The sequence below is a fragment of the Streptomyces sp. NPDC021093 genome (assembly GCF_044333135.1).
In the GTDB taxonomy this organism is placed as follows: Bacteria; Actinomycetota; Actinomycetes; order Streptomycetales; family Streptomycetaceae; genus Streptomyces.
On the sequence record NZ_JBIRQJ010000015.1, the window covers coordinates 194,688 to 252,358 of the forward strand.

Below are 57,671 nucleotides of genomic sequence, written 5' to 3' on the forward strand. Positions count from 1 at the left end.
ACGTCGACCGCCCGGCCCAGTACGTCAACGTCGCCGAGTGGGAGAGCCGCGAGCACTTCGAACAGGCCCTCAAGCACCCGGACTTCGTCCCGCACGCGAAGGCACTGCGCGCACTGAGCACCAGCTCCCCGAACCTCTACGACACCGTGCTTGAACGCCGTGCCGCAGCGGAAGGCTCCCCCAGGCCATGAACACCCAACCCCCCACCCGGACACGGAAGCGGACGACCCTGCGTCTCGCGGCCTGCGCCGCCCTGGGCCTGACACTCACCGCAGGCGTCACGACCCCGGCCGGAGCCGCGACCCGGGCCACAACCGTGCGGTCCGTGCAGTCCGTACAGTCCGTGCCCATCGGCACTTGGCAGGGCACCGTCACGCACGGCACCGGATCGGACGAGCTGACCCTCTCCTTCCACGCGGACGGGCTGGTCTGCCTGAAACTGATCGGCGGCCTGGGCAGCGGCACCGGCAAGTGGCGCCCCACGGGCCTGTCCACGTTCTCGTACGAGATCAGGGAGCTGATCTTCGCAGCGGACGGCACCCTCACCGGCCAGGTCGACATCAACCAGCAGGCGGTGCAGCAGGCCACCACCTTCCAAAGCTCCGGGATCTCCAAGATCTACGACGCACAGGGCAACTACCTCGGCTCCGGCGAAGCGAAGGTCTCGATGCGCCGCGCGTCCCGGGACGACCAGGACGTACGGGAAACCCGCCCGTGCCCGTGAGGAGCAGGCCACTCTCATGACACAGCCCGTCAGCACACAGCCCGTCAGTACGCTGCCCGTCAGCACACAGCCCGTCAGTACGCTGCCCGTCACCGAACTGTCCTTCCCGTCGACCGCCGCCCCGTTCGCCGACGTGCTGAGCGGGCTCGTGCGGCTGCTCGCCGGTCTGCTGCGGCTGGAGCCCCAGCAGATCGACCCGGACCAGACCTTCCGGACGTTCGGGTTCGACTCGCTGCTCTCCGTGGAGTACGTGGCCGTCGTCAATGCCCACCACGGCACCTCGATCGAGGCCTCCGCACTCGTCGACCACCCCACGCCGACGGCCTTCGCACGCTACGTGGCGGGGGAGCGGCCCCGGGAGACGGGCCCGGTGACGGCGTCGTCCGTGACCGCGCGGGACCCGATGCACGCACCCGTGCCCACCCCTCCGCCCGGCCCGCAGGGCCTTCCCGTACTCGATGTCCTGCGGGAGGAGCTCGCCCACATCCTGTACTGCGATCCCTGGGACATCGACACCAAGGCGCCCTTCTACGCCCTCGGCGTGGACTCCACGCGGGGCACGGAGTTCGTCGCGGTCCTCAACCGCGTGTACGGACTGCGCGAGTACGCAGTCACGCTGTACGGCCACCCGAACCTCACGGCGCTGGCCGACCACGTCACCTCGCTCCTGCCCGTGGACGCGGACGTGCGCGCAGCCGGGACCGCGCCGGCCGGATGACTACTGTCGCGGCGGACCCACGCCCCGGTCGGATGCCACCGGGCACCGTCACGCCCGTCAAGCTGTGGTTCTGTCCCAACGACGAACTCGCTCCGGAACTCGCCGTCGCCCTCGCGGCGCACTGGCTGGACGCGGACGAGCAGGAGACCGCCGGGCGCTTCCTGTTCGAGCACGACCGGCGCCAGTACCTGGTCGCACACGCGCTGGTGCGCCGCGTTCTCGCCCTGGAGAGCGGAATCCCCGAGGCGGAGTCGGTGATCTGGCGTTCCTCACGGGGCCGCCCGTTCCTGCAGAAGCCCGCGGAAGGGCTGCCGCGCGGCGGCCGCCAGCTGGACTTCAACCTGTCGCACGCCGACGGGCACAACGTGCTCGGGGTGGTGCGCAGGCATCGCATCGGCGTCGACGTCGAGCGGCTCGACCGCGGGCACCGGAGTCTCGACGTCATCAGTGGGACCTTCGCCCGCGAGGAACGGGAGTGGGTGGCGCGGGCCGTGGGACGCGAGCGTGACCGGCGGGTGCTGCGGCTGTGGACGCTGAAGGAGGCCTATTCCAAGGGGCGCGGCCTCGGCCTCGGACTGTCCTTCGACTCCTTCGCGTTCACCCTCGCCGAGGACCGGGGCGTCGTCTCCTTCCGGCCGCCCGACGACGACTGCCCCGAGCGCTGGCGCTTCGTCGAGCTGGAGCCGGCCCCCGGTGTGCTCGTGGCCGTCGCCGTGCTGGTGGGACCCGACGAGGAGCCGGTCCTGCAGCTGCATCACGGCTTTCCCTGGCGGCGGGCGGCGCCCGAGGAGTTCGTACTGCCGCGGCCCCTGCGGGCCGGGCCGTGCCCGTGCCCGTGCTGATGGCGGAGGCCGGGGCACGGCCCTGACCGGCGTCGGCACCCGACCGTTCCCGCAGCACGGTTCGAGCAACCTTCGAAGATTCCTCAAGCAGTGGGGCGGACGGTGAGAGCCACCTCAGCGGTGCACGTGGCCGCCGGCCGGAGCCGGGGCCGGAGGTGCGCGAACGGACCGGAAAAGGGCCCGGTGCCCGGTGGGCGTGGCCCACGTCCTCGCCCTTCCTGACGGACCCCGGTGCCCCCCGCGTCCCCGCGGTGCTCGACCCGATCGCCGCGCGGGCCGACGAACGCCTCGCCCCCTTCGAACAGATCCGCGTCCTCGAAGCCCGTGTCCTCGAAGCCCGCGTCCTCGAAGCCCGCGCACTCCGGCCGGCAAGCCCGGACGGCGCACCCTCCGGGCCCGCCCGAAACGCCGGGCCACCGTGCGACCGCCGCGGCCCGCAGTCCTCCGCACAGCGCCGAGCCCACCCGCAACCGACCCCGGAGCAGACCATGGTGACCTTCGACAGCAGACCGCCGGCGCGCACCGACCGGCTCCAAGTGGTGATCGCGGGCGCCGGTCCCGTCGGCCTGACCGCCGCCCACGAACTGGCCCGCCGCGGACTGCGGGTGCGGCTGGTCGACGGCGCACGCGGCCCCGCCCGCACCAGCCGCGCCGTCGCCATGCACCCGCGCACCCTGGAGACGTACCACCAGATGGGCATCGTCTACGGCCTGCTCTCCCGGGGCCGCAGGAACCGTGCGTTCACCATGTACGCGCAGGGGCGCCGCCTGGTCCGGCTGGAGGCCGACTACGCGCGGATGCCGACCTCGTACCCGTACACCCTCGTCATCGGGCAGAGCGAGACCGAGTCCGTGCTGCGGACGGCCCTGTCCCGGCTCGGCGTCGAGGTCGAGTGGGGGGTGCGCCTCACGGGCTTCACCCAGGACGAGCACGGCGTGCGGGCCGACCTCGCACACGCCGACGGCACCGAGGAGAGCGTCACGGCCTCGTGGCTGGTCGGCTGCGACGGCGGGCACAGCACCGTACGCAAACAGCTCGGACTCGAACTCGTCGGGGAGAGCAGCGAGACCTGGATGCTCGCCGACGCACCCGTCGCCACCAGCCTCCCGCCCGACACCATCTACTGGACGCACACCGGCGGACAGGCGCTGATGATGGTGCCGTACGCCCGCGACGGCCAGTGGCGGTTGCTCGACATGGCGCCCGTGGGGCGCCGGGCCGACCCGCGCAGTGTCGAGGAACGCCTCACCGAGAAGCTCACCAAGGGCTTCGGCCGTACCGTGCGGGTCGGCGAGAGCTCGTGGACCTCCGTGTTCACCTTCCAGCAGCGGATGGTGGAGCGCATGCAGGACGGCCGCGTCTTCGTGGCCGGCGACGCCGCCCACGTGCACAGCCCCGCCTCGGGGCAGGGCATGAACACCGGCGTCCAGGACGCGTACAACCTCGCCTGGAAGCTCGCCATGGTCGAACAGGGCCATGCGCGCCGGGAACTGCTCCACACCTACAGCGAGGAGCGCGTCCCCGTAGGAGCGCGGCTGCTCGGTTCCACCCGCACCGCCACCTCCCTCCTCCAGCTGAAGAACCTGCTCGCCGGTGTGGCGCTGCCCGTCGTCCTGTCCGTCGTGCGCACCGTGACACCCCTGCGCCGCGCCCTGCAGCGCAAGGTGCTCGGCGGGATGTCGGGGCTGCGGATCGGCTACGGGGAGTCGTCGCTGAGCGTCTCCGACTCCCGCGTCGAGGGGACCGGAACGGCCCCTGCGGGCCGCTCCGCCACCGCCCCGCCACCGGGCCCCGGCAGGCGGATCACCGCCGCCCCGGTGCACGACATGAGCGATGAGGGCTGCCGGGAGTTCGCCGCCGAACTCCGCGACCCCCGCTGGGCCCTGCTGCTCGCGGCGGGCGGCCGGGGGCCGGGCGACGTTCCCGCCGGAGTGGCCTTCACCGCGGCCGCCCAGTACGGCGAGTGGCTGTCGGTCAGGACCGTCGGCGGCGACGAGTCCGAGGGACCGGCCCCGCTCCCCGACCCGGCGGGCAAGCTGCGCACCGCGCTGGGCCTCGCACCCGGCGGCTGGACCCTGGTCCGCCCGGACGGCTACGTCGCCGCCCGCGGCACCGTACTGAACCGGCCCGCCCTGCACAGGGCGCTCGCCCCGGCGGGCCCGGCCCCGCTCGCCGACGTCGCACGGCGCGAGCCCGCCCCGGCCCCCGACCCCGAGCCCGCCCCCGCCCCCGACCCCGAGCCCGCCCCCGACCCCGGTCCCGTCCGGCCCGCGGTCGTCCACCGGGCCGAGCGGCACTGAGACCCGGACCGGTCCCGGTCGCGGCGCGGCTTCGACCACAGCTCAGGCGCCGCTCCAGCCCGCACGGCCAGGCTCTCCGACGACGGGCGTCCCACAGGAGCACGGGGAGGGCATCGGGCGCACGGTGTCCTCCGGCCGGCTGCCGCCCGTCCCGTTCGCCGGGGAGCGGGACCGCCCGCCGCCCGGCGCGCACGTGCCGCTCTCCTCCTCCCCGTCGTCGATGTCCCCGGACGTCACGCGCGTCCCGAACCCGGCCGTGGGCCGACCGCCCGCCCCGTACACCCGACACCCCGCCACCGCACTGCTGGAGAGACGGAAGGCAGAGATGAACGCCCAGGCCAACGAGGATCGACTCCGGCGGGCCATGGCCGCCGTCCTCCAACTCAAGGAAATCAACGCCGAGTTGGAGAACCAGCGGTACGAGCCCGTGGCCGTCGTCGCGATGGCCTGCCGGCTGCCGGGCGGCGTCACCACGCCCGAGGAGTTCTGGGACCTGCTCGCCGGGGAGCGCGACGCGATCGGCCCCCTGCCGTCGCGGTGGGACGCCTTCGACCTGTACGACCCCGACCCGGCGGCCCGGGGCAAGAGCTACGCCCGCGAGGGCGGCTTCCTGGACGGCATCGAGCAGTTCGACGCGGACTTCTTCGGCATCTCGCCGCGCGAGGCACAGTCGATGGACCCCCAGCAGCGCCTGGTCCTCGAAGCGTCCTGGGAAGCGCTGGAACGGGCCGGACTGCGGGCCGACCAGGTCAAGGGGAGCCGTACCGGCGTCTACATCGGGGCGATGCGACCCGACTACGAGACGATCAGCGCCGACCTGGAAGTCCTCGACGGATACCAGGGCACCGGAGTGTCGGGCAGCGTCATCTCCGGCCGGGTCTCCTACGCACTCGGCCTGCAGGGGCCCGCCGTCACCGTGGACACGGCCTGCTCCTCGTCCCTGGTCGCCCTCCACCTGGCCGCCACCGCGCTGCGCAACGGCGAGTGCGACACCGCGCTGGCCGGCGGTGTGACGGTGATGAGTTCGCCCGGCATGTTCGTGGAGTCCAGCCGGCTCGGCGCGATGTCGCCCGACGGACGGTGCAAGAGCTTCTCGGACGGGGCGGACGGCGGCGGCTGGGCGGAGGGCGTCGGCGTCCTCGTACTGAAGAAGCTCTCCGCGGCCCGGCGCGACGGAGACCGCGTCCTCGCGCTGGTCCGCAGCTCGGCGGTCAACCAGGACGGCCGCAGCCAGGGGCTCACCGCCCCCAACGGCCCGGCGCAGCAGCGGGTCATCCAGGACGCGCTCGCGGCCGGCCGCCTCGTGCCGTCGGACATCGACGCCATCGAGGCCCACGGCACGGGAACGCCGCTGGGCGACCCCATCGAGGCCGGGGCGCTCGCCGAGGTCTTCGGCCCGGGCCGGGCGGCCGGAGCACCGGTCCGCCTCGGTTCGTCGAAGTCGAACATCGGGCACGCGCAGGCCGCCGCCGGGGTCGTCGGCATCATGAAGATGGTCCTCGCACTCCAGCACGAGACCCTGCCCAGGACCCTGCACGTCGACCGGCCGAGTCCGCACATCGCCTGGGAGGGCAGCGGCCTCGCGCTGCTGCGGGAGGCGTGCGCCTGGCCCTCCGGCGAGCGCACCCGCCGCGCGGGAGTCTCGGCCTTCGGCATCAGCGGCACCAACGCCCATGTCGTCCTGGAGGAGGCCCCGGCCGCCCCGGCCGCCCCGGCCGCCCCGGCCGCCCCGGCCGCCCCGGCCGACGCTGCTCCGGCCGACGCTGCTCCGGCCGGTGAGAGTCCCGGCGCCGGCGCCCCCGAGGACGTCGCCGGTGCCGCCTCCGAGGCCGACCTCCCGGAACGGCTTCCGCTGGTCCTCTCGGCCCACGACGAGCAGGCCCTCGGCGCCCAGGCGGCACGCTGGGCGGACTGGCTGGACGCCCACCCGGACGTGCCTTTCCCCGACGTGGTGCGCACGGCGGCCCAGCGGCGCTCGCGTCTGGAGACACGCGCCTCGGTGCCCGCGTCCGGCGCCGCGGACGCCGCCCGGAAGCTGCGGGACCTCGCCGACGGGCTGCCGCACCCCGACACCGTGGTGGGCACGGCGCGCGAGCGTGGCAGGACCGTCTTCGTCTTCCCCGGCCAGGGCAGTCAGTGGGCCGGCATGGGCCGCCGACTGCTGGCCGGGTCCGACGTGTTCCGCCGGGCGGTGGAGGAGTGCGACGCCGCGCTGAAACCGTGGACCGGCTGGTCGGTCCTCGACCTGCTGCGCGAGGAGCCCGGCACCGGGTCCGGCGGGGAACTCCCGCCCTTCGACCGGATCGACGTGCTGCAGCCCGCGCTGTTCGCCATGATGATCGGCCTTGCCGAGCTGTGGCGGTCCCTGGGCGTGGAGCCCGCCGCCGTGGTCGGCTCCAGCCAGGGCGAGGTGCCGGCCGCTGTCGTCGCCGGCGCGCTCTCCCTGGAGGACGGCGCCCGCCTGACGGCCCTGCGTTCGCAGGGCCAGCTGCGCGAGTGCAGCGGCCGGGGCGCCATGGCGCTCGTGGAGATGCCGGTCGCCGAGGTCGAGGCGCTGATCGCCCCCTGGGGCGCCGCTCTCTCCGTGGCCGTCGTCAACACCCCCGCCTCGGCCGTCGTCTCCGGCGACGTGGAAGCGGTCGAGGAACTCCTGGCCGGGCTGGCGGGCCGCGACGTGTTCAGCCGCCGCATCCAGTCCGACACCGCGGGCCACAGCGCCCACGTCGACCCGGTCCTGCCATGGCTGGCCGAGCAGCTCGACGGACTGGCCCCGCGCCCCTCCGCCGTGCCGTTCCACTCCACCGTCACCGGCGGTGTGCTCGAAGGGGAGGCGCTCGACGCCGCGTACTGGTGCCGCAACGTCCGCGAAACCGTCCGCATGGACCGGGCGCTGCACGGCCTGGTCTCCGAGGGACACGACGTCTTCATCGAGATCAGCCCGCACCCCGTCCTCGGCATGGCACTGACCAGCGCGTCCGCCGACGTACGGGGCGCGGTCGTGGGCAGCCTCACCCGGGACCGCGGCGACCTGGGCGAACTGCTGCGCTCCCTGGGTGTGTTGCACACCCAGGGGTACCCGGCCGACTGGACCCGGGCCCTGGGCGCCGTGTCCGCCGCGGACGCCGCCGACCTGCCCACCTACGCCTTCCAGCGCCGCCGCCACTGGGCCGACCTGCCGGTGGCGGGCCGGGGACCCGCCACCGCGGCCCGGCCCGGGGCCACCCCGGCGGCGGACGCCGCCGGCCCCCGCAAAGCCGCAGGACTGCGCGGCCGGCTGGCCGCCCTGCCGGAGCACGAGCGGCTCGACGCGCTCACCGACACCGTCCGGCGCGAGGCCGCGGCAGCGCTGGGCGCCGACGAACCCGTACCCGCGGACAAGCGGCTGCAGGAACTCGGCCTCGACTCGATCATGGGCCTGCAACTGCGCAACCGCCTGTGCGACCTCGTCGGCGCCGTCCTCCCGCCGAACCTCGCCTTCACCCACCCCACCGCCCGGGACCTGGCCGCGCACCTGCTCGACGACGTCCTCGCGACGGCGGCCGACGGCCCGGCGGCGCTGCCTCTGGAGCGTGCCGGGGCCCGCGACGTCCACCCGGCCACCGAGGGCCAGCGCCGACTGTGGTTCCTGGAGCGGATGAACCCGGGCTCGCCCCAGTACAAGGTGGCGCTGCGGATCCGCACGGCCAGGCCCCTGGACCACACCACCCTGACCCGGGCCCTCGACTGGATCACCGCCAGGCACGAGGCGCTGCGCACCGGACTTCAGTCGCGCGACGGCGAACTCGTCCAGGTCGTGCACCCGCCCGCACCGGCCCGGGTCGTCTTCGAGGACCTGTGCGGGCAGGGCCCCGACGCACTCGACGCACACATCCGGCACGAGGAACAGGAACCGTTCGACCTCGGCGGCGACTCGCTGCTGCGCTGCCGGGTCCTGGACCTCGCGGCGGACGACCAGCTGGTCTGCTTCAGCCTGCACCACGCCGTCACCGACGGCTGGTCGCTCTCGCTGTTCCTGATGGAGCTGTTCCACGCCTACCAGGAGTACGACGCGGGCCGCGAACCGGACGGCGCCCAGGCCGAGTTCCACCTCGGGGACTACGCGGCCTGGGAGCGGCGCAGCATCGAGGAGGGGCTCTTCGACGAGGACCTGAGCTTCTTCGCCGCCCAGCTGGAGGGTGTGGAGCGACTGGAGTTCCCGCCCGGCCCCGACAGCGTCCCCGAAGGCGCCGAGGGCGGCGACACCGTGTACTTCACGGTGCCCGCCGAGCTGCGCGCACGCCTTGAGGAGCTCGCCGCCCGTACCTCGGTCACCCCGTACACGGTGCTGGTCAGCGCCTTCGCCACCCTCCTCGCGCGCTGCACGGGACAGGACGACTTCGCCGTCGGCACCGTCTGGTCGAGCCGTGAACTCCCCGGCACCACGGGCACCTTCGGCTTCCTCGCGAACACCCTCCCGCTCCGCTGCGACCTCGGCGGGAACCCGCGGTTCGACGAGCTGCTCACCACCATGTCGCCCCGGGTGCGCGGCGTGTTCGAGCACCAGACCGTCCCCCTCACCGAGGTCGTCCGCGCGGTGGGCAGCCGCCGCACGGGGGAGGAGAACCCGCTGTTCCGCGCCGTGTTCAACTACGGCGGCGCCGCCATGCCGACCGTGGGCGAGGGCGCGGGAGCGTGGAACCTGCCGTCGGATGGCAGCCTCGCGGGCAACGTCGCGGGAGCCTCCAAGTTCGAGCTCGGCATCACGCTCATCCCCTGTGGCGACGAGCTGCGCGGCGAGCTGGAGTACCAGGCGCACGTCGTCGACCGCGCCGGAGCACAGCGCATGGCCGACAACTTCCGGGTGCTGCTCGACGCGATCGCACAGGACCCGGAGCTCCCCCTCAGCCGGCTGCGGCTGCTCGCCGACGCCGAACTGGACTGGCTCGTCGAGCGCGGCGGTACGAGCGCCCCGCACGCTCCCGGCACGGCGTCCGCCCTCGAACTGATCTGGGACCAGGCCCGCCGCACACCCGACGCCACGGCCCTCGTGTCCGACGGCCACGAGCTGACCTACCGCGAGACGGTGTGGCGCGCGGCCGCGCTCGCGGAGAGGCTGCGCGCCGCCGGAGTGGGCGCGCAGACCCCCGTCGGCGTCCATCTGCCCAGGTCCGCCGAGCTCGTCGTCTCCGCGCTCGCCGTCTGGCTCGCCGGCGGGGCGTACCTGCCGGTGGACCCGGGATACCCGCGGGCCAGGGTCCAGTACGTCGTCGAGGACAGCGGCGTCGAAGTGGTCGTCACCCGCGGTGCGACCGCCGCCGACCTCGCCGGGACGGGCGTGCGCGTGGTGCTCGCCGACGACCCGGGCACCGCCTCCGTCCCCGAGGGCGACGCGCTGCCACCGCTCACCCCGCCCGCCCTCACCGATCTGGCGTACGTCATCTACACGTCGGGTTCGACGGGCCGGCCCAAGGGCGTACTCATCGAGCACAGCCAGTTCGTCAACTTCTGCCACGCGGTCGACGAACGGATCGGCGGCGGCACCGGCGACACCTGGCTCGCCGTCACCAGCCCGTCCTTCGACATCTCGACGGTCGAGCTGCTGTGGACGCTGACCCGCGGCTACCGCGTGGTGATCGCCCAGGGCAGCGTCGGCGAATGGCCGTCCTACCGCTCGTACGGGCCGACCCATCTGCAGTGCACCCCGTCGCTGGCCAGGCTGCTCCTCGCGGACTCCGCCGGACGCGCCCTGCTGCGCGGCCTCGACCGGATGATCGTCGGCGGAGAGGCCCTCGACCGCGGTCTCGCGGCGCGGCTCACCGGCATGTGCCGGGGCGTCACGAACATCTACGGTCCGTCCGAGACGACGGTGTGGTCCACCACCTGGCACGTGGAGCCCGGCGAGGTCTCCCTGGGCGACGCCGTGCGCAACACCCGCCTCTACCTTCTCGACCAGTACGGGGCCAGGGTGCCCCGCGGGAGCCGGGGCGAGCTCTACATCGGCGGTCTCGGCGTGACCCGCGGCTATCTGGGCCGCCCCGAACTCACCGCCGAGCGGTTCGTCGATGACCCGTTCGCCGGGACGGACGGCGCCCGCATGTACGGGACCGGGGACGTGGTCCGCTACCGGGCAGACGGCAGCCTGGAGTACTGCGGCCGCAGCGACGCGCAGATCAAGCTGTACGGCCACCGCATCGAACTCGGTGAGGTCGAGGCGGTCGGCGGCGAGCACGCCGCGGTCGCCGAGTGCGCGGCCGTGGTCCGCCGGGACGAGGACGACGACCCGAGGCTCTGCCTGTACTGGGTCGCCGCCGGCGAGGACGGCGGCGAGGACGGTGACGACGAGTTGCTGCGCCACTTCCTCGCCCGGGTGCCGTCCTTCATGGTGCCCGCCCGGTTCGTGCGCATGGACGAGCTGCCGCACACGCCGAACAAGAAGGTGGACCGCCACGCCATCCTGGCGCTGCCCGCCCCCGGCCCCGCGGGCGCGGTGCCCGCGGCCGCCGTGGCCCCTGCCGGTGACGGGCCCGGCGGTTCGCTGGAGGACCTCGTCGCCCGCGCGTGGGCGAGCGTGCTCGACGTCGCCCACGTGGACCGCGACCGCGGGTTCTTCGACCTGGGCGCCAGCTCGATGACCGCGCTCCGCGCCCACCAGACGATCTGCGAGGGGCTGGGACGGGAGTTCCCGCTCTCCGCGCTCTTCCGCCACCCGACCGTCCGGCAGCTGGCGGCCTTCCTGGGCGGCGGGTCACAGGCTCCCGCCACCGGCAGGCCCACCGGCCGCCGCGGGCGGACCGACGACGACGCGGTCGCGATCGTCGGCTTCGCGGCCAGGCTGCCGGGCGCCCCCGACGTCGAGACGTTCTGGCACAACCTCAAGAACGGGACCGAGTCGATCCGGCGGTTCACCCCCGAGGAGCTCCGGGCCGCCGGCCTCCCGGACGACGTGCTGGCCGACCCCGACTACGTACCCGCCAAGGGCTTCGTGGCGGACGCCGACCGCTTCGACGCGGAGTTCTTCGGCGTCATGCCCGCCGAGGCGGAGACGATGGACCCGCAGCACCGGCTGTTCCTGGAGTGCTCCTGGCAGGCCCTGGAACACGCGGGCCAGGTGCCGGACCGCTTCGACGGCGCCATCGGCGTCTTCGCGGGCGCCGGGCAGGGCGGCTACCTCAACAGCGACGACGCCGTCGAGATGTCCGACTTCTACCGCACGATGCTCGGTACGAAGAACGACTTCCTGGCCACCCGGGTCGCGCACAAACTGAACCTGCGCGGCCCCGCCCTGACCGTCCAGACGGCCTGCTCCACCAGCCTGGTCGCCACCCATCTGGCCCGCGAGAGCCTGCTGCGCGGCGAGTCCGACCTCGCCCTGGCGGGCGGTGCGTCGCTCAGCTACCCGCTGGAACAGGGGTACTTCCACCAGGAGGGCCTGGTGTTCTCGCCCGACGGCGCGTGCCGGGCGTTCGACGAGGACGGCGCGGGCACGGTCCTCGGCAACGGCGTCGGCGTGGTGGTGCTGCGCCGCCTCTCCGACGCGCTGGCCGCCGGCGACCGCGTCTACGCCGTCATCCGGGGCAGCGCCATCAACAACGACGGTTCCCACAAGGTCGGTTTCACCGCGCCCAGCGTCGACGGCCAGGCCCGCGTCATCGCGGCGGCCCACGCGGACGCGGGCGTGAGCGCGGACAGCATCGGATACATCGAGGCGCACGGCACCGGCACCACCCTGGGCGACCCGATCGAGGTCCAGGCACTGCAACAGGTCCTCGGCGGCGCCGACCGCACCGAGCCGTGCGCCATCGGCTCGGTGAAGACGAACATCGGTCACACCGACGTGACGGCGGGAGTCGCCGGCCTCATCAAGGCCGCCCTCTCCCTCCACCACCGGCAGCTCGTGCCGAGCCTGCACTTCGACAAGCCCAACCCCGAGATGGACCTCGACCCCGAACTCCTTTATGTGAACACGGAGTTGAAGCACTGGGAGCAGGGTCATGGCCCGCGCAGGGCCGGCGTCAGCGCCTTCGGCCTCGGCGGTACGAACGCGCACCTCGTCCTGGAGGAGGCGCCGGTCGGCGAGCCTGCCGACGCCGCGGACGCGGCGTGCCGGGGACCGGTTCCGCTGGTCGTCTCGGGCCGTGACGAGGCGGCGCTGCGCGAGCAGGCCGGCCGGTGGGCGCAGTGGCTGGAGAGCCGTACGGACGTCTCCCTCGCCGATGTGGCGCGCACCGCGGGCGTACACCGCAAGCACTTCGACGCACGGGGTGCGGTGACGGCGAGCACCGTCGGCGAGGCGGCCGAGGCTCTGCGCGCCCTCGCGGCGGGCGGTACGCACGAGGCAGTGGTCTCCGGCGTGGCGGGGCGGCCGGGGAAGGCCGTGTTCGTGTTCCCGGGCCAGGGTGGGCAGTGGGCGGGGATGGGACGTGAACTGCTGGCGTCGAGCGAGGTGTTCGCGGCGGCGGTGGACGCGTGCGACGCGGCGCTGCGGCCCTTCACCGGCTGGTCGGTGCGGGAGGTCCTGGCGGGGACGCAGGACGAGAGCCTCCCGCTGGACCGGGCGGACGTGGTCCAGCCCGCGCTGTTCGCGATGGGCGTGGCACTGGCAGCGGTGTGGCGCGCGCACGGCGTCGAGCCCTCCGCCGTGGTGGGCCATTCGCAGGGCGAGGTGGTCGCCGCGGTCGTGAGCGGCGCACTCTCCCTGGAGCAGGGCGCGCAGGTGGTGGCGCAGCGCTCCCGGGCGGTCCTCGGGTACACGGGCCGGGGCGGCATGGCGGTCGTGGAACGTCCGGTGGCGGACGTGGAGGAGCTCCTCGCCCCGTACGGAGAGGCGCTGTCCGTGGCGGCGGTGAACACGGCGGGCTCGACGGTGGTCGCGGGGCAGGCCGCGGAGCTGGCCGCACTGGTGTCGTCCCTGCAGGAGCGGGGCGTGTTCGCCCGGGCGGTCCGGGGGGTGACCCACGCGTCGCACAGCGCACAGATGGACCCGATGCTGCCGGGCCTGGCGGAAGAGTTCGCCGGGCTGCGGCCCCGGGGCGGGGACGTCGCGTTCTACTCGACCGTCACGGGCGGCCTGCTGGACGGCGGGAACCTGGACGCGGAGTACTGGTGCCGGAACCTCCGGCAGACGGTGCGCTTCGACAAGGCCCTGGACGCGCTCCTGGCCGACGGCCACACGGTGTTCGTGGAGGTCTCCGCGCACCCCGTGCTGGCGATACCGCTGACGGACGCGACCGCCGCGCACGACGGCATCGTCGTGGCGTCGCTGGCCCGCGGACACGGCGGACCGGATCAGCTCCTGCGCAACCTGGGGCTGCTGCACGTCCAGGGGCACCCCCTCGACTGGGACAGGGTCCTCGAAGGACCGGGCCGACCGGGTGCGTTGCTGCCGTTGCCGACGTACGCCTTCCAGCGCGAGCGCTACTGGAAGCAGGCCCCGCGCTCGCCGCGCACCGCGCAGGCCCTCGCCGGCGAACCGCTCTGGGACGCGGTGCGGGCCGGCCGCACGGACCGGGTCATGGAGCTGCTGGACGCTCCCGGCAGCCTCAAGGACAGCGTCGCGGACGTCACTTCGCTCCTGGCGGACTGGCTCAGGAAGCAGACGGAGCAGCAGGCCGCCGAGGCCCCGGCGGTGACCCGGGAGCGGCAGGCCGGCTTCCCGGAGCGGATCGCCGCGCTGGCCGCCCGCGACCGGCTGCCGGCCGTGCTGGAACTCGTCGTGCAGGAGGCCGCGACGGCCCTCGGCACGCCGGCCGGGGAACTCGCCGCCGACCGGCCGCTGTTCCAGCTCGGCATGGACTCGCTGGTGGCCGTCGGCCTGCGCAGCCGGCTCGCCCGGCGCACCGGCCTGACCGTCCCGCTGCGGATCATCCTGGGAGAGGAAGGCTGCCTGGGCGTCGCCGGGCACCTGACCGAGCACCTGACCGGGGGCCTGACGGAGGACCCGACCGAGGGCCTGACGGAGCACCCGGCCGGCGGCCCGGCCGACGAGGCAGGCGTCGGCGGGTCCGGAGCGCCGGGCGGGTCCGGCCGGTGGCTGCGGACGCTGAAGCCCGCGGCCCGGCCGCACGCCAGGATCGTCTGTGTCGCCGGAGGCGGCGGAACGACCGCCGGCCATGTGCCGCTGATCCGCCACCTCCCCGACGGCGTGGAACTGCTCGCCGTGCAGATGCCGGGGCGGGCCGGCCGGGCCGACGAGGCGCCCGCCACGTCCATGGCGGAGGTCGTGTCGGCCGTGACCGCCGAACTGTCGGACCGCACCCCGGTGCCGACCGTCGTCTACGGCCACAGCCAGGGCTCCTGGATGGCCTGGGAGCTGGCGCACGCGATCGGCGCCCTGCCGGACGCGCCGCCGCTGACGCTGGTGCCCGCGTGCGCGCTGCCACCGTTCGTGGAGGTGCCGCCCGCGATGCGGCAGATGGAAGACCTCGCCAAGACGCTCGACCGGGCGTCCACCGACGAACTCGCGGACGCGTTCAAGGGAATCCTCCCCGACGACATCCTGGCCAACGCCGAGCTCCTCACCACGTACAGCGAGGCACTCCGCCACGACGCGATCCTCTCGACGAACCACCGGGACTCCTTGCGCGACGACGCGCGCGAACCGCTGCGCATCCCCGTCGTCGCCGTCTCGGCGAAGGACGACCCCGTACTCCCGGAAGGAACCATGGAGGGCTGGCAGAACCTGACGCGCGGTCAGTTCGTGCACCGCGTCATCGACGGCAGCCACGCGGCGCCGATCGACAACTGTGAAGCCATGGCCGCAGAGCTGATGGCGGCGATGGAACGAGGCAGGGGAGAAAACGATGTCTGAGACAGTCCGGCCGGACGGCGCACGGATCCACTACGAGGTGCACGGCGAGGGCTTTCCGGTCCTGCTGCTCGCCCCCGGCGGCGTGAGCGGCCGCAGTGCCTCGTGGGGCGACGACCTCTACGACCCGGTGGGCGAGCTGTCCCGGCACTTCAAGGTGATCGCCGTGGACCAGCGGCACACCGGCCGCAGCAGCGCTCCCGCCGCGCCGTTCTCGTACGAGGAGTCGGCGGCCGACCACCTCGCCGTCCTCGACGAGGTCGGCGCCGCCCGGGCGCACGTGGTGGCCGCCGAGTTCGGCTGCGCGCAGGCCTGGCGGCTCGCGCGCACGGCGCCCGACCGGGTGTGCTCGGTGGTCGCCCAGGAGCCGGCGGGCCGCGACACCACCAACACCCTGGGGGACTTCTTCACGCCCTTCGACGAGGCGATGCGGCTGCCGCGCGCCGCCGGGCTCGACGACCCCGAGACCGAAGGGCTCGGTGCCGTCTTCGAGGCCGCCGCCACGAACGGAGTGTTCGCCGCCAACCCGCAGGCCGGACCGTTCGCCCAGCGGCTGCACGACGACGCGCAGTTCCGCGCGGACGTGCTCGCCCTGCGGCGGGAGAAGTACATCACCCTGCTGGTGCGCTTCCGGGACGCGCTGCTGCCCGAAGGACACCGCCTGTTCTCCGTCCCCGACGAGTGGATCACCGAGTGCGCCGCGCCGCTGCTGGTGCTGCCGGGCCGCGCCCCGTGCCAACCCGAGGGCGTGGCCCGGTGGATCGCAGAGCGGGCCCCCTCGGCCACGCTCCTCGACGCGGGCTTCGACGAGCCCGCGCGGCGCGCGCAGACCGTGACGTCGATCGTCGAGTTCCTGCTGAAGAACACCCCGAGCTGAAGGGAAGAACGCCATGCAACCACTCGCAGACGCCGGGCAGTCGCTCGCCGAGATCGACATCACCAGTGAGCAGCTGTACGACGAGAAGGGCTACCCGTGGGAGGAGTGGGACCGGCTGCGCACCGAGTCTCCCGTCCACTGGTACCAGCGCCCCGGCTACGAGCCGTTCTGGGCCCTGACCGCCCACGAGGACATCTCCCTGGTCGCGCGCAGCCCCCAGCTGTTCTCCTGCCGCCAGCGCACGGCGGTCGAGACGCCCGACGAGATCGAGCCGTGGGAGACGGAGCGCGAACGGCGCAGCCAGGTCTACGGCCACGTCGCCGACTACCCCGCCGGGCTCGGCTTCATGGACGCTCCGCTGCACCGCCAGGTCCGGCAGGCCATGTACCCCTGCTTCACGCCCAAGGCGATGGCCGCGATGGAGGAACGCTTCTACGACCTCTCCACCGGCTACGTCGCCGAACTCGTCGAGCGCCTCGACGAGCACGGCACCGCGGACGTGGCGCACGACCTCGCCGCCCGGCTGCCGCTGGCCGCCATCTTCGACCTGCTCGGCGTCCCCCACGAGGACTGGGACCACCTCTTCGCCGTCCACCAGGACACCGCCTCCGCCTTCCACAAGGGCTACAAGCAGGAGGAGGGCGAAGACGCGCAGGTGCGCTTCATGAACGCCATGATCGAGCTGGACCGGTACATGTCGGAGCTGGCCCGCACACGGATGGCGGAGGGCGGCGGCAGCGGCACGGACGTACTGAGCCGGCTGGCCAAGGCGTCCGTCCTCGGCGACCCGCTCGCCTTCCACGACATCTCGTACCAGCTGTTCAACCTGGTGCAGGCGGGCAACGGAACCGCGCGCAACGCCATCGCGGGCGGCATCAAGGCGTTCCTGGAGAACCCGGACCAACTGCAGAAGCTGATCGACGACCCGACGCTCCTGGACGGGGCCGTCGAGGAGATCCTGCGCTGGACCTCGGTCGCCGTCGTGATGTGCAGGACCGCCCTGCAGGACACGGAGATCCGCGGTCGGCGCATCCGCAAGGGCGAGACCGTGGCCATGTTCTTCCCCGCGGCCAACCGGGACCCGGAGGCCTTTCCCGACCCGTACGCGTTCGACATCACCCGCAGTCCGAACCGGCACATCGCGTTCGGCGGCAACGGCGAACACCGCTGCATCGGCGCCGCCCTGGCCAGGGCCGAACTGCGCGCCATGTTCCGCGCCCTGCTGCCCGTCCTGCCGACCCTGGAGCTGCACGGCGAGTCCAAGATGCTGGTGCTGCGCCTGCTCATCTCGGAGTTCGTACAGCTGCCGGTGCGGCGCAAGGGGGCCGTGGCATGACGGCCCCGCCGGGCACGGAGCAGCGCCCCGTGCCCACCACCCTTGAGGAGTTCGCCGCCTGCGACGAGTCCGACCTGGAGATCGTGGTGCCGTGGACCGGCCCGGCGATCGACCCGGGGACCGGCGCCCCTGCGGCCCCGCTGCCGGACAGCTACGTCGTGGCCACGTCCGGCGGCTGGCCCAAGCCCGGTGCGATCGAGATCGCCACCGATCTGAACCGGGTGCTGCTGGACGAGCTCTGGCAGCGCGAGGGACTGCTGGCCGCCACGTTCGCCATCTCCCAGAAATGCTGGATGAGTTCACGCGCGCTCGCCATCTGGACGGACGAGGAGGCGCTGCAGGGATTCCTTGGGTCCGAAGCCCACATGAACGCCGTGCGCAGGACGAGGAAACTCGCTTACGGCTGGGAGGGGGCGCGCTGGGAGAGCAGTTCGCCGACGCTTCCCACATTTGACGAAGTGCGGGCCAGGTTGGCTCAGCAGAGGAGGAAGAAATGACCATTGCCCCGGTTTCGCCGGAGACCGAGCTGCTCGGTTCGCATTTGCTCCAGGAATACGATCTCGCCTACGAGCTGATCCTGGAACTCATCGACGGATTCGACAACGAAAGTGCGCGCCACGCCCCCGAGGGGCACATGCCCGCCCTCTGGTTCCTCGGCCACCTGATGTGCGCGAAGGACTATGTGTCGGGTCTTTACCAGGAAGGCGGCATCGCGCTTTCGCTCGAATTCTACGAGAAGTGGGCCAACGACTGCGACAAGGTGGACTGGGAGGGAGCGCCGACGCTGGACGAGATGGTCTCCCTGTACAAGCAGATCCATCAGCGGCTGCGGGGCCTCGTGGCCACCCTCACCGTCGAGGATCTGCACCGCGAGTGCCCGGTCGAGATTCAAGCTCCGCTTGACGAATACTGGAAGACGCGTCTCAGCAAGCTCGGGTCCGCGCTCTCGCTGATGCAACTCCACGACTCCTACCACGGGGGTCAACTGGGAAGCCTCCGTGGGGCGCTGGGCATGACCGTTCCGTTCTGATCGGTCACCGCTGTTGACGGGAGCGCCGGCACTGGACCGCTGGTACATTGCCGGACTGCCGCCTCAACATCCCTTTCACCTCTGGGAAGGTGCTCGATGACCTCGCACATCGCATTCTTCAATTTTCCTGCGTTCGGACATCTGAACCCGACATTGGGAGTCGTGGCCGAACTCGTGCGACGTGGCCATCGAGTCACTTGCACCACCACGGATCATTTCGCTCCGGCCATCGAGGCGGTGGGTGCCGAGGCCGTTCGCTACACCTCCGTCTTCGGGCAGTACTACACGAATCCGTTCACCCAGGAAGCAATTTCCGGCGAAGCGCTGCGCACGCTCGAAGAAGCCACTTCACTGGTGAGCCAGGTGGAGGACTTCTACCAGGAGAACCGGCCCGATGTGATCCTCCACGACTTCATGGCGTGGGGTGCCCGGTTCCTCGCGGCGAAGCTGGACATTCCGGTGGTGCGGCTCTTCCCCTCGTACGGTGTCAACGAACACTTCTCCATCCAGGCCAAGTTCCCCATGGCGGAACTGAGTGACCCCAATGTCATGGAGATGGTCACCAAGCTCGAAGGAATGCTGCCGGAGCTCGGATTCCCCGGGAGGACGGCCATGGAATTCCTCATGGAACCGCCGAGGCTCGGCCTCATCTTCCTGCCCCGGGACTTCCACTACGACGGGGACACCTTCGACGAGCGGTTCGTCTTCGTCGGACCCTCCCTGGGCGACCGCTCCGCGTTCCAGGGCAGCTGGCAGCCCGCGTCGCAGGACCGCCCCGTCCTGCTGGTCTCCCTGGGCACCGCCGCCACCGGCTGGCCTGAGTTCTTCGGGGCCGCCGTCGAGGCGTTCGCCGACTCCCGCTGGGACGTGGTCATGGCCGTCGGCGACAGCGTCGACCCGGCCGAACTCGGCGTGCTGCCGGGCAACTTCGACGTACGGCGCAGCGTCCCGCAGCTCGACGTGCTCGGCCGGGCCGAGCTGTTCGTCACCCACGGCGGCATGAACAGCGTCATGGAGTCGCTCTACCACGGCGTCCCCATGGTGGTGGTCCCGCAGATGAGCGAGCAGCACGCCAACGGCCTGCGCGTCGAGGAGCTCGGCCTCGGCCGACTGCTCACCCGGGACGACTTCGGCGTGGAGAGCCTGACCAAGGCCGTCGACGAGGTGGCTGCGGACCGTGCGGTGGCCGACCGCACCCGCGCGACGGGCGAGGCGATGCGCAAGGTGGACGGCCCGGCCGTCGCCGCGGACGCCGTCGAGGACTACCTGGCGCGGGCGTCCGCGAAGTAGGCAGCAGCAAGTACCGGACACGGGCATCCGCGCACTGAGCGGTGGACCGTCCGCGCAGTGAACCGTGACAGCCGGCGCCGGCGGCGCCGGCTGTCACGCGCCGTGCGGCCAACTCCCCCCGGGCAGAGCTGAGTTCGAGTTCGAGCCGGGCTCAAGCAGGCGGAACCAGGATGGCGCCGTGGCATCCCGCGAGTTCCGTCCGCCGCTGTCGAACCGGCCGGGGGCACCCCCCGCCCCGACATCGGCCACACCGTCCCGCGCGGGACGACGTGGCCGGTTCCCCCTGTCCGCTTCAGCGCCGGGAAGCCGGGGCACGCCGCACGAATCCGCGAGGAATCCGTCTCCGTATCGAGGAAGCAACGTGAAGCGACTCATAGGAACAACCGTGGCGGTGACCCTGGTCGCCGCCTTTCTCACAGCCGGGGCGACGGCCCGGGGCAGCTCCGGGGTGAAGGATCCGGGGAAGCCGGGACAGCCGGAGAAGGTCAGTTACCCCGGCATCGGCTCGCTCTCGCAGCCCTCCGGCAAGGGAAGCTTCCGGTTCGGCGTGTCGACCTCCGCGACGCAGATCGAGGACCAGAACACGAACAACGACTGGTACCTGTGGAGCCGGCCGGCCCCCGAGGGCCTCGGCAAGAGCGAGTTCGTCGGTGACGCCGTCGGCGGTTACACCCGGGCGGTCGAGGACGTCGGCCTCGTCAAGAACCTGAACGTGGACTCGTACCGGCTCAGCATCGAGTGGTCGCGGATCGAGCCCAGGCGGGGCCAGATCGACCAGGCCGCGCTCGACCACTACAGCAAGCAGATCGACGCGCTCGTCGCCCAGGGCATCCGCCCCGTGGTGACGCTCCACCACTTCGCCAACCCGGTCTGGGTCGACGACCCGCGCGACCCGGACTGCAAGAACGGCCCGAGCGACACGAACCTGTGCGGCCTCGACCACCCCGAGGGCGGCAAGCTCGTCGTCAAGGAGATGGCCGAGTACGCGAAGACCGTCGCCGCCCGGCTCGGCGACCGGGTGGACGAGTGGGTGACCCTGAACGAGCCGATGGTCTACATGACCTTCGCCCACTCCTTCGGCGCAGGCCCGCCGGGCAAGGCCAACCTGAACCCGAAGAACGTCGACAAGTTCGCCCGGGCGCAGCGCCGGTACATCGAGGCGCACGCCGCGATGTACCGGGCAGTCAAGAAGGCCGACCGGGTCGACGCCGACCACGACCGCGCCGCCTCCAGCATCGGCCTGGCCGTCGCCGCGCAGGAGTACGTACCGATCAGGGGCGGCAAGCTGAGCGACGACCCCCGGGACGTCGCCGCCCGCGACCGCTACCGCTACTTCACCGACTACGGGTTCGTCGACGCCCTGTGGAACGGCACCTTCGACAAGAACTTCGACGGGGTTCCCGACGAGCAGCACCCCGAGTGGAAGAACACGCTGGACTGGCTCGGTCCCCAGCTGTACGCCCGCATCGGCGTCTCCGCGGCCGGCGCGTCCGGCAGCACGGACCCGTCGTACCCGATCATCAACGTCGACCTGTGCACCACCGCGCCCTGCCTGCCCTACAAGGACCCGTCGTACTACGTGCCGACCATGAACTACGAGGGCTCGGTCCAGGGCGTCTACGGCGTCCTGAAGGACTACAGCAAGCGCTACCGCGGACTGCCCCTGGTGGCCAGCGAGTCCGGCATCGCGACGGAGAACCCCAAGCGGCGCTCCGAGCACCTCGTGCGCACCCTGGAGCAGATCGGACGGGCCCGCGCCGACGGCATCGACGTGCGCGGCTACTACCACTGGAGCCTGCTCGACAACTTCGAGTGGCTCGGCGGCTACAAGCCCCGCTTCGGCCTCTACCAGGTGGACCGCGCGACCATGAAGCGCACTCCCACGAGCGCCGTGGCCGTCTACCGCGCCATCGCCGCGTCCCGCTCGCTGTCCCCGGAGATCAGGAGCGAGTACGGCGGCACCGGTCCGCTCTCGCCGGAGACCCCGGGCACACCCGCCCGCTGACACCGGCCGGAGGTGCGGGCACACCCGCCCGCCGACACCGGCCGGAGGGGGCCGTCCCGTGCGGACGGCCCCCTCCCTCCCTTCTCCCCGTCCGGGGATCCCCCTTCTTTTTGCTGTGCTGGAAGCGCGGTCCGACGAGCAAGGAAGACGCAGATGAGCTTTGCCCAGCTGAACGACGGTACGGCGGCACCCCTGGCAGACGCCGAGGACATAGCCGGCTTCCTGCGTGAAGCCGTCGCGGAAGCTCTCGGCGTACGCCCCGCCTCCCTGGCCGCCGACCGGCCGCTGCGCGACCTCGGACTCGACTCCGTACGGCTCACGGCTCTGGTGGCCGCGCTCTCGCAGCGCCTCGACCGCGCCGTGCCCAGCTGGACCGTGTGGCAGTACCCCACCATCGCCGCGCTCTCCGCCCACCTGGCCGAAGGCGGCACCGGCCGTCCCGCGCCCGCCGCCGTCCCCTCGGCAGGACCGGGCCGCGCGGCTCCGGACGAGCCCGTCGCCGTCGTCGGGCTCGGCTGCCGGCTGCCCGGCGGCATCGAGACCCCCGACGCGCTGTGGCAGGGCCTGCGCGAGGGGATCGACGCGATCCGCGAGGTCCCGGCCGACCGCTGGAACGCCCGCGAGTGGCTGGACCCCGACCCCCGCACGCCCGGCAGGATGAACACCCGCTGGGGCGGATTCGTGGACGGCATCGCGGAGTTCGACGCCGATCTGTTCCGCATCTCGCCCGCCGAGGCCCGGCAGATGGACCCGCAGCAGCGCATGGCGCTGGAGGTCGCCTGGGCCGCCTTCGAGGACGCCCGGATCGTCCCGACCGCCCTCTCCGGAACCCGCACGGGCGTCTTCCTCGGCACCATGGCGCAGGAGTACCACCTGGCCACCGGCGCGGACGCCGACACCATCGGGACGCACTCCGCCGTCGGCTGGGACAACTCCGTCGTCGCGGCGCGCATCGCCTACGCACTGGGCCTCCAGGGCCCCGCCATGGCCGTCGCCACCGCGTGCAGCTCGTCGCTCACCGCCACCCACCTCGCCGTCCAGAGCCTGCGCCGCGGCGAGAGCGACCTCGCGCTGGCGGGCGGCGTCAACGTCCTGCTCAGCCCGCACACCACCGTCGCCATGACCAAGTTCGGAGGCATGAACCCCGACGGCCAGTGCCGTGCCTTCGACGCCGGTGCGGGAGGCTACGTACGCGGCGAGGGCTGCGGCGTCGTCGTGCTGCGCAGGCTCTCCGACGCGCTGGCCGCGGGCGACCGCGTCTACGCAGTGATCCGCGGCACCGCGGTCAACAACGACGGCGCGTCCAACGGGCTCACCGCCCCCAACCCGCAGGCCCAGGCCGACGTGGTGCGCACCGCGTGGCAGGACGCGGGCGTCGATCCGAAGGACGTCTCCTACGTGGAGGCGCACGGCACCGGCACCCTCCTGGGAGACCCGGTCGAGGCGCAGGCGCTCGGCTCCGTGTTCGCCGAGGGCCGCGAGGAGCCCCTGCGCATCGGCTCGGCCAAGACCAACTTCGGCCATCTGGAACCCGCGGCCGGCGTCCTCGGTCTGATCAAGACCGCCCTCGCGCTGCACCACGGCGAACTCCCCGCCAGCCTGCACTTCGACGAGCCCAACCCGCACATCGACTTCGACGGCAACAAGCTCCGCGTCGTCGCCGAACGGCAGCCGTGGCCCGCCGCCCGAACCCGTTACGCGGGCGTCAGCGGGTTCGGCTTCGGCGGCACCAACGCGCATGTGGCGCTGGCGGAGGCCCCCTCGCGCGGCCGCCGCCTCGTCCCCCTCACCGCCGACAGCGCGGATGCGGTGCACGAGGCCGCCGCCGCGCTCGACGCACGGAACCAGCCCGTACGCGGCACGGACGGTGCGGACACTGCTGACGGCGCTGACGGTGCGGACACTGCTGACGGCGCGGGCAGCTCGGACGGCACGGGCCCGTACCGTGCCGTCGCCGCGCTGACCGGTTCCGGCGGGGCCGCACTCCTCGCCGGTCCGGTACGCACCGGCGCGCGGGGCTCCCTCGCCCTCCTCTTCTCCGGCCACGGCTCGCAGTGGCTCGGCATGGGCCGCGACCTGCTCACCGTGCCGGCCTTCCGCACCGCGCTCGCCGCGTGCGACGACGCCGTACGGCATGTCACCGGCTGGTCGGTGACCGACGAACTCACCGCCGACCGGGCCCACAGCAGGCTGGACCGCACCGACGTCGTACAGCCCGTCCTCTTCTCCGTGCAGGTCGCCCTCGCACGCACCCTGTCCGCCTGGGGTGCGGAGCCCGACGTCGTCCTCGGCCAGAGCATCGGCGAGGTCGCCGCGGCCGTCGTCGCGGGCGCCCTGCCGCTGGACGAGGGGGCCCGTCTCATCACCACCTGGTCGGCGTTGATCGCCGAACGCGCCTCGGGCCACGGAACCCTCGTCGTCTGCGACCTGACCGACGAGGAGGCCCACCGGCTGACCGGAGAGAACGGCCGCGCGCTCTCCGTCGCCGGACACCTCGCACCGGGACAGGTCTGCCTGTCCGGTACGACGGACGCCGTGGCCGCCGTGGAACGGGAGCTGGCCGAGCGCGGCGTGCGCACCCAGCGCGTCAACATCGACTACGCCTCCCACAGCGACCAGCTGGCGGACCTCGCCCCCGAACTCGTGCACAGGCTCGGCACGTTGCGCACTCTCCCGGCCGCCGTCCCCTTCTGGTCGACCGTCGTGGGCGACTTCGTCGACGGCACCGCCCTCGATGCCGACTACTGGGCCCGCAACATGTGCGCGCCCATGCTCCTGTCCGGGGCCGTCACCTCGCTCGCCCGTGGCGAAGCCGCCGGCACCCACGGCCTGCACCTCGTGGAGATCGCCCCGCACCCGGTCGCCCGGCACTCCGCCGAGCGGACCCTCGCCGCGCTCGACGACACCCGGGCCGACGTCCTGGCCGCCTGCCACCGCGAGGTGCCGGGCCCGCAGGGCCTGGAAGACCTGGCGGCCAGGCTGTGGTGCGCCGGCCAGGACATCGACTGGGACGCCGTCCACGCCCGCACCGAACTCCCCCCGCTCCAGCGCCCCGTGACCCTCACGGTCTCCGGCAGGTCCGCACAGGCCCGGGCCGACAACGCCGCCCTGCTCGCCGACCACCTGGAAAGCACGCCCACCGCCGGCCTGCTCGACGTCGCCTACAGCGCCGCATGCCACCGCCCCCACCTGGAGCACCGGGCCGCGATCACCGCGGGCAGTGCCGACGAGGCCGTCGCGGGCCTGCGTGCGCTGGCCGCCGGGACCGCGGACTCGGGTGTGGCGGAGGGTGTCGTGGGTGGGGGTGAGTTGGCTGTGTTGTTCGGGGGGCAGGGTGGTCAGCGGGTGGGGATGGGGCGTGGGTTGTATGAGGCGTTTCCGGTGTTTCGTGCGGTGTTTGATGAGGTGTGTGGGGTGTTGGATCCGTTGATGTCGCGTCCGTTGAAGGAGGTGTTGTTTGCGGATGCGGGGTCGGGTGCGGGTGCGGGTGCGGGGTCTGGTTGTGGTGTGGGTGTGTTGGTGCATGAGACGGAGTTTGCTCAGCCTGCGTTGTTTGCGGTGGAGGTGGGGTTGTTCCGTTTGTGGGAGTCGTGGGGTGTGGTGCCGGGTGTGGTGGCGGGGCATTCGGTGGGGGAGTTGGCGGCTGCTTATGTGGCGGGTGTGCTGGGTCTGGGGGATGCGGCGCGGTTGGTGGTGGCGCGTGGGCGGTTGATGCAGGGGTGTGAGCGTGGGGGTGTGATGGCGTCGGTGGAGGCGTCGGAGTCTGAGGTGTTGGGGGTGTTGTCGGGGGTTGTGGGCCGTGTGGGTGTGGCGGGTGTGAATGGTCCGTTGCAGACGGTGGTGAGCGGGGACGGGCCCGCGGTTCTTGAGGTGGTGGAGCGGTTTACGGGGTTGGGTCGGCGTACCCGGGTGCTGGAGGTGTCGCATGCGTTTCACAGTGCGCATGTGGAGGTGATGCTGGAGGAGTACGCGGGGGTGGTGGCGGGGTGTCGGTTGGGGGCGCCGCGGTTGGGGTTTGTGTCGTCGGTGACGGGTGAGTGGGTGGGCTCCGATGTTGCTGTGGGTGTGGGTGTGCGGGGGGTGGAGTACTGGGTGCGGCAGGCGCGGGATGCGGTGCGGTTCCTGGATGTGGTGCGGGTGTTGGAGGGTCGGGGGGTCGGCCGGTATCTGGAGTGTGGTCCGGCGGCGGTGCTGTCCGCGATGGCTGCGGAGTGTGTGGTGGGTGAGGGGGCGCGGTTCGTTGCGTCGCAGCGGCCCGGTCCTGATGGGGTGGTGGACGAGGCGGGTGCGCTGTTGCGTGCCGTGGGTGAGTTGCATGTGGCGGGGCAGGAGATCGCCTGGGAGCGGGTGCTGGAGGGTGGGGTGCCGGTCGGGTTGCCGACGTATGCCTTCCAGCGCAAGCACTACTGGCCCGACCAGAAGACGTCCACGACCTCGAAGAACACCCCGCCGCAGCGCTCACAGGCCGAGGACGCCCTCTGGCAGGCCGTCGGCAGCGGTGAGACCGACAAGGTCTGTGCGCTCCTCGGCGTGAGCGACGCCTCGGCCGTCACCGCCCTCCTGCCGCACCTCGCCACCTGGCGCGCCCAGCAGGACCGCGCCGCCGGCCTCGCAGGCTGGAGCCACGAGGAGGTGTGGCAGCCGTCCGCCGTGCCGCGCACCGCCCCCGCACCGCGCGGCCACTGGCTGCTCGTCGCTCCGCCCGCGGCCCTGGCCCTCGCCGAGCAGATCGCCGACGCGCTGACCGCCGCGGGCGCGCAGGCGCACCTCCGCCCCGCCGCCGACGACCGCACCGCCTGCGCCGAACTGCTCGGCGAACTGACGGCGCAGCTCGGCGCGGAGAGCCTGAGCGGCGTCCTCGCCCTCACGGCGACCGACACCACGCCGCACCCCGGCCATCCCGCCGTGACCACGGGCGCCGCCCAGAGCCTGGCCCTGGTCCAGGCGCTGTCCGACGCGTCCGTACGCGCCCCGCTCTGGTTCCTCACGCAGGGCGCGGTCGGCGCCCACACAGCGGACCGGGCGCCCGACCCGGCCCAGGCCCTCGTCTGGGGCCTCGGCCACGTCGTCGCCCTCGAACACGCCGACCGCTGGGGCGGACTCGTCGACCTGCCCGACGCGTTCGACGCGACCACCGCACGCCTGCTGCTCGCCACCCTCACGGCGCACGGCGCCCCCGACGCCGAGGAGCACGTCGCACTGCGTCCCGCCGGACGCCTCGTGCGCAGGCTGCGCCGTACGGACACCACGGCCGCCGTACCGGCCTGGACGCCCCGCGGCACCGTCCTGATCACCGGCGGCAGCGGCGCCCTCGCCGCCCATCTCGCCCGCCGCCTCGCCGCCCGCGGCGCCGAACACCTCGTCCTCGCCTCCCGGCGCGGCCCGCAGGCCGACGGCGCCGCCGAGCTGACCGCCGAACTGGAAGCCACGGGCGCCCGCGTCACCCTCGTGGCCTGCGACGTCACCGACCGGCACCGGCTCGAAGAGCTCCTTGCCGCACTCGACCGCGACGAGGCGCCCCTGCGCGCCGTCCTGCACACCGCCGGCGTCCTCGACGACCGGCTCGTCGACCGCCTCGACACCGAGGCCCTCGCGGCCGCCGTGAAGCCCAAACTCACCGCGGCCACCCATCTGCACGACCTCACCCGCGACCGCGAACTCGACGCGTTCGTCCTGTACTCGTCGGTCGTCGGCGTCCTCGGCAACATCGGCCAGGCCAACTACGCCATGGCCAACGCGGCCCTGGACGCCCTCGCCGCACAGCGCACGGCCGAGGGGCTGCCCGCCGTCTCCATCGGCTGGGGCCCGTGGGCGGACGGCGGCATGACGCACGGCACGGCCGAGACGCAACTGCGCCGCACCGGCCTCGTACCGATGCCCGCCGAACGGGCCCTGGACGCCCTCGACGCGGTACTCGCCCACGGCCGTACGACCGTGGTCGCCGACATCGACTGGGAGCGGGCCGCCGCCGCGTACACCGAGGGCCGCGACCGCCCCTTCCTACGGGAGATCCCCGAGGCCCGCACCGCGGCGACGGAGCTTCCGGCCCCGGCCGGCGACCCGCTGCGCACCACCCTGCTTGCCCTGCCCGAGGACGCCCGCGCCCACCACCTGCACGGCCTCATCGCCGCCGAGGCCGCTGCCGTGCTCGGCGTGCGCGACCCCGCGACGCTCGACCCCGAACGCGGCTTCAAGGACCTGGGCTTCGACTCGATGATGGCCCTGGACCTCAGCGCGCGCGTCCAGCGGCGCACCGGCGTCACGACCCCCAAGACCCTGATCTTCGACCACCCCGACCTGGCCTCCGCCACCCGGTGGCTGCTCGACCGGCTCGCCCCGGAGCTCACCGGGGCCGCCGCGACCACGGACCGCACCGGCGACGCCGCCCTCCCCGGTACGGCCACGACCGCCGCACCCCGCAGGACCGACGAACCGCTCGCGGTCGTCGGCGTCGGACTGCGCATGCCCGGCGGCGCCCACGACCTGGACAGCCTCTGGGAGGTGCTGGCCGAGGGCCGCGACACGGTCGGCGAGATACCGGCCGACCGCTTCGACATCGACGCCTACTACGACCCGGACCCGGATGCCGAGGGCAGGACGTACGCCCGGCACGCCTCCTTCCTCGACGACGTGGCCCACTTCGACGCGTCCTTCTTCGGCATCAGCCCGCGCGAGGCCGAGCCGATGGACCCGCAGCACAGGCTGCTCCTCGAAGCGGCCTGGAACTCGCTGGAGGACGCCGGGATCCGCCCGCGCGACCTGCGCGGATCCCGCACCGGCGTCTTCGTGGGCGCGGGCGTCGGCGAGTACGGCAAGCACCGCGGGGGCCCGACGCCCGACACGTACTCCCTGACCGGCACCCTGTCGAGCTTCAACGCGGGACGCCTCTCCTACCACCTCGGCCTGCAGGGCCCCGCGCTGTCCGTCGACACCGCCTGTTCCTCGTCGCTGGTGGCACTGCACCTGGCCGCCGAGGCACTGCGCAACGACGAGTGCGACCTGGCCCTCGCGGGCGGTGTCCAAGTACTCGCGGATCCAGGGGCGTTCGTCGCGCTCAGCCGCTCCCACGCACTGTCCCCCGACGGCCGCAGCAAGGCCTTCTCGGCCGACGCGGACGGCTACGGGCGCGGCGAGGGCGTCGGCGTGCTCGCCCTGATGAAGCTCTCCGACGCACTCGCGGGCGACCACGCCGTGCTCGGCGTCATCCGCGCCACCGCCGTCAACCACGACGGCGCCAGCAGCGGCATCACCGCCCCCAACGGCTCCTCGCAGCAGCAGGTCCTCCGTGCCGCGCTCCGCTCGGCCGGTCTGTCCGCCACGGACGTCGACTACGTCGAGTGCCACGGCACGGGCACCTCCCTCGGTGATCCGATCGAGGTGCAGGCGCTGGCCGCCGTGTACGGGGAAGGCCGCGAACCGGGCTGCGAACTCGGCCTCGGTACGGCCAAGAGCGTCATCGGACACCTGGAATCGGCGGCCGGCATCGCGGGCGTCTGCAAGATGCTCGCGTCCTTCCGCAACGACGCGCTCCCCGCCACTCTCTACAGCTCGCCGCGCAACCCGAACATCGCGTGGGACGACTTGAGCGTGCGCGTAGTGGACGCACTGGAGCCGTGGCAGCGTGACGAGTCCCGGGTACGTCGGGCGGGTGTGTCGTCGTTCGGTCTGAGCGGTACGAACGCGCACGTGATCGTGGAGGAGGCGCCGGCCGGTGAGGTGGCGGACGTCGCGAAGGTGGCGTTGCCGGTTCCGGTGGTCGTCTCCGGGCGCGACGAGACAGCTGTACGGGAGCAGGCGGGGCGCTGGGCCGAGTGGCTGGAGGGCCGGGAGGACGTTTCCCTCGCGGATGTAGCGGTGACGGCGGCCCGGCACCGTACCCATTTCCCGTCGCGTGCTGCGGTGACCGCGGGCAGTGTCGGTGAGGTGGTTGAGGGTCTGCGTGCTGTGGCTGATGGGCAGTCACATGCAGCTGCTGTGCAGGGAGTTGTGACCGGTAGCCCGGGCAAGGTTGTGTTCGTGTTCCCGGGTCAGGGTGCGCAGTGGGCGGGGATGGGTCGTGAGCTGCTGGCGTCGAGTGAGGTGTTCGCGGCGGCGGTGGATGCGTGTGACGTGGCGTTGAGGCCGTTCACGGGTTGGTCGGTGCGTGAGGTTCTGGCGGGTGCGGGGGGTGTGCATCCTCCGGTGGACCGGGTGGATGTGGTGCAGCCCGCCTTGTTCGCGATGGGCGTGGCCCTGGCTGCGGTGTGGCGGTCCTGGGGTGTGGAGCCGTCCGCCGTGGTGGGGCACTCACAGGGTGAGGTGGTGGCCGCTGTGGTGAGCGGTGCTCTCACTGTGGAGCAGGGCTCTCGGATCGTGGCGGCCCGCTCGCAGGCGGTACTGGCCTGCGCCGGTCAGGGCGGTATGGCGGTCATCGAACGGCCCGTGGCGGAGGTGCAGGACTTCCTCACCCCCTACGGAGAGGCGCTGTCTGTCGCGGCGGTGAACACGTCCGGTTCGACGATCGTGTCCGGCCAGACGGCCGAACTGGCCCAGCTGGTGGGTGAGTTGCAGGGGCGGGGTGTGTTCGCGCGGACGATCCGGGTGGACTACGCCTCGCACAACGCCCAGATGGACCCGCTGCTGCCGGGCCTGGCGGAGGAGTTCACGGACCTGGCCCCGGCGTCCGGTGACATTGCGTTCTACTCCACGGTCGCTGGTGGTCTGGTGGACGGTACGGCGCTGGACGGGGACTACTGGTGCAGGAATCTCCGCCAGACGGTGCGCTTCGACAAGGCGCTGGAAGCACTTCTGGGTGATGGTCACACGGTGTTCGTGGAGGTGTCGGCGCATCCGGTCCTGTCGATGCCGTTGACCGACGGCAGCGCCGAGCACAACGGCATCGTGGTCGGCTCCCTGGCCCGCGAGCACGGCGGCCGGGAACAGCTCCTCCGCAATCTCGGTCTGCTCCATGTCCAGGGTCACCCCCTCGACTGGGACAAGGTCCTCCCCGCTCGCGGTGCTGTCGTGCCGTTGCCGACGTACGCCTTCCAGCGCGACCGCTACTGGCTCGATGCACCCCGCCCCACCGGTGACGCCCCGTCCCTCGGTCTCGATGCCTCCCGGCATCCCTGGATCGGTGCCGTTACCGAGCTCGCCGACGGCGAAGGGCACGTCTTCACCGGCCGTCTCTCGCTGGTGGACCAGCCGTGGCTGAAGGACCATGCCGTCTTCGACACCGTCCTCGTCCCCGGCACCGGACTGCTGGAACTGGCCACCGCCGCCGCCCACGAGGTGGGAGCGGCCGGTGTGGCCGAACTGACCCTGCTTGCACCGCTGGTGGTCGACGACGCGGTGCGGATCCAGATGGCGGTCGGCGCGCCGGGTGAGGGCGGCCGTCGGCCGTTCTCGCTGCACAGCCGTCCCGACGGAGCCGGGGGCTCCTGGACGCACCACGCGAGCGGCGAACTGCTGGAGGAGCTGGCCGACATCACCGTCGGCCCCTCGGCCGACGCCTTCGCCGAGCTGCGCCGCTGGCCGGTCGCCGGGGCGGAGCAGGTCGAACTCGACGGAATCTACGAGCAGTTCGCCGCCCAGGGCATCGACTACGGCCCGGCGTTCCGGGGGCTGACCGAACTGTGGCGCAAGGGCGACACCGCCTACGGGCTCGTACGCCTCCCCGACGGGTGCGACGGCGCCGACCACGCCCTGCATCCCGCGCTCCTCGACACGGCCCTGCACGTCATGAAGGGAGTGTCCCCCGCACCGGGCGAGGAGGAGCAGGACGGCGCCCTGCTGCCCTTCGAGTGGAGCGAGGTCGAGCTGTACGCGGTGGGCGGCCAGGAGTTGCGCGTACGGGTGGACGTAACGCCCTCCGGCAGCGGCCGGGAGATCCAGGTGTGGGCCTGCGACGCGGCGGGCGAGCCGGTGGCCCGTATCGGCGGTCTCCATTTGCAGCGGGCCACGGCCGAACAACTGCGCGCCGCGCGCGGCAGCGTCGCCGACGCCCTGCACCGACTGGAGTTCCAGCCACTGGAGGCACCGGCACCGGCACCGGAAGCGGCACCGGCCGCTCAGGGACCGGTTGCCGATGCCGTACTCCACGGACACGGACACGTACACAGCCACAGCCACGGCCACGGACACGCGCAAGGCGAAGGCGGCCTCGCCGCGCTCCTGGACGTACCGCCACTGTCCGACGTGGACGCGCTGACCGCGCTTCTCGACGCCGGCGGGCAGCGGCCCGCCCGGGTGGTCGTCGACCTGACCGGCAGGCCGCCGCTCGACAGCAGCGCACCCGAGGCCGCCTACGAGGCCACCGCGCACGCACTGGGACAGCTGCGGGAATTGCTGTCCGACGAACGCCTGGAGGCGACGGAGCTCGTCTGGATCACCCGGGGCAGCGTCGCGGCCGCCCCCGGCGACCGGCTTGAGGGGCTGCCCCACGCACCCCTGTGGGGGCTGATCCGCACGGCCCGCGCCGAGCACCCCGAGCGCAGCCTCCGGCTCGTGGACCTCGGCCCGGACGAGGCCGGCCGGGACCTGGTCGCGCGTGCCGTCGCTCTCGCCGGTGAACCCGAACTCGCCGTACGCGAGGGCGAGTTGCGCGCCGCACGCCTGGTGCGCGCCGACGTCGCGGACGAAGGCGGCGCAGGCGACGGGGGCGGCGTGGGCGACGTGGGCGACGGGAGCCCGGCCATCCGCACCGTCGATCCCGAGGGAACCGTTCTGATCACCGGCGGCACCGGAGAGCTCGGCCGCGAGACGGCCCGGCACCTCGTGCGCCACCACGGCGTGCGCCACCTCGTACTGACGTCGCGTCGCGGCGCGGACGCCCCCGGCGTGCCGGAACTCATCCACGAACTGCGGGAAGAGGGGGCGGCGCGCGTACGCGTGGTGGCCTGCGACGTCACCCGCCGGGACGACGTGGCGCAGGTGCTCGCCCTCGCCGATGAGGACCGGCCGTGGACCGCGGTCCTGCACCTCGCCGGCGTTCTGGACGACGGCATCCTCCTCGGTCAGGACGCGGAGCGGCTCGCCCGTGTGATGGCTCCGAAGGCCATGGGCGCGTACCACCTGGACGAGCTGACCCGGGACCTCGACCTCGCGGCCTTCGTACTGTTCTCCTCGGCGGCCGGCACCGTCGGCACGGCGGGTCAGGGCATCTACGGCTCCGCCAACGCCTACCTCGACGCCTTCGCCGCCCACCGCCGGGCCGGGGGCCGGCCGGTCACCAGCCTCGCCTGGGGGCTGTGGCACCAGGCTGGCGTCGGCATGACGTCCCACCTGGGAACGGCGGAGCTGGAGCGGATGGGCCGCCAGGGCATCGCACCGCTCCCCTTCCAGGAGGGCCTGGCCCTCGTCGACGCGGTCCTGGCGCGCCCGGCGGACAACTTCGTACCCGTGAAGCTCGACCTGCGGGCGGCGCAGCGGGCAGTCGACGACGGGGAGCAGGCGCCCGCGCTGTTCCGGGCCCTGGTGCGGCAGCACCCCAGGCGCGCCCGCGCTGCGGCAGCGGTACCGGCAGCCCCCACGGGCTTGCGCGAGCAGCTCGCCGCCGCGCCCGACGAGGAGCGGACCGAGCTGGTGACACGCCTGGTGCTCCAGGAGGTGGCGACCGTGCTCAGCCTCGGTTCGGCGAGCGCGCTCGACCCGGACATGGTCCTCAAGACGCTCGGCCTCGACTCGCTGATGGCCGTCGAACTGCGCCGCGCCCTCTCGGCCGTCACCGGGCTTTCGCTGCCGTCCACCCTCGCCTTCGACCATCCGACGCCCACCGCGATCGCCCGGCTGCTCCTGACCCGGATGGAGCTTCCCGCTGCCGGGTCGGAGCTTCCCGCGGCGGGGTCGACCACGGACGCCACGACGGCCTCCGCCCCGACACCCTCCGGCGAGGCGCCGGAGGCCCTGCTCGGCTGGGCGCTTGAGCGGCTCTCCGCGGACCTGCTGCACCGCAGCGGCCTGCTGGACAAGCTGGTGGAACTGGCGCACGAGGAGAGCCAGGACGGCGCGAGCACCGGGCCCGCGGCCCCGAGCGACGAGGAGAAGTCGGTGGACGATCTCAACGCGGAGCTCAACGCACTCCTGGAGGCCTCGGGTCTCGACTGAGGCCCACGGAGCCCTGGCCGGGCGGGCTTACGGGACCCGGGCCGGGCGGGCTTACGGGACCCGGGCCGGGCGGACCGCGATCTGCCCGGCCCTCCCGGTCCGGCCCCGCCGGTCTCCCCGTACCGCCTGTTCGTCGCCCGCCCTGTTCGTCGCCCGCCCTGTTCGTCGCCCGCCCTGCCCGTCGCCCGCTCTGCCCGTCCGGGCCCGTGTGCTTGCCGTACTGTCCATGCTCAAGCGGGCCTCTACACAGCCCCGTCATCCTGCGGCCATGACGGATGAGACCCTCGCCATCGAGCCCACGTTCTTCAACAACCCCTTCCCGACCCTGAAAGCCCTTCAGGAGGCAGGGCCGGCCCGCCTCGTACGGCTGCCGGACGGGGTCGAGTGGTGGGTCGTCACGCGCTACGACGACGTACTCGCGGGCATCGCCGACCCCCGCCTGAGCAGTGCGGCGAACGACCACATGGCCAACGACAGCGAGCTGCCCACGACCGAGGCGATCGTCAACGCCAACAACGCCACGCGGCGTTCCCTGGTGAACATCGACCCGCCGGACCACACCCGGCTGCGCAAACTCGTGGTCCGGGCCTTCAGCGCCAAGCGCATCGACGGCCTGCGCCCCCGAGTGCAGCAGATCGCCGACGACCTCCTCGACACCATGGCGGCGGGCGACAACGAGACCGACCTCATCGAGGCCTACGCGTCCATGCTGCCGATCCGTGTGATCTGCGAGCTCCTCGGCGTGCCCGAGGACCACGAGGCCCTGCGCGCCAAGACGGGAGCGGCCTTCCAGGTCGTCAAGGACGACGAGTCCATGACGAGCATGGCGCAGGCGTTCACCTGGCTCATGGAGTACGCCACACAGCTGATCCGAGACAAGCGCGAGCAGCCGGGCGACGACCTGCTCAGCGACCTCATCGCCATCCAGCAGGAGGACGACGGACGCCTCGACGAGGAGGAGTTGGCGGCGATGGCCCTCACACTGCTCCTCGCAGGTCACGAGACGACGGTGCAGCTCATCGGCAACGGCATGAACGCCCTGTTCAACCACCCCGACCAGCTGAACACGCTGCTGACGCGACCCGAACTGATCCCCGCCGCCGTCGACGAACTGCTGCGGTTCGACGGGCCGACCAACCCCGGTGTCGCCCGGTACGCCACCGAGGACCTGACCCTCGGCGGGGTCGACATTCCGCGCGGCGCGCTGGTGCTCCTCTCCGTCGCCGCCGCCAACCGTGACGCCACGCGCTTCGACAGGGCAGACACGCTCGACGTCACCCGCGACGCCTCCGGCCACCTGGGCTTCGGCCACGGAATCCACTACTGCCTCGGCACCCGCCTCGCCCGGCTGGAGGGCTCGATCGCGATCGGATCGCTACTGCGGCGCTTCCCCGACATCCGGCTGGCGATCCCGGCCGATCAGGTGCGGTGGCGGCTGGGGATGGTCCGTGGACTCACCGCGCTGCCCGTCGCGCTGAAGTAGCCGCGACCGCGACCACTGCCACCACCGCTGTCCCCCCCCCCGGGGGCTCCGCACCCACGTTGAGGAACCGTCCACCAGGGCTCAAGCGTGCGCGGATTGGCTGACCGCACCGGCACCGGTTTCTGCCCACGGCCGGCACAACTGCTTCCCACCCGCGTCGAAGACGACCGCGTCATGCGCCTGCCGATGCTTGCGGTGATCGCGCAGAAAGGCTCGATGGTGTCGAACACACAGCAGGACCTGAAGGCCGCACTGCCCGCCATCCGCGCGCTTCAGAAGCGTGCGGCGGACCTGGAGGCGAAGCTCACCGAGCCGATCGCGGTGGTGTCGATGGCGTGCCGGCTGCCGGGCGGGATCGCGACTCCGGAGGAGTTCTGGGAGCTGTTGTCCGAGGGCGGCGACGCGGTGGGCGGGCTGCCGTCGCGCTGGCAGGGACTCGACCTGTTCGACCCGGACCCGGAGTCGGTGGGCAAGAGTTACGCACGCGAGGGCGGGTTCCTCGCGGACGAGCACGTGGAGCGTTTCGACGCGGGCTTCTTCGGGATTTCGCCGCGTGAGGCGGTGTCGATGGACCCGCAGCAGCGGCTGGTCCTCGAAGCCTCGTGGGAGGCCCTGGAACGAGCCGGCGTCCTGCCGGGCGCACTGAACGAGAGCCGCACCGGCGTCTACCTCGGCACGATGAGCTCCGACTACGGCCACCTCGGCCGCGACTTGGAGGCTCTTGACGGTTATGTGAGTACGGGCAAGGCGTCGAGCGTCGTCTCGGGCCGGGTTTCGTACGCCCTGGGGCTTCAGGGTCCGTCGATCACTGTGGACACGGCGTGCTCGTCGTCGCTGGTCGCGCTGCATCTGGCGGTGACCGCCCTGCGTCAGGGCGAGTGCGACGTCGCGCTGACGGGCGGGGTGACGGTGATGAGCGCGCCGTCCCTGTTCGTGGAGTTCTCCCGTCTCAAGGGCATGGCTGCGGACGGCCGGTGCAAGTCCTTCAGCGCCGGTGCGGACGGTGCGGGCTGGTCCGAGGGCGTCGGTGTGCTGGTGCTGAAGCGGCTGTCGGCGGCGGAGCGTGACGGTGACCGGGTGCTGGCGGTGGTCCGGGGTTCGGCGGTGAACCAGGACGGGCGGAGTCAGGGTCTGACGGCGCCGAACGGTCCTTCTCAACGTCGGGTGATTGAGGAGGCGTTGGAGGCGGCGAAGCTGGTTCCCGCCGACATTGATGCGATTGAGGCGCACGGTACGGGGACGTCGCTGGGTGATCCGATCGAGGCGGGTGCGCTGGGGGAGGTGTTCGGGCCGGGCCGGGAGGCCGGGGTTCCGGTGTATCTGGGTTCGTCGAAGTCGAACATCGGGCATGCGCAGGCGGCTGCGGGTGCGGTCGGTGTGATCAAGATGGTGCTGGCGTTGCAGCACGAGTCACTGCCGCAGACCCTGCACGCGCAGGAGCCGAGTGCGCTGATCGAGTGGGAGGGCAGCGGTCTTGAGTTGCTGCAGGAGGCCCGCCCGTGGCAGCGCGACGAGACCCGGACCCGCCGTGCGGGTGTGTCGTCGTTCGGCCTGAGCGGTACGAACGCACACCTCGTCCTGGAGGAAGCACCGGCCGGTGAGGTGGCGGACGTTGAGGATGTGGCGTTGCCGGTTCCGGTTCCGGTGGTCGTCTCCGGGCGTGATGAGGGGGCGTTGCGGGAGCAGGCTGGGCGTTGGGCGGAGTGGCTGGAGGGCCGGGAGGGTGTGTCCCTTGCCGATGTGGCGGTGACGGCGGCCCGGCACCGTACCCATTTCCCGTCGCGTGCTGCCGTCGCTGCGGGCAGTGTCGGTGAGGCGGTTGAGGGTCTGCGTGCGTTGGCTGATGGACAGTCACATGATGCTGTTGTGCAGGGAGTTGTGGCGGGGCGGCCGGGGAAGGTCGTGTTCGTCTTTCCCGGTCAGGGTGCGCAGTGGGTGGGGATGGGTCGTGAGCTGCTGGCGTCGAGTGAGGTGTTCGCGGCGGCGGTGGATGCGTGTGACGTGGCGTTGAGGCCGTTCACGGGTTGGTCGGTGCGTGAGGTTCTTGCGGGTGCGGGTGGTGAGCATCCTCCGGTGGACCGGGTGGATGTGGTGCAGCCCGCGCTGTTCGCGATGGGCGTGGCTCTGGCTGCGCTCTGGCGGTCCTGGGGTGTGGAGCCGTCCGCCGTGGTGGGTCATTCGCAGGGTGAGGTGGTGGCCGCTGTGGTGAGCGGTGCTCTCACTGTGGAGCAGGGTTCTCGGATCGTGGCGGCCCGTTCGCAGGCGGTGCTGGCCTGTGCGGGTCAGGGCGGTATGGCGGTCATTGAACGGCCCGTGGCGGAGGTGCAGGACTTCCTCGCCCCGTACGGGGACGCGCTGTCTGTCGCGGCGGTGAATACGTCCGGTTCGACGATCGTGTCCGGTCAGACGGCCGAACTGGCCCAGCTGGTGGGTGAGTTGCAGGGGCGGGGTGTGTTCGCGCGGACGATCCGGGTGGACTACGCCTCGCACAACGCCCAGATGGACCCGCTGCTGCCGGGCCTGGCGGAGGAGTTCACAGGCCTCGCCCCGGCGTCCGGTGACATTGCGTTCTACTCGACCGTCAGTGGCGGTCTGCTGGACGGTACGTACCTGGACGGAGACTACTGGTGCCGGAATCTCCGCCAGACGGTGCGCTTCGACCGCGCCCTGAGTGCGCTGCTCGACTCGGGCCACACCGTCTTCGTGGAGGTGTCCGCGCACCCGGTCCTGTCGATGCCGCTGACCGACGGCAGCGCCGACCACAACGGCATCGTGGTCGGCTCCCTGGCCCGCGAGCACGGCGGCCGGGAGCAGTTGCTGCACAATCTCGGCCTCCTGCACGTCCAGGGTCACCCCCTCGACTGGGACAAGGTCCTGCCCGGTAGCGACGGCTCCCTCGTCCCGTTGCCGACGTACGCCTTCCAGCGCGACCGCTACTGGCTCGACGCACCCCGCCCCACCGGTGACGCCCAGTCCCTCGGTCTCGATGCTTCCCGGCATCCCTGGATCGGCGCCGTCGCCGAGCTCGCCGACGGCGAAGGGCACGTCTTCACCGGGCGTCTCTCCCTGGCGGACCAGCCGTGGCTGAAGGACCACGCCGTCTTCGACACCGTCCTCGTCCCCGGCACCGGACTCCTCGACCTCGCCCTCACCGCGGCCCACTACGTCGGCGCGACCACCGTCCACGAACTGACCCTGCTGGAACCCCTGGTCGTCTCGGGGACCGCAGGCGTCCGCATCCAGGCCACCGTGACCGGCCAGGCCCCCGACGGACACCGGACGATCGCCCTCTACAGCCGCCCGGAAGACGCCCCCGACGACGCACCCTGGCGGCACCACGCGAGCGGTGAACTAGCCGGTTCCACAAGCGACTTGGCAACCGGTACCGGCTTCGACGAGCTGGCCCACTGGCCCGTCTCCGGGGCCGAACACGTCGAGCTCGACGGCTATTACGAGGCGTTCCGCGCCCGTGGCCTGGAGTACGGCCCGGCCTTCCAGGGCCTCGCCGAACTGTGGCGCAAGGGCGACACCGCCTACGGGCTCGTACGCCTCCCCGACGGTCTGCAGGCCGACGAGTTCGGCCTGCACCCGGCTCTCCTGGACGCCGCGCTGCACACCATGGCCGCAGTGCAGAAGGACCCGGGCGCGCAGGTGCTGCTGCCGTTCGAGTGGACCGGTGTGGAACTGCACGCGTCCGGCGCCACCGAGCTGCGCGTCCGCATCGACCTCGACGGCGCGCACCACAGCCTGCGGCTCTGGGCGACCGATCCGGCCGGGCGGCCCGTGGCGCACGGGGAGCTCCACCTGCGCGAGGCCACCGCCGAACAGCTGCGCGCCGCCGGTTCCGCCGACGGACACCTCTACCGCGTCGAGTTCCGTGAGACACCCGGGCTGGTGGCCCGGCCCGCGACCACCGTCGAGGTCCTCGACGCGGCCGACCCCGACGCCCTCGACCGGCTGATCGCCCGGCTCGACGCGGACCAGGACGCCGTCGCCCCGGAACGTATCGTCGTGGACGCCACCGGCACCACGTCCATCCCCGCCACCGGCACCACGTCCATCCCCGCCACCGGCACCACGTCCATCCCCGCCACCGGTGCCACGTCCGCCCCCGCCACCGGTGCCGCCTCCGAGCCCGCCCCTGCCCCCGACCCGATCCAGGCGACCGCCACCGCGCTGCGCACCGTGCAGCGACTGCTTGCCGAACCGCGCCTGGAACAGGCCGAGTTGCTCTGGCTCACCGCCCATGCGGTGGACGTCGGCGACAGCGCGGGCGTACGCGACCTGACGCACGCGCCGCTGTGGGGGCTGCTCCGTACTGCCCGCAGCGAGCACGCCGAGCGGGCGATCCACCTGGTCGACACCGACACGCTCGTCGACCCCGCCGCGACCCCCTTCGTACCCGGAGAGCCGGAACTCGCGGTTCGCGGCGGCGAGTTCCGTGCCGCCCGCCTGGTCCGATCCGCCAGCACCCCCGCCGCCCCCGCCGCACCTGCAGCCACCCCGGCGCACTCCGCCCTCGACCCGGACGGCGCGGTCCTGATCACCGGCGGCACCGGCGAGCTCGGCCGCCGGACCGCCCACCACCTGGTACGCGCCCACGGGGTGCGGCACCTCGTGCTCACCTCGCGCCGCGGCACCGACGCACCCGGCGCCGACGGCCTGACCGCCGAACTCACCGAGGCAGGCGCCGAGTCCGTACGGATCGTCGCCTGTGACCTCGCCGATCGCGCCCGTACCGAGGAACTCCTCACCGGTGCCGACCGGCCCTGGACGGGCATCTTCCACCTGGCGGCGGTCCTCGACGACGGCCTGCTCACCGCCCAGACCCCGCAGCGCCTGGCCACCGTGTGGGGCCCCAAGGCGCACGGTGCCACCCACCTCCACGAACTCTCCCGCGACCTCGGCCTCGACCTGGCCGCGTTCGTCCTGTACTCCTCGGCCGCCGGTGTGCTGGGTGGTGCGGGCCAGTCGACGTACGCCGCCGCCAACAGTTTCGTGGACGCGCTCGCCGCACACCGCAGGGGTCTGGGGCTGCCCGCCACCAGTCTGGCCTGGGGTCTGTGGGAGCAGGAGGGCACCGGTCTCACCGCGTCCCTCGGCTCCGCCGAACTCGCCCGCCTGCGCCGCCAGGGCGTCGGCCCGCTCACCCCTCGGCAGGGTCTCGCCGCCCTCGATGCGGCGCTCGCCCAACCCGAGGCCAACCACGTCCCGGTGAAGCTCGAACTCACCGGCATACAACGGGAGTTGGACGGCGAAGGTGAAGCCTCTGCACCGGCGCTGCTGCGCTCCCTGCTGCGCGCCCCGCGCCGACGCGCGGGCCGGGCCGGGGCAACCCCCGCCGGCCTGCACGGGCGGCTGCTCGCCCTGGCCGAGACCGACCGGCTCGCCCACCTCACCGACCTGGTGCGCGGGGAGGCCGCCACGATCCTCGGCATGTCCGGCCCCGAGGCCGTCAACGGGAAGAAGGTCTTCAAGGAGCTCGGCTTCGACTCGCTCATGGCGGTCGAGCTCCGCCGCCGCCTCTCGGCCGAGACCGACCTGACCCTCCCCTCCACCCTCGCCTTCGACTACCCCACCCCTGCCGCCATCGCCGAACTGCTCCTGAACCGGCTTGAGTTGACCGGTGGGACGAAGTCCGCGGCACCTGCCCGCCGAGACGCGGACCAGGCCTCCCCGACTTCCGACGAGCCGATCGCGGTGGTGTCGATGGCGTGCCGGCTGCCGGGCGGGATCGCGTCTCCGGAGGAGTTCTGGGAGCTGTTGTCCGAGGGCGGTGACGCGGTGGGCGGTTTCCCCGGCCGGTGGCAGGGGCTCGACCTGTTCGACCCGGACCCTGCGGCGGAGGGCAAGAGCTACGGCTGCGAGGGCGGGTTCCTCGCGGACGAGCACGTGGAGCGTTTCGACGCGGGCTTCTTCGGGATCTCGCCGCGTGAGGCGGTGTCGATGGACCCGCAGCAGCGGCTGGTCCTCGAAGCGTCCTGGGAGGCCCTGGAGCGGGCGGGTGTACGTCCCGAGGACCTGTCGGGCAGCCGGACGGGCGTCTACCTCGGCACGATGAACTCCGACTACGGCGATTACGGCCGCGATCTGGAGGCTCTTGACGGATATGTGAGTACGGGCAAGGCGTCGAGCGTCGTCTCGGGCCGGGTTTCGTACGCCCTGGGGCTTCAGGGTCCGTCGATCACGGTGGACACGGCGTGCTCGTCGTCGCTGGTCGCGCTGCACCTGGCGGCGTCCGCCCTGCGCCAGGGCGAATGCGAAGCGGCCATCGTCGGCGGCGTGACAGTGATGTCCACCCCGGCGACCTTCGTGGAGTTCTCCCGTCTCAAGGCGATGGCTGCGGACGGCCGGTGCAAGTCCTTCGGTGCGGGTGCGGACGGTGCGGGCTGGTCCGAGGGTGTCGGTGTGCTGGTGTTGAAGCGGTTGTCGGTGGCGGAGCGTGATGGTGACCGGGTGCTGGCGGTGGTCCGGGGTTCGGCGGTGAACCAGGACGGGCGGAGTCAGGGGCTGACGGCGCCGAACGGTCCCTCCCAGCGTCGGGTGATCGAGGAGGCGCTGGAGGCGGCCCGGCTCACGCCGTCGGACATCGACGCGATCGAGGCGCACGGTACGGGGACGTCCTTGGGCGACCCGATCGAGGCGGGTGCGCTGGGGGAGGTGTTCGGGCCGGAGCGTTCGGTGGACCGGCCGGTGTGGCTGGGTTCGTCGAAGTCGAACATCGGTCATGCGCAGGCGGCTGCGGGTGTGGTCGGTGTGATCAAGATGGTGCTGGCGTTGCAGCACGAGTCGCTGCCGCAGACGTTGCATGCGCAGGAGCCGAGTGCGCTGATCGACTGGGAGGGCAGCGGTCTTCAGCTGCTGCAGGAGGCCCGCCCGTGGCAGCGCGACGAGTCCCGGGCGCGTCGCGCGGGTGTGTCGTCGTTCGGCCTGAGCGGTACGAACGCACACGTGATCATCGAGGAACCGGCTGTGGCCGAGTCGGCGGTACGGGCGGAGCCGGAGTCGGATTCGGACGGCCCGTCGGTGGCGCTGCCGGTGGTCGTCTCCGGGCGCGACGAGACAGCCGTACGGGAGCAGGCCGGGCGCTGGGCCGAGTGGCTCGAAGACCGGGAGGACGTGTCTCTCGCGGACGTGGCGCGGACTGCGGGCGTGCACCGGACGCACTTTGGTACGCGGGCTGCGGTGACTGCGGGCAGTGTCGGTGAGGCGGTTGAGGGTCTGCGTGCGCTCGCCGGTGGCGCTGCTCACGAGGGTGTGGTCTCGGGTGTGGCCGGTAGCCCGGGGAAGGTCGTGTTCGTCTTTCCCGGTCAGGGTGCGCAGTGGGCGGGGATGGGGCGTGAGCTGCTGGCGTCGAGTGACGTCTTTGCGGCGGCGGTGGATGCATGCGACGCGGCACTGAGGCCGCTGACCGGCTGGTCGGTGCGTGAGGTTCTTGCGGGTGCGGGTGGTGAGCATCCTCCGGTGGACCGGGTGGATGTGGTGCAGCCCGCGCTGTTCGCGATGGGCGTGGCTCTGGCTGCGCACTGGCGGTCGTGGGGTGTGGAGCCGTCTGCGGTGGTGGGGCACTCGCAGGGTGAGGTGGTGGCCGCGGTGGTGAGCGGTGCTCTCACTGTGGAGCAGGGCTCTCGGATCGTGGCGGCCCGTTCGCAGGCGGTGCTGGCGTGTGCGGGTCAGGGCGGTATGGCGGTCATCGAGCGCCCGGTGGCGGAGGTGCAGGACTTCCTCGCCCCGTACGGGGACGCGCTGTCGGTCGCGGCGGTGAATACGGCGGGTTCGACGATCGTGTCCGGTCAGACCGCCGAACTCACCGAACTGGTGGGTGAGTTGCAGGAGCGGGGTGTGTTCGCGCGGACGATCCGGGTGGACTACGCCTCGCACAACGCCCAGATGGACCCGCTGCTGCCGGGCCTGGCGGAGGAGTTCACAGACCTCGCCCCGGCGTCCGGTGACATTGCGTTCTACTCCACGGTCGCCGGTGGTCTGGTGGACGGTACAGCGCTGGACGGGGACTACTGGTGCAGGAATCTCCGCCAGACGGTGCGCTTCGACAAGGCGCTGGAAGCACTTCTGGGTGATGGCCACACGGTGTTCGTGGAGGTGTCGGCGCATCCGGTCCTGTCGATGCCGCTGACCGACGGCAGCGCCGAGCACAACGGCATCGTGGTCGGCTCCCTGGCTCGCGAGCACGGCGGCCGGGAGCAGTTGCTGCACAATCTCGATCTGCTCCATGTCCAGGGTCACCCCCTCGACTGGGACAAGGTCCTCCCCGCTCGCGGTGCTGTCGTGCCGTTGCCCACCTACGCCTTCCAGCGCGAGCACTACTGGCTCGACGCACCCCGCCCCACCGCCGACGTGCACTCGATGGGCCTCGCTTCTCCCCGGCATCCGTGGCTGGGCGCCGTCACCACGATGGCCAGTGGCGAGGGCCACCTGCTGACCGGCCGTCTCTCGCCGGCCCTCCATCCCTGGCTGAAGGACCACGCCGTCTTCGGCACCGTCCTGGCACCGGGAACGGGACTGCTCGAACTGGCCCTGGTGGCCGCGCGCGAGACGGGCGGGGGTCGCGTCGGCGAACTCACGCTGTCCGAGCCGCTGATCCTCGACGGCACCGACGGCGTGCACCTCCAAGTCACCGTAGGCGCACCCGACTTGGCCGGTGAGCGCACCCTCAGCGTCTACAGCCGCCCCGAATCGGAGCAGGACCGGTGGACGTGCCACGCCACCGGCCGGCTCCTCGGCGAAGGCCCTGACGAAGGCCCCGGCGAAGGCTCTGCAGGCGCCGACGGCTTCGACGCGCTGCGCACCTGGCCAGCGGCCGGAGCGGAACCCGTGAGCCTGGACGGGTTCTACGAGCGGCTCGACGCGCAGGGCATCGCGTACGGCCCCGCGTTCCGCGGCCTGACCGAGCTGTGGCGCGACGGCAACACCGCTTACGGCCTGGTCCGGCTGCCCGAGGACGTACCCGGTCAGGACTACGGGGTGCATCCTGCGCTCCTCGACGCCGCGCTCCACGCCCTGCAGGCGGTGCGGGACCTGGACGAGACCGATTGCCGGGTGCTCCTGCCCTTCGAGTGGGAGGGGGTGGACCTGCACGCCGCGGGCAGCTCCACGCTCCGCGTCCGTATCGATCTGGACGCCGAACGGTCCAGCGCCCGGTTGTGGGCGGCGGACGCGCAGGGCAACCCGGTTGCCGGAGTCCGCGCGCTGCGGCTGCGCGAGGCGGCCGCACAGCAGATCAGGGCCGGACGGCCCGTGGAACACCTGTACCGGGTGGAGTTCCGGCCGGTGCGCCCGACGACCCAGGACAGGGCCGTGCGGACCTGGGTGCTCGGTGGTGACGGTGCTCTCTCGAACGCATTGGAGGCCCGACATGTGGCTGATGTGGATGCTCTCGCTGCCGGTCTCGCAGACGGGTGGGAGGCGCCCGCTCGACTGGTTGTCGACGCCACAGGCGCGACGGGCGCGACCGGCTCCGACGGCGCACCGCACGTTCCGGGCGGGCACGGTGGACAGAACGTCGGAGCTGTCAGGGAACTGACCTCCGACGCCCTGGTGACGCTGCAGCGCCTGTTGGGCGAAGAGCTCTTGAAATCATCGGAGTTGGTGTGGGTGACCGCCGGCGCGGTGGACACCGGGGACGGCGTACGGGACCTGCCGCGTGCCGGATTGTGGGGGCTGCTCCGCGCCGCACGTACGGAAGAGGCCGAGCGGACCGTCCGCCTGGTCGACGCCGACACGCTCGCGCCGACGCTGGCACGGGCCCTCGGCACAGCAGGAGAACCGGAGCTGGCGGTACGCGGCGAAGAGATCCTCGCCGCCCGCCTGGTCCGCGCCACCGGCCCGGGCCCCGTCCCCGGCCTCACCGACAGCACCGACAGCACCGACAGCACCGACAGCGACGTGCCCCGCTCCGACCCCCACGGCACCGTCCTGATCACGGGCGGCACGGGCGAACTCGGCCTGCGGACCGCGGCCCATCTCGTACGCGAGCACGGAGTGCGCCACCTTGTACTGACCTCGCGGCGCGGCCCGCGGACGCCCGGCGCCGACGACGTCGTACGGGATCTGGAAGAGGAAGGAGCCGCGAGCGTGCGCATCGTGGCCTGCGACGTGACGGACCGGGACCAGCTCGCACGGCTGCTGGCCGACGTGCCGGAGGACCACCCGTGGACCGGTGTGGTGCACCTGGCCGCCGCACTGGACGACGGGCTCCTCGCGGCCCAGGACCCGGACCGGCTGTGGGCCGTCATGGCGCCCAAGGTGGCCGGAGCCCTCCATCTCCACGAACTCACCGAGGAGTTGGGGCTCCGGATCACCCTGTTCGCCCTCTACTCCTCGGTGGCCGGTGTGCTGGGTGGTGCGGGCCAGTCGACGTACGCCGCCGCCAACACCTTCCTCGACGCGCTCGCCGCACACCGCAGGGGTCTGGGGCTGCCCGCCACCAGTCTGGCCTGGGGTCTGTGGGAGCAGGAGGGCACCGGTCTCACCGCGTCCCTCGGCTCCGCCGAACTCGCCCGCCTGCGCCGCCAGGGCATCTCCGCCCTGGACCCGGGGCAGGCCCTGCGGCTCCTGGACGCGGCCCTGGCCCGGCCGGAATCCCAACTCGTCCCTGTCAAGCTGGACTTGGGGGCACTGCAGCGCGGCGTCGACAAGGGAGAGGACGTGCCGGTGCTGCTCAGCTCCCTCCTGCGCAGCCGACTCCGCCGTGCCGGGGAAGCGGAGGCGGCACCGGCCGCGCTCCGCGACCGACTGGCGCAGCTGTCCGTCAAGGAGCGCCGAAGCACGGTGCTCCAGATCGTCCGCCGCGAGGCGTCCGTCGTGCTCGGTCTGCCCGGCACGGACAGCGTGGACGCCCGACAGGTCTTCAAGAAGGCGGGGCTCGACTCCCTGACGGCGGTGGAACTGCGCAGGCGGCTCGCCGCGGAAACCGGGGCCGCGCTGCCCGCCACGCTCGCCTTCGACTACCCCACCCCGGACGACATCACCACGTACCTGCTGGAACAGCTGGCACCTGCGGAGCCGGCCGAGGCCGGGGCGCGCCCCGCGCACGGACGCCGCCGGGACGCCGCCCCGACGGCGGTGCAGATCGACTCCCTGGTGGACCTGCTGCGGGCCGTGACGCCGAAACAGCTGGAGACGGAAGGTCTGGCGGCGCTCTTCCTCGACCTCAAGGAAGGTCTCGCGAAGACCGTCACCCGGAGCACGAGCACGAGCACGGACACAGACACGAAAGCGGAGGCGGGCGCGGTCGCGCTCGAAGCCGACAGCACCGAAGACCTTCTGCAGTTCCTCGACGACAAGTTTGGAGTCCGCTCATGAGCACGCCCGACATCGACAAGCTCGAGTCCTACCTGAGGCGTGCCACGACAGCGCTGCTCAAGGCCGAGAAGGACCTCGATGTGGAGAGGGCCGTCCGCACCGAGCCGATCGCGGTGGTGTCGATGGCGTGCCGGCTGCCGGGCGGGATCGCGTCTCCGGAGGAGTTCTGGGAGCTGTTGTCCGAGGGCGGTGACGCGGTGGGCGGTTTCCCCGGCCGGTGGCAGGGGCTCGAACTGTTCGACCCGGACCCGGAGTCGGTGGGCAAGAGTTATGCACGTGAGGGCGGGTTCCTCGCGGACGAGCACGTGGAGCGTTTCGACGCGGAGTTCTTCGGGATCTCGCCGCGTGAGGCGGTGTCGATGGACCCGCAGCAGCGGCTGGTCCTCGAAGCCTCGTGGGAGGCCCTGGAGCGGGCGGGGGTACGTCCCGAGGACCTGTCGGGCAGCCGGACGGGCGTCTACCTCGGCACGATGAACTCCGACTTCGGAGACGTCCAGGCGCACGACCTGGAGGCACTGGACGGATACGTCGGTACGGGCAAGGCCTCCAGCATCCTGTCGGGCCGGGTCTCGTACGCCCTGGGGCTGCAGGGCCCTGCCATGACCGTCGACACGGCGTGCTCGTCGTCGCTGGTCGCGCTGCATCTGGCGGTGACCGCCCTGCGTCAGGGCGAGTGCGACGTCGCGCTGGCGGGCGGGGTGACGGTGATGAGCGCGCCGTCCCTGTTCGTGGAGTTCTCCCGTCTCAAGGCGATGGCTGCGGACGGCCGGTGCAAGTCCTTCGGTGCGGGTGCGGACGGTGCGGGCTGGTCCGAGGGTGTCGGTGTGCTGGTGCTGAAGCGGTTGTCGGTGGCGGAGCGTGATGGTGACCGGGTGCTGGCGGTGGTCCGGGGTTCGGCGGTGAACCAGGACGGCCGCAGCCAGGGGCTGACGGCGCCGAACGGTCCCTCCCAGCGTCGGGTGATCGAGGAGGCGCTGGAGGCGGCGCGGCTCACGCCGTCGGACATCGACGCGATCGAGGCGCACGGTACGGGGACGTCCTTGGGTGACCCGATCGAGGCGGGTGCGCTGGGGGAGGTGTTCGGGCCGGAGCGTTCGGTGGACCGGCCGGTGTGGCTGGGTTCGTCGAAGTCGAACATCGGTCATGCGCAGGCGGCTGCGGGTGTGGTCGGTGTGATCAAGATGGTGCTGGCGTTGCAGCACGAGTCACTGCCGCAGACGTTGCACGCGCAGGAGCCCAGTGCGCTGATCGACTGGGAGGGCAGCGGTCTTCAGCTGCTGCAGGAGGCCCGCCCGTGGCAGCGCGACGAGACCCGGGCCCGCCGGGCGGGTGTGTCGTCGTTCGGCCTGAGCGGTACGAACGCACACCTCGTCCTGGAGGAAGCACCGGCCGCCGAGATCGCCGACGCCGTCGCCGATGCGCCGCAGAGCCCCCTCCCGATCGTCGTCTCCGGGCGCGACGAGACAGCCGTACGGGAGCAGGCCGGGCGCTGGGCCGAGTGGCTCGAAGACCGGGGAGACGTGTCCCTCGCGGACGTGGCACGCACCGCGGGCATCCACCGCACCCATTTCCCGACCCGCGCCGCGGTCACCGCCGGCACCGTCGACCAGGCCGTCGAAGGTCTCCGCACGCTCGCCGATGGACACGGGGATGTCGGTGTCGTGGGTGGGGGTGAGTTGGCTGTGTTGTTCGGGGGGCAGGGTGGTCAGCGGGTGGGGATGGGGCGTGGGTTGTATGAGGCGTTTCCGGTGTTTCGTGCGGTGTTTGATGAGGTGTGTGGGGTGTTGGATCCGTTGATGTCGCGTCCGTTGAAGGAGGTGTTGTTTGCGGGTGCGGGGTCGGGTGCGGGTGCGGGTGTGGGGTCTGGTTGTGGTGTGGGTGTGTTGGTGCATGAGACGGAGTTTGCTCAGCCTGCGTTGTTTGCGGTGGAGGTGGGGTTGTTCCGTTTGTGGGAGTCGTGGGGTGTGGTGCCGGGTGTGGTGGCGGGGCATTCGGTGGGGGAGTTGGCGGCTGCTTATGTGGCGGGTGTGCTGGGTCTGGGGGATGCGGCGCGGTTGGTGGTGGCGCGTGGGCGGTTGATGCAGGGGTGTGAGCGTGGGGGTGTGATGGCGTCGGTGGAGGCGTCGGAGTCTGAGGTGTTGGGGGTGTTGTCGGGGGTTGCGGGCCGTGTGGGTGTGGCGGGTGTGAATGGTCCGTTGCAGACGGTGGTGAGCGGGGACGGGTCCGCGGTTCTTGAGGTGGTGGAGCGGTTTACGGGGTTGGGGCGGCGTACGCGGGTGCTGGAGGTGTCGCATGCGTTTCACAGTGCGCATGTGGAGGTGATGCTGGAGGAGTATGCGGGGGTGGTGGCGGGGTGTCGGTTGGGGGCGCCGCGGTTGGGGTTTGTGTCGTCGGTGACGGGTGAGTGGGTGGGCTCCGATGTTGCTGTGGGTGTGGGTGTGCGGGGGGTGGAGTACTGGGTGCGGCAGGCGCGGGATGCGGTGCGGTTCCTGGATGTGGTGCGGGTGTTGGAGGGTCGGGGGGTCGGCCGCTATCTGGAGTGTGGTCCGGCGGCGGTGCTGTCCGCGATGGCTGCGGAGTGTGTGGTGGGTGAGGGGGCGCGGTTCGTTGCGTCGCAGCGGCCCGGTCCTGATGGGGTGGTGGACGAGGCGGGTGCGTTGCTGCGTGCCGTGGGTGAGTTGCATGTGGCGGGGCAGGAGATCGCCTGGGAGCGGGTGCTGGAGGGCGGGGTACCGGTCGGGTTGCCGACGTATGCCTTCCAGCGCAAGCACTACTGGCCCGAACCGCCGCCACGCTCCGGCGACCTTGCCTCCGTGGGCCTGGAGCGCTCCGCACATCCGTGGCTGGGCGCCGCCACCGTACTGGCCAACGGCGAGGGCCACCTCTTCACCGGCAAGCTCTCGCCCGCCGAGCACCCCTGGCTCCAGGACCACGTCGTCCACGGCAGCGCCCTCGTCCCCGGCACCGGCCTGCTCGAACTGGCCCTCACGGCCGCACACCGCACCGGAGCCGCGGGCGTCGGCGAGCTGACCCTGTTCGCACCGCTCGCCCTGCGCGAGGCGGTGCGACTTCAGGTCGTGGTCGGCGCGTCCGGGGACGACACCCCGCGCACCGTCGAGATCTACAGCCACCCCGAGGACCATGCCGGGGAGGAATGGCGCCTGCACGCCTCGGGCGAACTCCTGGAGAACCCCGCCGACAGCTCAGCCGACGCCGATGTCCCCACGGACGAACTGGCCCAATGGCCGGTGCCGGGCGCCGAGCCCGTCGCATTCGACGGCTACTACGACGAACTCCGGGGCCTGGGCATCGAGTACGGCCCCGCCTTCCAGGGCCTGGCCGAACTGTGGCGCAAGGACGACACCGCCTACGCACTGGTGCACCTGCCCGAGGGCCTGGCGACGCAGGACTACGGAGTGCACCCGGCCCTCCTCGACGCTGCCCTGCACAGCCTCGCCGCGCTGCGCGTCGAGGACACCTCCGACGGCGGTACCGGCAGCGCCCTGCTGCCCTTCGCCTGGAGCGGCGTCGAATGCTGGGCGGCGGAGAGCCGGACCCTGCGGGTCCGCGTGCGTCTCGACCGTACGGAATCCTCGGCGTCCCTCCACGCGACGGACGCACAGGGCCGACCCGTACTGAAGGTCGACGCACTGCGCCTGCGCGAGGCGACGGCCGAACAGATCGGCGCCGGCGAACGTGCGGAACACCTCTACGCCCTGACGTTCGAGCCGCAGCGGCTGCCGCGCAGGACGGCCGCGACCACGGCCGAGCGGATCTGGGTCATCGGCGGACAGGGAGAACTCGCCGAACTCCTCACCCGTGCGTACGGGACCGACGGCGTGTCCGGCACGGCCGTCCCCGCCGTCGCGCACTGCGCCGACACCGCTGCGCTGACAGCCCGGCTGGACGCGGGCGAGAGCGCACCGGACCTCCTCGTCGTCGACGTCGTCGATGCTCGCTCCACGGACGAGACCGTGAGCGCCGCCCTGCACGCCGCCGCGCACGCACTGCGCACGGCACAGCACCTCCTCGGCGAACAGCGTCTGGGGTCCGCGGAGTTCCTCTGGGCGACCAGCGACAGCGTCGCCGCCACGGCGGACGACCTGTTGGACGGCCTTGCGAACGCCCCCGTGTGGGGCCTCGTCCGCGCCGTGCGCGGTGAACACCCCGACCGTGCGATCCGCCTGCTCGACCTCGGCACGCGCGACCCGGACCCCCGGGCCCTCACCGGCGCACTGTCCATGGCGGACGCGCCGGAGACCGCCGTTCGCGGCACCGACGTACTGATCCCGCGCCTGGTACCGCAGACCGGGGCCACGGCACCGGGCACGGGTGCGGAGGGGGGTGCAGGTACGGGTACGGACGCGGGCACGGGCACGGGTACGGACGCGGGCACGGGTGTGGAAGTGGCCCGTCCGCTCGACCCGCAGGGCTCGGTGCTCGTCACCGGAGGCACCGGAGAGCTCGGCCGACGGGTGGCCCACCACCTGGTGCGCACGCACGGCGTGCGCCGTCTGGTGCTCACCTCCCGGCGCGGTCCGCAGACACCGGGCGCCGACGACCTGGTACGCGAACTGACCGAGGCCGGGGCCGAGTCGGTCCTCGTCGTCGCGTGCGACGTCGCCGACCGGGACCAGGCGGCCGCCGTGCTGTCGGCCGCCGCCCCCGGACACCCGTGGACCGCCGTGTTCCACCTGGCCGGTGTCACCGACGACGCACTCCTCGCCGACCAGGACGAGGACCGCCTCCACGGCGTCATGGCACCCAAGGTGGCGGGCGCCGCCCACCTTGCGGAACTCACGGCGGACCTCGACCTGTCCGCCTTCGTGCTCTTCTCCTCCGTCTCGGGCGTCCTGGGCGGCCCAGGCCAGAGCAACTACGCCGCCGCGAACGCCTGGCTCGATGCCCTCGCCGTACGGCTCCGGCGCGCGGGCCGGCCGGCCGTCGCCCTGTCCTGGGGCCTGTGGGAGCAGAGCGGCGACGGCATGTCGGCCGGCCTCGGCCGGGCGGACCTCGCCCGCATGCGCCGCCAAGGCGTCGGGGCACTGACCGAACACCAGGGGCTGCGCGCCCTCGACGAGGCCCTGACCTGCGACCGGGCCCACCTCGTGCCCGTACGGCTCGAACTCGCGGCAATGCAGCGCGAGGCGGACCGAGGAACCGCGGTCCACGCACTGCTGCGCGGGTTCGTACGGACTCGGCGGCGGCGCACGGAGAGCGGCTCCGACTCCCGCTCCGGGCTGCGCGACCAGCTCGCGGTCCTGCCCGCGGCGGAGCGGCACGCCGCACTCGTCGCCCTCGTCCGGCAGGAGGCCGCCCTCGTCCTCGGCGGCACGCGGCCGGAGAGCATCGGCGAGCAGAAGGTCCTGCAGAGCCTCGGTATGGACTCGATGACTGCGGTGGAACTCCGCCGCAGTCTGTCCGCCGCCACCGGCCTCACCCTGCCGCCCACCCTGGCCTTCGACTACCCCACCCCCGCAGCAATAGCCGAACTGCTCCTGAACCGGCTTGAGTTGACCGGTGGGACGAAGTCCGCGGCACCTGCCCGCCGAGACGCGGACCAGGCCTCCCGGACCTCCGACGAGCCGATCGCGGTGGTGTCGATGGCGTGCCGGCTGCCGGGCGGGATCGCGACTCCGGAGGAGTTCTGGGACCTGCTGTCCGGCGGCCGCGACGCGATCGGGCCGTTCCCGCGCCGCTGGGACGCCCTGGACGTGTACGACCCCGACCCGAAGGCCGTCGGCAAGAGCTACATCCGCGAAGGCGGGTTCATCGAAGGAGCCGAGCACTTCGACGCGGGCTTCTTCGGAATCTCGCCGCGTGAGGCGGTGTCGATGGACCCGCAGCAGCGGCTGGTGCTCGAAACGTCCTGGGAAGCCCTGGAACGAGCCGGCATCCGGCCCGACGTCCTGACCGAGAGCCGCACCGGCGTCTACCTCGGCACCATGGGGTCCGACTACGCGGGCCAGCAGGGCCGAGGCCTGGAGGAGCTCGACGGATACGTCGGTACGGGCAACGCCTCCAGCGTCGTCTCGGGCCGGGTCTCGTACGCCCTGGGGCTTCAGGGTCCGTCGATCACCGTCGACACGGCGTGCTCGTCGTCCCTGGTGACCCTGCACCTGGCGGCGTCCGCCCTGCGCCAGGGCGAATGCGAACTCGCCCTCGCAGGCGGAGTGACCGTGATGTCCACGCCCACGCCGTTCGTGGAGTTCTCCCGCCTCAACGGACTCGCCCCCGACGGCCGGTGCAAGTCCTTCTCGGCCGCGTCCGACGGCACGGGGTGGTCCGAGGGTGTGGGCGTGCTGGTGCTGAAGCGGTTGTCGGTGGCGGAGCGTGATGGTGACCGGGTGCTGGCGGTGGTCCGGGGTTCGGCGGTGAACCAGGACGGGCGGAGCCAGGGGCTGACGGCGCCGAACGGTCCCTCCCAGCGTCGGGTGATTGAGGAGGCGTTGGAGGCGGCGAAGCTGGTTCCCGCCGACATTGATGTGATTGAGGCGCACGGCACGGGGACGTCGCTGGGTGATCCGATCGAGGCGGGTGCGCTGGGCGAGGTGTTCGGACCGGGCCGGGAGGCCGGGGCTCCGGTCTACTTGGGCTCGTCGAAGTCGAACATCGGGCATGCGCAGGCGGCTGCGGGTGTGACCGGTGTGATCAAGATGGTGCTGGCCTTGCAGCACGAGTCGCTGCCCGCGACCTTGCACGCGCAGGAGCCCAGCACACTGATCGACTGGGAGGGCAGCGGCATCGAACTGCTGCAGGAGGCCCGCCCGTGGCGGCGCGACGAGTCCCGGGTGCGTCGGGCGGGTGTGTCGTCGTTCGGACTGAGCGGGACGAACGCGCACGTGATCGTGGAAGAGGCGCCCCGGAAGGCGACCGGTCCGGAATCGGCGGAGACTCCTGCGGTTCCGGTTCCGGTTCCGGTGGTTGTTTCGGGGCGTGACGGGGAGGCGTTGCGGGAGCAGGCGGGGCGTTGGGCGGAGTGGCTGGAGGGCCGTGAGGGTGTGTCCCTTGCGGATGTGGCGGTCACGGCGGCCCGGCACCGCACGCACTTCCCGTCGCGTGCCACTGTCACCGCCGGCACCGTTGACCAGGCCGTCGAGGGTCTGCGTGCTCTTGCTGATGGGCAGTCACATGCTGCTGCAGTTCAGGGAGTTGTGGCCGGAGACCCGGGCAAGGTTGTCTTCGTGTTCCCGGGTCAGGGGGCGCAGTGGGCCGGTATGGGTCGTGAGCTGCTGGCCTCCAGCGAGGTGTTCGCGGCGGCGGTGGATGCGTGTGACGTGGCGTTGAGGCCGTTCACGGGTTGGTCGGTGCGTGAGGTTCTGGCGGGTGCGGGGGGTGAGCATCCTCCGGTGGACCGGGTGGATGTGGTGCAGCCCGCCTTGTTCGCGATGGGCGTGGCGTTGTCCGCGCTGTGGCGTTCCTGGGGTGTCGAGCCGTCCGCCGTGGTGGGTCATTCGCAGGGCGAGGTGGTGGCCGCAGTGGTGAGCGGTGCTCTCTCTGTGGAGCAGGGCTCTCGGATCGTGGCGGCCCGCTCGCAGGCGGTGCTGGCGTGTGCGGGTCAGGGCGGTATGGCGGTCATCGAGCGTCCGGTGGGCGAGGTGGAGGAGTTCCTCGCCCCGTACGGAGACGCTTTGTCGGTGGCGGCGGTGAACACGGCGGGTTCGACGATCGTGTCCGGCCAGACTGCTGAACTGGCCGAGTTGGTGGCCGAGTTGCAGGAGCGGGGTGTGTTCGCGCGGACGATCCGGGTGGACTACGCCTCGCACAACGCCCAGATGGATCCGCTGCTGCCGGGCCTGGCGGAGGAGTTCACAGGCCTCGCCCCGGCACCCGGTGACATCGCGTTCTACTCCACCGTCGCCGGTGGTCTGCTGGACGGTACGGCGCTGGACGGAGACTACTGGTGCCGCAACCTCCGCGAAACGGTCCGCTTCGACCGTGCCCTGGAAGCGCTCCTGGGTGACGGTCACACGGTCTTCGTGGAGGTCTCCGCCCATCCGGTCCTGTCGATGCCGCTGACCGACGGCAGCGCTGAGCACGACGGCATCGTGGTCGGCTCCCTGGCCCGCGAACACGGCGGCCGGGAGCAGTTGCTGCACAATCTCGGCCTCCTGCACGTCCAGGGTCACCCCCTCGACTGGGACAAGGTCCTGCCCGGCAGTCATGGCGCTGTCGTGCCATTGCCCACCTACGCCTTCCAGCGTGAGCACTACTGGCTCGACGCACCCCGCCCCACCGGCGACGCCCAGTCCCTCGGTCTCGATGCCTCCCGGCACCCCTGGATCGGCGCCGTCACCGAGCTCGCCGACGGCGAAGGGCACGTCTTCACCGGGCGCCTCTCCCTGGCGGACCAGCCGTGGCTCAAGGACCATGCCGTCTTCGACACCGTCCTCGTCCCCGGCACCGGACTCCTCGACCTCGCCCTCACCGCGGCCCACTACGTCGGCGCGACCACCGTCCACGAACTGACCCTGCTCGCACCCCTGGTGCTCCCGGCCGAGGAGGCGCTCCGCTTCCAGGCCAAGGTCGGGTCCGCAGCCGACGGCGCGGGTCGTCCGGTGGAGATGTACAGCCGTCCCGACGGCGCGGAGGCGGCGCCCTGGACCCTGCACGCCACCGGCGTGCTGAGCGATGCGCTGCCCGAAGGCGCCGCCGATTCGGCAGCCGCCGAGCTGCGGCAGTGGCCGGTGGCCGGTGCACAGCGGGTGGCTCTCGACGGCTTCTACGACGGGCTGTACGCGCAGGGTCTGCAGTACGGACCGACGTTCCAGGGCCTCACCGAACTGTGGCGCAAGGGCGACACCGCCTACGGGCTCGTACGCCTCCCCGACGAAGCGCACTCCTCCGCCGACGACTTCGCCCTCCACCCCGCGCTCCTCGACGCCGCTCTGCACACCTTCGCGGCGACCGACGTCGGCGGTGCCGGCGGGCAGGACGGCCATGACAAGGGCGCTCTGCTGCCCTTCCAATGGGCCGGCGTGCAGCTGTTCGCCACCGGTGGCCGGGAGCTGCGCGTACGCATCGAGCTCACGGGCGACACCACGGCGACGATCCTGGCCGCCGACGCGGCGGGCGAGCCCGTGGCGAGCGTGGCGGGCCTGGAGCTGAAGCGGGCGGGTGCCGCACAGTTCCAGGGCGGCGACGCCCAGGACACCGAGCACCTCTACCGCGTCGAGTACCCGTCGCAGCCGCTGCCCGAGCAGCCCGCACACACCCCGCAGCGGCCCGGCGGCCCGACGGTCCTGGGCCACGGCGGCGTCGTGACCGAGGTGCTCGGAATCGAAGCGGCGGCCGACATCTGCACCGCATCCGCCTCCGCCCTCTTTGACGAGAGCGGCCGACTGCCCGGCAGGATCGTCGTCGACCTGACGTCGCCCGCCGCCGCGGACGACGCCGCCGAGGCCCTCGACCGGCGCGTCGGGTCCGCCACGGCCGCGATGCTCCAATGGCTCCAGGGATTCCTGGACGACCCGCGCTCCGAAGGCGTCGAGGTCGTCTGGGTGACGCGCCAGGCGGTCGCCGCGAGCCCGACGGACGAGATCGTAGGACTCGCGCACGCCCCGCTGTGGGGCCTGGTCAGGTCGGCCAGGACCGAACACCCCGAGCACGTTTTCCGCCTCGTCGACCTCGGCCCCGAGCCGCCCGAGCGGGACCTGCTGCACCGGGTGCTCACCGTGAGCACCGAGCCGGAAGCGGTGGTGCGCGGCGAGCACGTGCTCGCACCCCGGCTGGTACGGGCAGGGCGCACGGGCACACCGGACACGCTCGTGCCCGACGTACGGCAGCAGCCGTGGCACCTGGACATCGAGGAGAAGGGGCGGCTGGACACCTTCGTCTTCCGGCCCGTCGACCGGAGCGAACCGCTGGCCGAGGGTCACGTCCGTATCGGCATCCGCGCATCCGGCATGAACTTCCGCGACGTGCTCAACGCGCTCGACATGGTGCACGCTCCGAAGCTCGGTCTGGAATGCGCGGGCGTCGTCCTCGAAACCGGCCCGGGAGTCGGCGACCTGAGGGTCGGCGACCGGGTGATGGGCATGGCCGTCGGCACCTTCGGCTCCGAGGTACGGGTGGACGCGCGCTGGATGGTCCGCATCCCCGACGCGCTCTCGTTCGTCGAGGCGGCGACCGTCCCGCTGGCCTACCTCACCGCGCACTACGCCTTCACCGACCTCGCGACGCTGAACCCGGGCGACAAGGTCCTCATCCACGCCGCGGCCGGCGGTGTGGGACAGGCAGCCGTCCAGCTCGCCCGGCACGCGGGCTGCGAGGTCTACGGCACGGCCAGCCCCGGCAAGTGGCCGGCGCTGTGCCGGCTGGGACTGGCCGACGACCACATCGCGTCCTCGCGCACCACCGACTTCGCCGACACCTGGCTGCCGGCCACCGGCGGCACGGGCGTGGACGTCGTACTCAACGCCCTCACCGGCGAGTTCATCGACGCGTCGCTGAACCTGCTGCCGCGCGGCGGCCGGTTCCTGGAGATGGGCAAGACCGACCTGCGGGACGCCGCCGACGTCGCCGCCTCGCACCCCGGCGTCCACTACCGCGCCTTCGACCTGGTCGAGAGCGGCGCCGACCGCATTCAGGAGATGCTGCGCGAACTCGTCGTACTCCTGGAGAAGGGCGCCGTACAGCCGCTCCAGCACACGGCGTTCGACGTCCGCGAGGCCCCGAGCGCCTTCCGGATCATGGCCCAGGGCCGCACCGTCGGCAAGCTGGTCCTGACCGTCCCGCAGCCCCTGGACCGCGACGGCACCGTCCTGCTGACCGGCGGCACCGGCGAACTCGGCCGGTCGGTGGCACGGCGTCTCGTCGAGGAACACGGCACGCGCCACCTCGTCCTCACCTCGCGCCGTGGCCCCGCAGCCCCCGGC

The 57,671-nt window shown here is 72.3% G+C and carries 16 protein-coding genes (2 of these 16 cut by a window edge); all 16 read left to right on the plus strand.

Features of this window, described 5'->3' with window-relative positions; genetic code table 11:
• Nucleotides 1-191: the 3' portion of an antibiotic biosynthesis monooxygenase family protein gene (locus ACH4SP_RS37435; RefSeq protein ID WP_398422009.1), read on the plus strand. The gene continues 124 nt to the left of window position 1, outside the view; the window shows 191 of its 315 coding nt (coding positions 125-315); its start codon lies off the left edge, out of view; its stop codon occupies nucleotides 189-191.
• Nucleotides 188-724, plus strand: a complete 537-nt coding sequence (locus ACH4SP_RS37440; RefSeq protein WP_398422011.1) for a hypothetical protein — start codon at nucleotides 188-190, stop codon at nucleotides 722-724. Before ACH4SP_RS37435 ends, ACH4SP_RS37440 begins: the two co-directional genes overlap by 4 nt.
• A gap of 16 nt (nucleotides 725-740) precedes the next feature.
• Nucleotides 741-1,442 carry an acyl carrier protein gene (locus tag ACH4SP_RS37445; RefSeq protein ID WP_398422013.1) on the plus strand — a complete coding sequence of 234 codons (702 nt, stop codon included), beginning with the start codon at nucleotides 741-743 and terminating at the stop codon, nucleotides 1,440-1,442.
• A 32-nt stretch (nucleotides 1,443-1,474) separates the two neighbouring features.
• Nucleotides 1,475-2,284 (plus strand): 4'-phosphopantetheinyl transferase family protein, encoded by an 810-nt coding sequence (locus ACH4SP_RS37450; protein WP_398422015.1) that lies wholly within the window; start codon nucleotides 1,475-1,477, stop codon nucleotides 2,282-2,284.
• A 251-nt stretch (nucleotides 2,285-2,535) separates the two neighbouring features.
• A complete protein-coding gene (locus ACH4SP_RS37455) occupies nucleotides 2,536-4,584 on the plus strand; it encodes an FAD-dependent oxidoreductase (RefSeq protein WP_398422017.1) in 2,049 nt (682 codons plus the stop codon).
• Between the two features lie 124 nt (nucleotides 4,585-4,708).
• Entirely contained in the window at nucleotides 4,709-15,370 is a 10,662-nt protein-coding gene (locus ACH4SP_RS37460; protein ID WP_398422019.1) for an amino acid adenylation domain-containing protein, read from the plus strand.
• A complete protein-coding gene (locus ACH4SP_RS37465; protein ID WP_398422021.1) occupies nucleotides 15,363-16,244 on the plus strand; it encodes an alpha/beta fold hydrolase in 882 nt (293 codons plus the stop codon). Before ACH4SP_RS37460 ends, ACH4SP_RS37465 begins: the two co-directional genes overlap by 8 nt.
• A 13-nt stretch (nucleotides 16,245-16,257) precedes the next feature.
• Nucleotides 16,258-17,580, plus strand: coding sequence for a cytochrome P450 (locus ACH4SP_RS37470; protein ID WP_398422023.1), 1,323 nt, complete (start codon nucleotides 16,258-16,260; stop codon nucleotides 17,578-17,580).
• Nucleotides 17,577-18,077, plus strand: coding sequence for a hypothetical protein (locus tag ACH4SP_RS37475; RefSeq protein WP_398422025.1), 501 nt, complete (start codon nucleotides 17,577-17,579; stop codon nucleotides 18,075-18,077). The genes ACH4SP_RS37470 and ACH4SP_RS37475 overlap by 4 nt, the downstream gene beginning before the upstream one ends.
• A complete protein-coding gene (locus tag ACH4SP_RS37480; protein ID WP_398422027.1) occupies nucleotides 18,074-18,610 on the plus strand; it encodes a DinB family protein in 537 nt (178 codons plus the stop codon). The genes ACH4SP_RS37475 and ACH4SP_RS37480 overlap by 4 nt, the downstream gene beginning before the upstream one ends.
• Nucleotides 18,611-18,706: 96 nt before the next feature.
• Nucleotides 18,707-19,900 (plus strand): macrolide family glycosyltransferase, encoded by a 1,194-nt coding sequence (locus ACH4SP_RS37485; protein ID WP_398422029.1) that lies wholly within the window; start codon nucleotides 18,707-18,709, stop codon nucleotides 19,898-19,900.
• A gap of 361 nt (nucleotides 19,901-20,261) precedes the next feature.
• Nucleotides 20,262-21,905: a glycoside hydrolase family 1 protein gene (locus ACH4SP_RS37490; RefSeq protein WP_398422031.1), complete on the plus strand. Its 1,644-nt coding sequence runs from the start codon at nucleotides 20,262-20,264 to the stop codon at nucleotides 21,903-21,905.
• A gap of 153 nt (nucleotides 21,906-22,058) precedes the next feature.
• The gene (locus ACH4SP_RS37495) at nucleotides 22,059-33,989 is read left to right on the plus strand and encodes an SDR family NAD(P)-dependent oxidoreductase (protein WP_398422033.1); all 11,931 of its coding nucleotides are present in this window, start codon (nucleotides 22,059-22,061) and stop codon (nucleotides 33,987-33,989) included.
• A 268-nt stretch (nucleotides 33,990-34,257) separates the two neighbouring features.
• On the plus strand, nucleotides 34,258-35,472 hold the full coding sequence (locus ACH4SP_RS37500) for a cytochrome P450 (protein ID WP_398422035.1): 1,215 nt from the start codon (nucleotides 34,258-34,260) through the stop codon (nucleotides 35,470-35,472).
• Nucleotides 35,473-35,688: 216 nt separating this feature from the next.
• Entirely contained in the window at nucleotides 35,689-46,794 is an 11,106-nt protein-coding gene (locus ACH4SP_RS37505; protein ID WP_398422037.1) for an SDR family NAD(P)-dependent oxidoreductase, read from the plus strand.
• Nucleotides 46,791-57,671, plus strand: partial view of an SDR family NAD(P)-dependent oxidoreductase gene (locus ACH4SP_RS37510; protein WP_398422039.1) — the 5' portion only. Its footprint extends 1,194 nt past the window's final position; only the first 10,881 of its 12,075 coding nucleotides appear in the window; it begins with the start codon at nucleotides 46,791-46,793; the stop codon falls past the right edge of the window. Before ACH4SP_RS37505 ends, ACH4SP_RS37510 begins: the two co-directional genes overlap by 4 nt.

Bases quoted from the DNA above. Each gene is read 5' to 3' on its own strand.
- ACH4SP_RS37440 (WP_398422011.1), top strand. From the start codon at position 188: ATGAACACCCAACCCCCCACCCGGACACGGAAGCGGACGACCCTGCGT.
- ACH4SP_RS37445 (WP_398422013.1), top strand. From the start codon at position 741: ATGACACAGCCCGTCAGCACACAGCCCGTCAGTACGCTGCCCGTCAGC.
- ACH4SP_RS37450 (WP_398422015.1), top strand. From the start codon at position 1,475: ATGCCACCGGGCACCGTCACGCCCGTCAAGCTGTGGTTCTGTCCCAAC.
- ACH4SP_RS37465 (WP_398422021.1), top strand. From the start codon at position 15,363: ATGTCTGAGACAGTCCGGCCGGACGGCGCACGGATCCACTACGAGGTG.
- ACH4SP_RS37470 (WP_398422023.1), top strand. From the start codon at position 16,258: ATGCAACCACTCGCAGACGCCGGGCAGTCGCTCGCCGAGATCGACATC.
- ACH4SP_RS37475 (WP_398422025.1), top strand. From the start codon at position 17,577: ATGACGGCCCCGCCGGGCACGGAGCAGCGCCCCGTGCCCACCACCCTT.
- ACH4SP_RS37480 (WP_398422027.1), top strand. From the start codon at position 18,074: ATGACCATTGCCCCGGTTTCGCCGGAGACCGAGCTGCTCGGTTCGCAT.
- ACH4SP_RS37485 (WP_398422029.1), top strand. From the start codon at position 18,707: ATGACCTCGCACATCGCATTCTTCAATTTTCCTGCGTTCGGACATCTG.
- ACH4SP_RS37495 (WP_398422033.1), top strand. From the start codon at position 22,059: ATGAGCTTTGCCCAGCTGAACGACGGTACGGCGGCACCCCTGGCAGAC.
- ACH4SP_RS37500 (WP_398422035.1), top strand. From the start codon at position 34,258: ATGACGGATGAGACCCTCGCCATCGAGCCCACGTTCTTCAACAACCCC.
- ACH4SP_RS37505 (WP_398422037.1), top strand. From the start codon at position 35,689: ATGGTGTCGAACACACAGCAGGACCTGAAGGCCGCACTGCCCGCCATC.